Here is a 40,824-nt window from a genome sequence, read left to right as displayed (position 1 = left end):
GGTCAAGTCCGGTGTAGTGGTGTAGCCGTTTGTGCTTTCGGCTCGATATGAAGTTCGGGGCTTGGTTAGGCGGTTAGCTGGTGGTGGTCGTCACGATGTTCTCCTGGGTGGTGCATGAGGTGCTTGGTGTGTTCGAGTGCGGTCAGTGACATGTAGCGTTTTTGTTGGATCCAGTCGTCGTGTTGCTCGGCTAGGACCGCACCGACAAGCCGGATGATGGATTCACGGTTTGGGAAAATGCCGACGACGTCGGTGCGCCGGCGGATCTCACGGTTTAACCGTTCTGTGGGGTTGTTTGACCACACCTTCGTCCAGACTGGTTTCGGCGCTGCGGTAAACGCCAGTACTTCATCGAGTGATTCCTCCAAATACGCCGCGACGTGAGGGAATTTCGGCTCCAGTAGGTCGACAACTTCGCGGGCTTGAGCCCAAGTGGATGTGGCGTCAGGTTGCTGGAAGATTGTCTGGAACATCGCAGAGACCATCGGCCATTGTGTTTTCGGGACCTTTTCGTAGAGGTTCTTCGCGAAATGGGTGCGGCACCGCTGCCACGACGCATTGGGCAGCACTTCGGAAATGGCGTGCTGGATGCCTTCGTGGGCATCACTTGTGATAAGGAATACCCCAGTAAGTCCGCGGGCTTTTAAGTCCTGGAAGAAGCCTTTCCACGACGCGTTGGATTCCGCGGTGGCGACGTGCATGCCGAGCATTTCGCGATACCCGTCGGCGTTGACTCCGGTGGCAAGCAGCACTGAGCATTTGACCACCCGGCCGCCTTCACGGACTTTGATCGTGAGCGCATCGCACGATAAAAAGGCGTACCCGCCGGGGTCTAGTGGGCGGTTTTTGAAGTCTGCGACCATGTCGTCGAGTTCTTCTGACATGCGTGAGACTTGCGATTTCGACATGCTGGAAATCCCAAGCGTAGCCACCAGATCATTCATCCTGCGGGTGGAAACCCCTTTAAGGTAGCACGTGGCGATCACAGTCGATAAGGCTCGTTCTGCTCGTGAGCGGCGCTCTAACAGCCAGTCTGGGAAGAACGCGCCGTGGCGCAGTTTCGGCACCGCCACGTCGATCGTGCCGACACGGGTGTCAAGGTCGCGGTGGCGATACCCGTTGCGGTGGTTGACCCGCTCGGTGGATACAACTCCGTATTCGGCGCCGCAGACGGTGTCAGCCTGGGCGGAGAGGATCTGGTTGATAAACCCTTGCAGCATCTGGCGCATCAAATCCGGAGACGCTTGGGCCAGCAAATCATCCAGATAGGTTGTCGGGTCGATAGAATACGGTGCAGCGGTCATCGTCATAGGCCTTTCGGTGAGATGTGGTAGTTGAGTCGAAAGGCTAACTGGCGGTGGCCGCCCACTACTTTCCGGGACCCACCATCAGCAAGCGTTACACCACACTAAGGGACGCAACCGTTGGCCACCCGCCACGCAACCAACAGCTCCAAAATCGGCCTATTTGCCAGCCGACTCAAATGCGCAGATTGCGGATCCTGGTACGGACGCAAAACCTGGGCATCCAACACTAAATACAAGCACACGATCTGGCGGTGCAACCAAAAATACGACCATCCCCGTCCCTGCCAGACCGCTACCTTGCGTGATGAGCAAATCCAGACCGCGTTCCTCGCCGCGCTAAACCAGCTGGCTGAACAATATCGCGGACAAAGCCACCTACCACAGGTCATCGACGCCATGTTTAATACAGACCAGCTCGAAGCGGAGTCCAAGCGCCTAGACGAGAAAATCCGCGCTCTTGCCAGCGAGATTGAATCATTGGTTGCAGAAAATCAGCGGGTAGCGCAAGACCAGGACCAATACCTCGCCCGCTACACCCAGCTAGAAGCGCGATACCAGAAAACCCTGGGCCGCAAACAAGCCATCGAGGCCGAGATTGCTGCCAAGAGTGCCAAGGCCACTGCGATCAAAACCGCCTACACCCAGTTGGCCGACAAGCCCATCCAGCATTTTCAACCATCCCAGTGGACAGCGCTTATCGACCATGCCGTTATCGGAGCCAACGAGATCCAGTTCGTCTTCAGAATCGGCACTGAAATCACCGTGCCTATTGCTAGCAGGCTGCCAGTTTCTTCCACTTCCTGATTTTGGTGCGAAACGTCGTAAATGGCGCGACGGTGTTGATATGCACCCATTTCCACACCGGCCACGCCGACGGGGTGGAAGAAGCCCACGCACGCTGACCCGAACTAAACAATTCTGATTCGGTTAGACCGCCCACCATTTTGACTATCTCACCAAGCAGGATCTTGAACCTGTCGATCAAATCCTCAGTAGATACCTGCTCCCAGCGTTGGTAGAACGATTCATACAATCCGCCCAGTTGATTCCACTTAAAACCAGGTGCCGGAGTCACCACGTCAAGACCGGCTTGTTCGTCACGTTCCCAGCCGAGCAGTAATTCCATCCAGCCAAGCTGGTAGGCGATCATCTGCCGGGGCGTGCGGTCAACACCGTCAACCAGCCGGTCCCAACCATCGCCAGGAACGCCTACGAACTCGCCGATAAAAAGTTCGCCACGCTTAGTAATCTCTGCGGCTAGTTCATCGCCGGACGCATACGATCTCACCACACACCTCCTCGTGAAACGGCCTTAGGTTTAACGCTTCGTTAGCGCGTTAAACCCTGAATACGCATTTTACTAGGGCAAACAAGATACCCGCTAACGCAAAACCCAAACCCGCTAACGCAAGCGATTTTTCACACCCCCCTAAGCGATACTCGCTAACGCAAAAGGGTACTTATCAAATCCGACGTCTAAGTGGAGCCGGCGACGAGAATCGAACTCGCACTCTCAGCTTGGGAAGCTGATGTTCTACCACTAAACTACGCCGGCAGTTCCAGCACCAGCAGCGCGATGATTAATCGCACCGGGGCTAGATGAGCTGGAGACGAGACTTGAACTCGCAACCTACGGTTTACAAGACCGTTGCGCTACCGATTGCGCCACTCCAGCACTTGCCCACTTTTCTACCCGCGTACCCCTAGAGCTTTCTAGAGTTTTCTAGCGCCTTCTAGCACCTTCTAGGGTCTCATAGGGCGCACCCACGGGCAATGGACTTTCCCAGCCTAGCAAGCCGCACCTCCGAACAGTAAAACTCGCCCCTGCTGCCCCATCCCACCTGGGGGAACGGGTACTTGTGAAAACCCCTTTACCCCGATGTACGGTGTGGGAGTGCCTAGTTTCATGTCGAGAGCACTGAGAAAGAGCTCTGACCTGCTGTTTTCCGGCAACAGAGCGACGATCGATGCTATCCGCCTAGCACCGCCGCCATCCCCTTTGGCGCCGGTGGATCTTTCCGACCCTGTAAAGATCCACGCAGTGATGGACCTCGCCAGCCGTATCGGCGACCAGCTCCTCACCGCGGGCACTAGCAACTCGGATACGAAGGCCCAGATCCGAAGCGTTATGAGCGCCTACGGCCTGAACAACACGCACGTCGACATCACGTTGAACACGATCCACATCTACTCGCGCTTCAACGAAAACACGCCGCCGACAAATATGTTCCGCGTCGTGCGGCAGCTATCAACCGACTTCTCCCGAATCACGGAGGTCGACCGGCTGATCCGTTCGATCGTCGCGGGAGCCACCCCGCTGGAGATGGCGCAGAAGATCCTCTTCGACATTGAGACTTCCCTGCTGCCCTATCGCAACCGCTACGCTCTGGCCAGCTGGGGCGGGTTCGCCGCCGCCGTTGCGCTGCTTCTCGGCGGTGGTTGGGCTGTGGCGGTGGTTGCGGGCATCACCACGATCTTCACGATGTTCGCCAACGCCTGGTTGGCCTCGAAGTCTCTGCCGTTGTTCTTCCAGAACGTCCTTGGCGGCTTCGCGGCGGTGATCCCAGCGGCAGTGACCTATTCGATTGCCGATCGAATAGATTTCTACCTTCCCCCCTCTCTAATTATCGGTTCCTCAATCGTCGCGTTGCTGGCGGGGTTGACGCTGGTGCAGGCGCTGCAAGACGGCATCACTGGCGCCCCGGTGACCTCTGCGGCGCGCTTCTACGAGACCTTGCTACAGACCGGCGGCATCATCACCGGCATCGCGGCGGGTATTCAAACCATGGCCGTTATGGGCATCACGCTGCCACCGTTGGATACCTCGCACACCTCCGGTGTGTTGGGGTCCGTCACGGTCCAGATCATCTCCGGCGCTGTCGCTACCGGTTTCTTCTGTAGCGCCTGTTTCTGCGAGCGGCGCGCCACGGTGGTCGCCAGCCTGACCGCCCTGATCGCCTCTGTCGCCCTGTTCGGCGTAACGAATCTGCTGAACTGGCCTGGCACCTTCGGTGTTTCTCTGGCTGCCCTCGTCGTCGGCCTCGCCGGTGGTCTGCTCTCCCGTCGTTACATGATCCCACCGCAGATCACGGCTGCTGCGGGCATTACCCCCTTCCTGCCGGGTCTGGCGCTATACCGTGGCATGAGCTCGGTGCTGAACGATCAGTTCGTCATCGGCATGTCCAACCTTGGTCTTGCCCTGACCACCGCCACTGCTCTGGCCGCCGGCGTGGTACTCGGCGAGTGGGTTGCACGCCGTATTCGTCGCCCGCGGATCCTGCACCGTTACAAGCAACTACGACGCCCCCACGTGGGTTCGCGCCGTTCGTCCCAGCCGAAGCCTCGGATGGGTACCGACGGCCGAGTTCGCCAGCCCCTGCACTGGCGTAGGCGCAGAAGGAACGTGTCGAAGAGTATGTGGCAGTTGGATAGCAAGATGCGGGCGTCCGAAAGCGAGCTACAGCAACAAGAAGACCACCCGGCAGGAACGGGCGAACAGTAAATCGCGTAAAATATCTAAAGTTGAGACTTAAGTTCCGTACGTCGACTGTGTAGAAATGGGGTCAGGCTCGTGCCTCCGAAGGTCACCGACAACCGTTCCGCCAACAATGAATCCCTGCATGCGGTGGAAGCAGAAACCGCGCAGGCAGCGCAGCGCATCGTCGCGACTTACTCCGAGGACTTCCTCGATGCCGCGACGCTGATGTGCATGCTGGGCGTGGAGCCGGAAGGACTGATCCACCGCCGAGTGGTAGCTGAGCTGGAGGAAGCTGAGCAGGAAGCAAAGAAGTCCACCCGCAAGACCACCAAGAAGGCTGCCAAGAAGTCGGCGAAGAAGAGCACCAAGAAGTCGACGGCAAAGAAGACGACGAAGAAGGCCGCTAAGAAGGCAGCCAAGAAAACGACGAAGAAGGCGGCCAAGAAGACCACTAAAAAGGCGGCAAAGAAGGCTACCAAGGCTAGCGAGTAAACCGCCTACCTGCACCGACACGGGTGATACACATGCAGTCCGATTTTCTGGTTGTTGCCAATCGCCTTCCCGTCGACCGCAACGTCGATGGCTCCACCGGGGAGGTCACTTGGGTACCTTCCCCGGGCGGGCTAGTCACAGCGCTGAAGCCGGTGTTGGAATCGAATCGTGGCGCGTGGATCGGCTGGCCAGGGGCGACGGATGAGGTCGCAGCCGAGGACATGCCCGCACCGGAGGACGCCGGCATCCACATGGTTCCGGTGAACCTGGATGCGCAGGATTTCGCGCAGTTTTACGAGGGCTTTTCCAACGCCACCCTGTGGCCCCTGTACCACGACCTGATCGTGCATCCCACCTACGATAAGCGCTGGTGGGAGCGTTACCAGCAAGTCAACCAGCGCTTCGCCCAGGCAGCGGCGGACGTCGCGGCCAAGTATGCGACCGTGTGGGTGCAGGACTACCAATTGCACCTGGTTCCCGGCCAGCTGCGCGATCTGCGCGACGATGTCTGCATCGGTTTCTTCCTGCACATCCCCTTCCCCGCTCCGGAGCTTTTCCGTCAACTGCCGTGGCGCCGCCAGGTGCTGGAGGGCACGTTGGGCGCGGACGTGGTGGGCTTTCACACGCAGGATTCCGCGCGGAACTTTATGGAAGCGCTGCGGGCGATGGATTACTCGGTGCAGATCATGGACGATTCCGAATCTGCGAACTACCTGCGCGGCGCCCGGCTGCCCGAGGGCGCGCACGTGGTCGGCACCGTCGCCCTGGAATCGGGACGGCAGGTCAAGGTCGGCGTGTTCCCCATTTCTATTGACTCTGCCAAGGTCAACGCCCAAGCGAACCAGCCAACAGTGCTGGCCCAGGCTAGTGACCTGCGCTCCCGTCTAGGTAACCCGAAGGTGCTGATCGCAGGCGTGGATCGGCTGGACTACACCAAGGGCATCCAGCACCGACTAGAGGCCATTGAGTTCCTGTTGGACTCCGGCCGGCTGACCCCGGAAGACGTAGCTATGGTGCAGGTCGCCACCCCGTCGCGCGAACGTCTGGATGATTACCAGCGCACCCGCCAGCAGGTGGAGGCCATTGTCTCCCGCATCAACGGCAACCACGGCAGCCTGGGGCGCTCGCTGATCCACTACCTGCACTCCGGCCTGCCCTTCGAGCAAATCGTGGCACTATACGCCGCGGCGGACGTCATGCTGATTACCCCTTTGAAGGACGGTATGAACCTGGTGGCCAAGGAGTATGTGGCTTGCCACTCGGACGGTTCGGGCGCGCTGGTGCTCTCGGAATTCGCAGGCGCGGCCACCCAGCTGGTGCAGGCGTACCTATGCAACCCGCACGACGTGGAATCGATCGCCGATGCTCTGCAGCTGGCCATCGAGGACGCCCCGGTCAACAAGGTTCGTCGCATGCGCCAGATGTGGGATCACCTGCAGGAACACGACGTGAACCGCTGGGCCAATGCCTTCCTGCAGCAACTTCGGGAGGTCGAATAATGCGCCGTACCACCAGCACTCCCCGCCGCGCTACCGTCCTCGCGCTGGCTCTCAGCGCCACCACCCTGGCCGGCCTGACTTCCTGTTCGGACACGGAAGCACCCCTCGGCAGTTCCCAGTGGCAGATCTCCGCCATCTACGACACGCAGGCCCGCGGTGGCATGCTTCCGGATTCCCAGCAGGGCCGTAGCTTCCTGATCTTCGGAGAGGATTCGCTGAACGGCACCAGCGGCTGCATGCACATGACCGGCAACGTGGAGTGGAAGGACGAGGGCATGCGCATCAGCGGCTTTTCCAGCTCCCGCATCGACGGCGCCCAGTGCCTGCCCGGCGACGAGGATACGGCCGACCGTTTGAAGGCCGTCCTCAACGACCAGAACCTCACCTACACCCGCCCCGCCGAAAACTCGCTGAAACTGCAGCAGTCCGCGCCGAAGGACAAGCAGGATTGGCAGTCCGTCCCTGCGGTCGAGTTCATTAGCGGTCCGAAGGAGGGCTAAGCCATGGATGGTTCGTTGCTGCCTTTTCTTTCGGACGCCGACCTCTCCGGCCTCGCCGCCACCCCAGACCTACTGGTAGCGATGGATTTCGACGGAACCCTAGCACACTTTTCCGACGAGCCAGAGGGAGTGCACGCCGTCCCCGGCGCGATAGAGGCCCTGGAGGGGCTGGCGCAACTGCCAAACACTGTGGCGATGGTGATTTCGGGGCGCAATCTGGAACAGCTATCGAAGGCTACGATGCTGCCCACGCACGGGCCGGTGCGCCTGGTCGGCAGCCACGGCGCGGAACCTGCCGACGGTGGCGCGACGGAATTGAGCCCAATTCAGCGGGCCTGGCTTAATGAACTGCGAGCCCATGCGGAGGAGATCGCCACCGAACACGATGGCGCGTGGGTGGAAATCAAGCCCCTGGCGGTGGGCTTGCATACTCGCCTGGTGCAGGACAAGGAACTGGCCGGGCGGCTGAACCAGCGCTTGGCGGACGTCGCCACCACCAGCGATCTGTCCCAGGTGACGTGGGGTAAGGACATCCTGGAGGTCGCGGTGGATAAGACCACCAAGGGCTCCTATATTGAGGACTTCCGTCGCGCCTACGCGCGCGAACACGGCCGGGAGCTGCGGGTGCTCTTCGCCGGGGACGATACGACGGACGAGACGGCGCTCTCTACGCTGCACTACTCCTCCGACATGGCGCCAGCCGTTGGAGCCACCGACCCCCACCTCGTAGCCCCCGCTGCGAACACCCCAGACATCGGCATCCGCGTCGGCGGCGGGGAGACCTCCGCTACCCACCGTTTTGATACCCCGGAGGATGTCCGGGACTTCCTGCAGGATCTACTGCGGCGGCGCGACGGACGTTCCGCGTATTAGCTCAGTTTCCAGCAGCACGGTGGGCGTCTCCGCCCGGTGCGCGGGCTTGGCCGGGTTGTCATTCAACCGCTGCTCGATGAGTTCAGCGAGCATGTTGCCGCTCTCCAGTCCCTTGTCTTTGCTGGGTTGGCGGACGGTGGTGATGTGGGCGTCAATAGCTTCGGGAATACCGTCGAACCCCGTCACAGAGAGCTGACCTGGCACGTCGATTCCCTGCTCCGCTGCGTAACGCACCACACCGAGCGCCTGCGAGTCGGTGGTGCAGGCAACGGCGGTGAGCTCCGGGTGGGTGGAAAGTAACTCCTGGGCGGCGTCGAAGGCGGTCTGGGGGTTGTTGATGTGCCGTTCGACGATGGGGGCTTGCTCGATCCCGGCTTCCTCCAGCACGTCCAGGATTCCCAGCAGGCGCGAGCGCTGCACGTGCATGTGCGCGCCCTCGATGCGTTCGGCGGACACAGGCCCGTTGTTCGGCGTGCGATCCAGGCGGATGCACAGCACGCCGATGCGCGTGTGACCTGCGTCGACGAGGGTACGGATGGCGGGCTTGATGGCCTCGCGGTCGTCAATACCCACGAAAGGATCGCCGGCGCCGGCGGGTTGGTCACACACCACGGTCGGCAATCCGCGGTTACGCACGGCGGCGAGGTACGGGTCGTCGCCCGCCACCGAGTAGACGATAAAGCCGTCGACGCTGGCCTGGTTCACCAGCTGTGCGGGGCGATCGGCGCTGGGGTTATCGTCCACGCCCGCGGGGATCAACAGCATGGAGGCATCCATCGCCCCACAGCTCACTGACACGCCAGAGACGAACTCCAGCGACGCCTGATCTTCGAACGCGTAAGGCAGCTCCTCGGTCAGCAGCACGCCGATCGCCCCCGCTCGGCGCGTGCGCAGCGAACGCGCCATCGGGTCTGGCCCGGGGTAGCCAAGTTTCGCCGCGACGTGCAGGATCTTGTCCCGCAACTCGGGCGAAAGCTGATCCGGGCGGTTGTATGCGTTCGAAACTGTGGTGCGCGAAACGCCCAGTTCGGCCGCGATGGAGGCCAATGTGCCGCGCCGTGCTGGTCTATTCATTCTTCTAAGGGTAGCCCTCAGCCCTTCTTTCTTGGGGGTTGACGCCCCCTCCCCCGGCACTGCCCAGATCCCCGTATCTGGCTCAAGATTAATGTTGACGAGCTTTTTCGTGCCCATTAGCCTCGGAAGAATGAAGAAAATGGTTGCCAATTTCGGAGCAGTTTTGAGTATCGCGACGCTGGCGCTGGGCGTGACCTCCTGCGCGGGCGGGTCCGGGGATTCCCCCGCGGATGGCGACAAGATCAAGCTGGTCGCCTCTACATCCATCTGGGGCAGCATTGCCGAGGACATCACCGAGGGGCGCGATGATGTTGAGGTGACCACCATCCTCAGCAGCAAGGACGACGACCCGCACGAGTACGAGGCCACAGCCCGCGACATCGCGGCGGTCAAAGACGCGGACATCGTGGTTGCCAATGGTGCGGGCTATGACAACTGGCTGACCGACAACGTGGAAGAGGGCACCCCGTTGGTGACGGCGCAGCCGCTGGCCGAGGCACACCACCACGGCCACGAGGGGCACGACCACGGCGGAGCCAACCCCCACGTCTGGTTCGACCTGGACGTCGTCTCCGAGTTCGAGCAGAAGCTCTCCGCCGAGCTGCACAAGCTCAACTCCGACATCCCAGAATCCAACGAGGACATCACTAAGAAGACCGACGAGCTGAAGCAGCGCATCGAGAAGCTGAGCGGCAAGAACGTCATCCTCACCGAGTCCGTCGCCGCCGAGCTGGTGGAAGATTCCGAGCTGAAGGACGTCACCCCGGAGGGCTTTGCCCACTCGGTGAATAACGAGTCCGAGCCCTCCGCCGCCGACCTGGCTGCCACCCGCCAGCTGATCACGGACAAGAAGGCCGACATCCTCATCACCAACGAGCAGTCGGAAACCCCGGCAGCCGAACAGCTGACCGACGCCGCCAAGGAAGCTGGCATTAAGGTAGTAAACGTCAACGAAACCCCCGATGAGGGCCAGGACTACTTCGAGTACGCCGACGCCCTGGTCAAGCAATTGGAGGATGCAACCAAGTAATGGTCCTCGCTCTCCGCGATGCGGCAGTCGAACCCCTCTGGCGCGACCTCAACCTCGAGGTCGCGCCAGGGGAGTTTTTGGCTATCTTGGGCCCCAACGGAGTGGGAAAATCCACCCTCCTGAACGTCGTCCTCGGCACCCGCAAACTCAGCCGCGGCAGCCTCAAAGTGACGGAAAAGCTGGGCTACATCCCCCAACAAAGGATGTTCGACCCGACCATTCCGCTACGCGCGAGAGATCTGGTCGGCCTCGCGCTCGCAGCGGGCGTCATAAAGAATAGGCGACCGAAGAAAGCCCAGATCGACGCAGCGCTGGAAGAAGTAGGCGCGACCGGCCTGGCCAATCGACGGGTCGGCGAGCTGTCGGGCGGGCAGCAGCAACTGATCCGGCAGGCGCAGGCGATGGCGCAGGACCCAGAGCTACTGCTGTGCGACGAGCCGCTGCTTTCCCTGGACCTGCGCGCGCAGAAGAAGACCGTGGAGCTGCTGGATCGCAGGCGGCGGGAGCACAACACGGCAATCGTGTTCGTCACCCACGGCATCAACCCAATCCTTAACGTGACCGACCGGGTGCTGTACCTCGCACCACACGGCCACACGATCGGCACGGTGGATGAGGTCATGAACAGCGAGACGCTCTCCCGCCTGTACCAGACGGACGTGAAGGTAGTGAACGTAGACGGAAAGCTGGTGGTCGTATGAGTAGCCAATTCCACACCGGCGATTGGTGGGAGGACACCCTCGCGCTGCTTTCGGTGGACTTCGTGCAGAATGCGCTGCTGGCGGCGCTGCTACTGGGCATTGTCTCCGGCGCGATCGCCCCGTTGATCGTGATGCGGAAGATGAGCTTCGCCGCGCACTCCACCGGCGAGCTGGCGCTGATGGGTGCCGCCGCCGCGCTGCTGTTCGGCTTTAGCGTGAGCTGGGGTGCGCTGATCGGCGCGGTGCTGGCCGCCGTGGCGCTGACGGCGTTGGGGCAAAGGGAGCAGGACGCCATCGTGGCGGTGATCTTGAGCTTCGGCATGGGCCTATCCGTGCTGTTTATCTACCTCTACCCGGGCAGATCCTCCGCGGCTTTTAGCCTGCTGACGGGCCAGATTGTCGGCGTGAGCTCCGCCTCGCTGGGCATCCTAGCGGTACTGGCCGTGCTGGTGGTGGTGACCATGGCGCTGCTGTGGCGGCCGCTGCTGTTCGCCACGGTGGATCCGGTGCTGGCCGCAGCCTCGGGCGTGAAGGTGCGCGTGTTAGCTCTGGTGTTCGCCGCGCTGATCGGTGTGGTGGCCAGCCAGGGCGTGCAGATCGTCGGCGCCTTGCTGTTGATTGCGCTGCTGATTACTCCGGGCGCGGCGGCGGTGAAGGTGACCAGCAACCCAGTATTGGCAGTGGTGCTGTCGGGCGTTTTCTCCGTGGTGTCGGCGGTCGGCGGACTGGTGGCATCGCTGGCGCCGGGGCTGCCAGTTTCGGTGTTCGTGACCACCTTGAGCTTTGTGATCTACCTAGTCTGTCGCGGAATCGCCTGGATGCGTTCCCGACACGTGCAGGCGGATGCGGTGCGGGCGCGGGAGTATTCGGCTGCGGGCGAGTCGATCTCGAAGCAGACCAGCAACGAGGCCGCAGGCCACGCTCACCACGCCTAAACAAGCCGGGCGCATAAAGCACATAAAAACATAAGCACCTCCCCCGGAAGAGGGACAGAGGCAGCGCGGCTCGTTAAGGTAGCACTTGTGATTACCGAGACGTCTGCGAACCCACAACCTTCCAACCCCTGGATCGTCCGTACCACCACCGGCCTGGTTAAGGGGCACGCGGAGAACGGCGTAACTGCCTTCCGCGGAATCCCCTACGCTGAGAAACCCATCGGCGACCGTCGCTTCCGCCGGGCCGAGCCCATCGCACCGTGGGAGGGCGTTTTTAACGCCGCGACCTCCGGCGACGCATGTTCCCAGTACCGCCCGGCGCGCAAATCCGCAGGCAACTGGGAGGGCACGGAGGACTGCCTCTGGCTCAATGTGGTGGTTCCCCGTCCCGCGCACTCCCCCACGCCCGCCATCGACCCGGAGGCTTGCCGCCCGGTGGTGGTCTATTTCCACGGCGGATCGAACATCCACGGCTCGGCGAACAAGCCCCTGCTGTCCGGCGAGTACTTCACCCAGGCCATCGACTGCGTGTATGTGGCTGTGAACTACCGCGTGGGTATCTTCGGCCAGTTAGCCCTGGGCGAAGGCACGCACACTCCCGACGACATGGATACCAACGCGGGCCACTCCGACCTGCTGACGGCTCTGCGCTGGATCCACGATAATGCCCGCGTTTTCGGCGGCGATCCTGACCGCGTGACCATCATGGGCGAATCCAGCGGCGGCTCCATGGTCACCTCCCTGCTGGCCACCCCCTCAGCGAAGGGGTTGTTCAGCGCCGCCATTGCGCAGTCCCCCGCCCCGATGATCGCCCACACCCGCGCCAACGCGAAGTATTGGACGGACTTCGCCGCCCGCTGGCTGCACCGCATGCGGGCGGAGGAATCCCTGCCTCTGGACCAGCGCGCCCCGGTTCGCCAGGCACCACCGGAGCTCAGCGATGAGGAGCTGCAGGCCGCCACCGCAGACCTTCTAACCGCCGAGCACACAATCCTGGGCCGCCTCTCGGACGAGATGGTGCGCTTCCACGCAGACAACCCGATCTCCAAGGCCGGCCCTTTCGCTCCGGTCATCGACGGGGATCTGATGCCGGAGCACCCGCTATCCCCCGGCGCGATGATGGACGTGCCCCTGCTGATCGGCACGAACCGCAACGAGTACGACATGATGCACCTGGAGCCGAAGCGTAGCTCCATGCAGTACACGCGCACGCGCACGTTCGCCCACGCGATTTCCGGCGCCGATGCTCAGGCCGCCAACATCCTGGAGCAGCACTACGGTGGCCCGAAGTCCCGCAAGCTCAAGGGGCGTTTCTTCGGCGACGCGCTGTTCACCGGCCCCTCCTGGTACTTGGCGCAGAATCACCCGAGCGACCGGGCGTGGGTTTACCGCCTGGACACGACCACCCCGTTCCTGCGCGCTACGGGCATGGGCGCGGTACACGCCCTAGATCTGCCGATCCTCTTCCAGCGCTACGATCAGGACAAGGGGCGCATTGCAGTACTACTTGGCGGTCGCGGCGAGATGCGCGCCACCTCCGTCGCCATGCAGTCGCGGTGGAGGCAGTTCGTGCACTCTCACGACCCAGGTTTCGATCCCTATTCGTTGGGCTTCGCCACGCAGGTTTTTGACGCCCACTTCCCCACCGGCGAGGAAACCATCTACGACCCACAGCCCGAGTTGCGGGAGGCGTGGGCACAGGTCCAGTGGGATAAGCAGGAGGAAATGTTCGGCTAGCGCCAATTATCGGCTCGCGCTGGAGCCGGCTACGGCTGGGACGAACGGGCGTCACTTAGCAGCGCGACGCTGACGGGCGAACTCGCTGAGCACCACGCCCGCAGCGACCGACGCATTGAGGGATTCCACCCACTTGGCCATGGGGATCGACATGATCGTGTCGCAGGTCTCCGAAACCAGGCGGGACAGCCCCTTGCCCTCCGAGCCGACGACGATGACGGTCGGGGTAGTGCCGTCGTAGGTATCGAGGGTGTGGTCGCCGCCGGCGTCCAGGCCTACAACCTGGTAGCCGGCCTGCTGGAACTGCTTCAGGGAGCGCACCATGTTGGTGGCCTTCGCCACCGGCAGGCGCGCGGCCGTGCCCGCAGAGGTACGCCAAGCAACAGCGGTCACGGAGGCGCTACGGCGCTCCGGGATGATCACGCCGTGGCCGCCGAAGGCCGCTACGGAGCGGATGACCGCACCGAGGTTACGCGGGTCGGTGATGTTATCCAGCGCGACGACCAATCCGGGCTGAGGAGCGGAGGCGGCCTGCTGAATCAGGTCCTCTACCTGCGTGTACTGGTAGGGCGGGATCTGCAGGCCAATGCCCTGGTGCATGCCGTTGCCGGTCATGCGGTCCAGCTCTGCGCGGGAAACCTCCAGCACGGAGATGCCTCGGTCGGCGCAGGTATGGACGGCCTCTGCCAGGCGCTCGTCGTTCTTGGTGCCCTCCGCGACGTACAGCGCGGTGGCGGGGACCTTGGCGTGCAGGCATTCGATCACCGGGTTGCGGCCGACCACCAGCTCCACCTGGTTCTCGTCCTTTGCGAAGCGGTCGTGCGCACCAGATGCCCGGCGCTTGGCGGCCTGCTTGCGCTTGTAAGCGGCGTGGTAGACGCGATCCTCCGCCTTCGGCGTGGCTCCCTTGCCCCGCAGGCTGCGGCGCCCCTGGCCACCGGAGCCCTTGGTTGCGCCCTTCTTGTTCTTCTTGCGCACGCCTCCGCTGCGCTGGGTGTTGCCCGCCACTGTGATTGCCCCTCTTACCTGGTCGACTACGTGCGTTTGTGTATGTTACTTCCCGGCACGCAAAACTGGAACCAGGCTCACGAGAACGTGGACAGCAAAGCACCCCACCTGCTGTGAATTTGTTACTTCCACTGCCAATCCTGTCGGCAGCAGCTGGAACGACCAACAATTCTTCGCAGATGGGGTGGTGTGGTGCTTTACCTCTAGACGTTGATGCCGAAGTTCTTTAAAACTCCGCGCCAATCCACGTGCCCGGAGGCCAGTGCCCCTACCCCAATCACTGCCGCAATGGCGGCGATCACACCGGCCGCGATGCCAAGGGGCGAGCTTTTGGAACTGCCACTAGAAGAACCGGAGAATCCGCTTGCACTTCCCTGCAGTTCCTGCGGGGTTACATCTTCTATCTGCTTGCCATCGTCATAGTCCAGCAGCAGGTCAACGTCCGCGCCCTCCAGCTGCTCGCCCTCGTTGTAGCGGAGTAGAGATCTCTGCAATCCGATACCGGCCGTTGTGGGACGGTTCTGGGCAACGAGATCCTTACCCGGATCAATCGGGGCTTCCAGGGTGAAGGTCACGATTACTTCATCGTCGCCGCGCTTGTCTAGCTGTGTAGGATCGTTCGCCGTGTTACCGGAAAGGGAGTAGTCCCCAATAAGCGATACCGCCTGACCTGTGACATTCAACTTCAAGTCGAAGTAAGAGACATCCAAAGCTGGCCCGCCGTTCTTACCAAGACCTTTGTATGCGGTCACATGTGCGCTGCCGTCCAGGGCAATCGTGCCATTCCCCTGCGGGTCCAGCTTTGTTTCTTGGGTATTTACTGGGAACACAAACTGGTTTCCCTTAAACTCCGCGCCTCCATCGCCGATGACGGTTCCCCTGGCGATCGGCCCCTGCACATGCTTAAGGAAAGAGGTTTTGATCGGCCAGGCAAAAGCACCGGCTCCTAACACTGGGGCGGACACTTCCTCTGCCTGTGCTACAGGAACCGCCATGCCGCTTAACGCGACGGAACTGACCAGGGCGCTGGCAACGAAGTGGCGGGAATTGGACTTGGACAAGAATGGTGTATTCACGCGCAGACTCCGTAAAGATCTGTGAACAGGGAAAAATTCATACCAAAAGCATCGATGGCTTCCTCAATCAATGCGGAACGCTGCTGTGCTGTGAGTGGCAGGCTATCGAGGCGCTGACGGTAGCTGGTTCGGTACGGAGGGATCTTGCCAATAGCGGAGAAGTCATAGAACTTCAATGCCTCAGGAGCGACATTGTAGAGGTCTGCTACACGTACAGCGATGACCTGACCGCCGGAAATATCCCCGAGGTAGCGGACATAGTGATGAGCGATCACTCGTACAACGTCTTGTTCTCCGAAAGAGTCGAGGCGATCTACATACCGCCGGGTGGCGGGCAGTAGTTCAAGTTGTTCGCGCCAATCGGAGCCGAGGCAATACGTCAGATCGTGTTCCAACGCAGCGCAACGTTGCAGGCGCGGATCGGCAATAACCGACCCGATGGGAGTGCCGGAGACTCTTTCTACAGCGTTCTCTAGAGCGCTGTAGACAAACCAGAGTTGTCCCGAAAGCGCATACACCGCTTGAGCGTCAAGCTCGCCTTTGAAAAGGGTGCTCATGAACTCGGATCCTTCTGCGCGCCCGTGCGCCTCCGCAGTGGCATTGCGCAGTGCCTGAGAGATCGGCTCGGCTGTGTTAAAGCTTGTGTTTGAAAGTGTGGAGGTCGAAGCCATCACGTTATTCCTTTCGAAAGAGTTTCAAGATCCGCGTGGAATCTGGAATTTGTCGCTGAACGAGAAAAGGGAACTCGTTATTAGCGCAAGTTGTGGTGGCGTAGGAATTCATCAATCTTCTTGTGAATGCCATCGAGAGCGCCAGACACGTTGATCGCGTGGCCAATGATCGCCAGCATGCCTAGGATTCCGACCGTGCCAAGAATGTAGTTCCACACCTTTCCGAACTTGCCCAGCGAACCTTGGCCTTGCCCCTGGTCATCCGGGTTGTCTGGGTTGCTCGGGTTGTCCGGGCCAGGACCACCTTCATCATCCGGATTCGGCTCCCCTGGCGTTGCACATTTCTTCTCGGTGGTCAGAGAAACATTGATGTCATCCAGCTCTGGCTTGTAGTCCGCCGAGTAAATGCCCATGAATAGGACGTCTACACCCTCCACAATGTTCTTGTCCCCATCCGTTCCTGGCTTAGGAACGTAGGTCATGCTGCTTGCATCAAGCGTGACAGTGTCCCCGTCAACCTTCCAGTTTCCGTGCCCCTTCGAGAACACGTCCCTGCCGGAAACCTTGTTCTCTTCGATACGGTCCTCAGGCGTATACTCAGTCATGTGCTTGCCAGGCACGTAGTATCCCTCATAGCTAGCGCCGCCCTGAATACTAGCCCCCTCGGCCGTGATGTAAGGGGACTTGAAGTTCGAGTACAAAGCACCATGATGGCCTTCAAAAACGACATCGGACGGCTTGGTGCCGATCTCTGCCTTGGTTACGTTGCCCTCGGAATCGACCTCAATGCTAGATACACTTGGGTCTACCTGGAATTGGAATTGGAAGTCCTTGGATTTCTTGTTGGCAGGATCAGATTCCTTAACCTCACCCTTCGTTTCCCAGCTTCCCTGAGCGATTCTCCCCAGGATGTAGCTGCGGAAGCTCTCCTTCAATCCCCAGTTGAAGGTACCGCCAGTGATAACAGTTTTGCATTCAGGTTTAGCCTGAGATGCGCCATCCTGTGCCGATGCAACGGGTACGGAAAGTGCAGCAGTGCCCAGGGCGAAAGTCATCACAGTGCCGAGCATGACATTTCGAGTTGACTTAATAGACATGAGAATTACTCCTGATGAATGGATCCTAGGGACTTAGCCCTAGTGAATGGAATGGATTGATATGCAGAAAGCAGTCGAGCTACTGCAGCTGGCGGATCCCTCCGCCGCGGACGAACAGAGACGTCATTATCCGCACTGCGGACAACTTCGATGGGCCAGTCATAAACGCTGGAGAGAATCTCGTCGGTATAGACCGAATCAACCGATCCAGCGGCGGCAATTCGCCCATTCGATAGACAGACGATGTGATCGCAATACGCCGCAGCTGCGTCGAGGTCATGCAACACAATCACCACCGCAGTTCCAACTCTGTGAGCGATCTGCTGCATCAAGCTCAAGACTTGTTCCTGATGACGGATATCCATCGCCGCGGTCGGCTCGTCTAACAACACCACCGGTGTTTGCTGGGCCAAAACTCGGGACAACGCAACCCGAGCACGTTCGCCACCGGAAAGAGTGACGATGTCACGAACTGCCAACGCAGTGGAACCGGTGGCGTCCAGAGCAGCGTCAACAATGAGCTCATCCACACTGCTATCGACTGTCCCTCGCCACGGTCGCCGTCCCATCGCCACAACATCTCGAACAAGAAACTCAAACGCGACTTGGACATCCTGAAGCAACACCGCACGGCGCTGCGCCATTGCCCTTGCATCGGCCCGAGAGGGGTCTAATCCGGCGACGGAAACCACACCCTCAGTAGGTTTAATATCCCCAGACAGCGCGGCGAGCAGCGTCGACTTACCAGCACCATTCGGCCCAATGAGCCCTGTGACCTCGCCGGCACGAGCGACAAAACTAATGTCACTGAGCAACCGCTTGGCACCAACGTCGACGGCGAGGCCAGATACCTCAATGGCCTTATCGCCGATAGCCATACTGTTAGTAGTCGCATCGCTACCGTGAGCACTCATGCGTGCATCCCCTTTCGCATCATTCGGCGCAGCAGAACGAAGAAAGTCGGGCCGCCGACAAGGGCAGTGAAGATGCCAATCGGCAAATCTGCGAATTCAATCAACGTGCGGGCAGCCACATCGGCCAGACCAATCAAGACCGCCCCGCCAAGCGCAGAAGCAGGGATGAGGAGATAATTCTCCGGCCCCATGACCGTTCGCAACAGGTGCGGGATAATCAGCCCTACGAAGCCGATGAGCCCAGCAAAGGCAACTGCACCTGCAGTGAGTACGGTCGCAGCGATGATCACAATCGCTCTCAATTGACTTACATTGATCCCTGTGTGACCAGCGGCTTTCTCACCCAAAGCAAGCACGTCTAGTGCCCCACCCATCCGTAGGGCTACGGCAATTCCAACCATCGTGATCGGCAAAACCGCCCAAACGTGCTTCCACTGGGCACCATTTAGGGATCCCATCTGCCAAAAGATGATCTCTTCCCGACTGGCGGTCGGAGCCAAATAGACCATGAAGGAGATAATTGCTCCACACACGGCATTGACCGCGATACCTGTGAGAACCAGATTGATAACCACAACTCGGCCTTGACTTCGTGCTAGCTGGTAAATCAGGCCAGCGGCAACCAATGCGGAAAGAAAGGCGAAGAACGGAACGGTGAACGTGCCGAAGAAAGCAAGGTTAAAGACGATTGCCAACGCCGCACCAACCCCGGCGCCCGAGGTCACGCCAATAATCGATGGCTCGGCCAGAGGGTTGGCAAACACCGCCTGCATCAATGTTCCAGCCACACCCAAACATGCGCCGACTAGGAACCCCAGCAGGATGCGCGGCAAGCGAATATCCCACACTACGCTGGAGGCCAGACCTGAATGATGGTCTTTCCCCAGCAAGATTGAACCTAAATCCTGCAGTGGCACGTAGTACTGTCCAAGCACGATCGATAGCACCGCAGCAACAAGCATTAGCACCACCAGTGCACCGAAAATCCCTACCCATCGGCGCGTTCGCGCCCGGAGAAACTCGTTCGTATTAACCGTGTGGGTCATATAACGCCTTCGCTGTCCGCAAAAGTGTTTGCCCAGTCATAGGGCCGAACGCCAACGATTGACCATCTGGAATCGTGATTACGCGCCGCTTCTGTCCTGCCGTGGTTTGAGCTATGCCGGGGCGTTTGAGCAGGCCTTCGATCCCTCCGGTGGATTCCAACCCGCCGGTCATCATGATGAACGCATCTGGGTTTAACCTAGCTAGCGACTCCGCATTGGCTGGTTCGATGTAGGAAAGGTTGTTCTCCGTCCCCACGTCAACCGCACCAACGCCCTCGATCAGGTCTTTTGCTCCGGTCCCTTCGCCCATGATGAAGAACACTCCACCATTTCCACGGGCATAAAGGAATGCCACCCGCATCGGTGTAGAGGGCACCATCTTCTTGATGGTCTCTTTATCCAGATTTATTTCCTCGACTGTGCGATCCGCAAGCTTTTCCGCATCCTCCGGGAGGCCCACGACAGCACCGAGCGTGGTGATGTCCTCGGCTACCGAATCGATCGTGCGGGTCGGTTCCATGACCACAGTGGTCACGCCCGCCTGACGAATCTGATCGATAGCGTCCCGTGGCCCGATGGAGTGGTCCACGATGACGATATCCGGCTCCAACGACAACACGGCTTCCACGTTGATGTTGTGCCCACCTTGAGTGACCACTGGCCTGTCGGCCAAGATGTTTTCAGTAGAAGAGACCGTGCGGCCTACAATCCGATCGGCAAGACCCAGGCCAGTAAGGGTTTTAGTGTAAGTACCGTACAGGTCAAGAGCCAGAATCCGATCGAGCTTATTAACCTTGACATCGTGGCCGTCTGCGTCGGTCAGCTCCACCGGCAGCTTCGGGGATGGATTCTTGGTCACAGGCTCCACATCCGTGAAGTCCTTGACCTCCGAAACGCCCTCAAAGCTACGAGGATCCTGCAGATCAGCAGCATTCTTGATGTCGTTTCGCAGAGCAGCATCAGCTTCGGATTCATAGGCGCCCTTAACGCCACACGCAGCGATGCTAGCCGTGCAGATAAACAACACACAGGTGCGGAACGCTAACCGCACAGTTCGATTAAGAACAATGGACATTAAAACGTGCTTTCTAACTGAGCAGTGTCTTGCCACCTAGTAGGCGGATTAAGACGGATTACTTACAACCAGTCGACCGATGCTTCCACCTGCGACGATGACTCCTACGATCAATCCGAGAAGGTAAGTAGCCGGGTTCTCATCCTGACCCTCAGCCGCAGCAGGCTTAACCTTGAATTTGCTCGATCCGTTTTCGTACCCCGCCGATGAAGAATCGCCGTCGACGCCATTGCCGGAACCGTCCTTATTGCCGGCGAGCTTCGCGGCGGCAGCATTGTGCGCAGCAGAAGAACCACCGCCCGATCCACCCGCACTCGATCCAGATGCTGTCGTACCGCCCACTGCGTCGCAGTCACCCTGGCCACCTAGCTGGGCGCTGAAAGATATGGGCGCTAGTTGAGTTCCCGGATCGTAAAATTCGGCGAAAGCCACAGAGCCATCCTGGGTCAGCGATACACTCGCCTCTCCGCTTACTGAGTTATCCGAGATATCAAGGGAACTAAAGCTCAGGTCTCCCAGCACTGTGCGCCCGAAGTCTCGCTTCTCCCCTTCCATGTTTGAAGAACGAACATCGGCAACAAGCCTTCCTGTTCCACCGTTGAACTGGATCTCCGGATTCGCAATGTTCAGGTCGAGAATTCCGTTGTGACCGGTGAATTGCATCGCGCCACCATAGGAAATCGTTCCCTGTTGAGAAGACGTATCGACGTTGCCGCCGTTGCCGGTGAACTGATACTTGCCGCCGCTGTATCCGACCCCGCTCAAATCCCACTTGCCCTTAGCGATAGAGCCGGTGATGTACGACTGGAAGGATTCCTTCAGAGCCCACGATGCCTTGGCGCTTTCGACTGCCTTGACCGACTCGCAGTGCAGGTCTCCACCGCCACCAGCTGCTCTACCTGCTGTGGCACCGCCCCGGGTTGTTCCGCCTCCGCTGGCGGCCGACCCGCCGCCTGTTCCGCCGTTTCGCGCACCACTGTTCCCTGCTCCAAGCGATGTTCCGCCAGAGGCCGATCCACCACCAGAACCGGAGTTGGAGTTAGAGTTCGTTCCGGAGGTAGAGCTAGTTCCGGAGTCGCTTCCGCTAGAAGATCCGTTCTTTACGCTCCCGCGATTGACGAAAGATTCATACTCGTCCAAGAAGGCTTGGGAGTTACCCATGAAAGTGGTCAGGGCGTTCATCGTGTCGTTCGTCTCAGACAGAATTCCCATAGCTTCCTTGTTAAAGCCGGTGAAGTTGCCATCGATCGTGGTCAGCGTGCGCTTTTCGCCCGATCCCGAGCCACTGCCCGAATCTGATCCACAGCTGCCGTCCAAAGCCACTGAGCCACTGGTTGGATCCATCGAGGTTCCCGCATTGTAAGCGAGAAACAGCCGGCTGCCACCTTGAGTAAGTGTCGTAGAACCAGAAAGGTTCACGCTCCCTGAGCCAGGGGTCACCGGGGTGGACAGGTTCACCTTGGCGATGACTTCATCGTCGCCAGTGATTTTGGCTCCTCGCTTGCTCTTATTGACCATGTCCGACTCATAGGAGACATAGTCCACCAGAATCTCGGCGGTTTTTCCCTTTGCGCGCACCTTCCAATCGGAGAGCGTCATATCTAACAGGTCATCACCGCCATAGTTGTGGCCGTTGAAACGGAGAACTCCGTTGAGCGGAACCGTCACCGTATCACCGTTTACCTGGGGCTTTTGGGGGCGGAACTGGAAGGCTCCATTCGGGCCGGTCTTATCGCCATTAAAGCCGATACCGTCGCCACCCCATCCGCCTTTAGCGACAGGGCCTTGGATATAGGCACGGTAGCTCTGCTTGATACCCCAATTGAATTCACAGGTTCCCGCCGCTGAGGCAACGGGGGTAGCGACCGTGGTAAATGCTACGGGAGCGAAGGCAAGTACGGAGGTGGCAGCCACAGCCGTGGATGCGCGGACGAACAACCGTCGCGAGGAGCCTCGACGTGATCCAAACGGTGAAAGATGCATGCTGATCCTACTCAAAACTGAAACATCAAAAGATTTGCGCCGCCTTACCTCTACCTAGGTTTTACCCATTAGATTAGGATAGTGTTACCTTAATTAGGTAAGGCTCGACTTAGCTGAAAGTATCATGAGTCAGCCTAAGAGACGAAAGCATCTTATGTTTAGTTTCGTCCCCCACCCCCACCTCTCACCCCCGAGAAAGGACGCGAAGAATGACCGCATACACCCCGGCCCCTCTGGCCAACCTCTACCCTGAAGTAGACCCCCACCAGGCAATTCCGCTTTCCGCGACCGAACGCTTTGCCCTAACCGTATCGATCGGCGTGATGGCATACGGCGCAGTAGTCGGCGACTTCATTATCGCCGGAGTCGGGCTGGCACTAGTCGCCATCGCATGCGTCGTATGTTCTCAGAAAACGCAGCGCCGGATCCGCTCCCAAGCCCGCAGCCGCTTCCCCAGCGAGGACTGGGTCGAATACAGAACCGCAAACAGGTTGAATCTGAACCTCTTCCTCCCCCTGTGTATCGGCTCCATCGGCGCCCTGATTGTGGCCGGTTTTTGGTACATCCCGCCGGAGCACGCAACACTGGGCGGCATCATCATCGCCATCGTTTCTGCCGCCACCATTTGGTTCTTGCCAGGCCTGAACCCCATGTGGTCGAACGACGAAGAATATTTCGTACCCGAAGAAATGTATGACGACGAGGTCGAGCTTCCGGGATCAGAGTTACAACCCGACGAGTACGTCTATGGAACTACCCCTTCAGCGACCACTTCGCGCCATCGGCTGTATCCGTAACCTCGATGCCAGCCTCAGCCAGGCGGTCGCGCACCTCGTCGGCGGTGGCCCAGTCCTTGGCCGCACGGGCCTCAGCACGGCGCTCCAACTCAGCCTTAACCAGCACGTCCAGGGCGCCCATCGCCACATCAGAACCGCCAGCAGCGGCCTTGGTGGATTCCAGCCACGTCTCGCTCAGTGGATCCACGCCCAACACAGCGGCCATCGCACGAACCTGTCCGGCGATCTCCTTAACCTGCTGCTTTGCCTCGTCCGTGGGCTTTGCGTCCAGTAGCTTGTTGCCCTCACGAACCACGTCGTGGATCACGGCTAGCGACTGCGGTACGGCCAGGTCGTCGTCCATCTTCTCCGCGAACTGTTCCGGCACTTCGCCCACCGGCAGCGCCTGCGGGTCCACAGCGGTCTCTCCGGTGACGAACTCGATGGCGCGCACCAGGAACTTCTCGATGCGGCGGTAGCCCGCAGCGGCCTCGCCCAGCGCAGCCTCGGAGTACTCCAGCATCGAACGGTAGTGCGCGCTGCCCAGGTAGTAGCGCAGCTCAACCGGACGCACCAGCTTCAGCACATTCGGGATAGAAAGCACGTTGCCAAGGGACTTCGACATCTTCTCACCGGACATCGTCACCCAGCCGTTGTGCATCCAGTAGCGCGCGAACCCATCCCCCGCTGCCGTCGCCTGCGCGGCCTCGTTCTCGTGGTGCGGGAACTGCAGGTCCAACCCACCGCAGTGAATGTCGAACTCACTGCCCAGGTAGGTCGTGGCCATCGCGGAGCACTCGATGTGCCAACCCGGGCGGCCACGGCCCCACGGAGTGTCCCAGGCCGGCTCGCCCGGCTTGGCTGCCTTCCACATGGTGAAGTCGCGCGGGTCGCGCTTGCCGGTGCCCGCGGATTCACCCTGATCCATCTCATCCAGCTTCTGGCCGGACAGGAAACCGTAGTTATCGATCGTCGCGGGTTGCGCGTACACGTTGCCGTCTGCGGCGTAGCCGTGGCCGTTGTCGATGATGCGCTGCATGTACTCGATCATCTGCGGCACGTGCCCTGTGGCGCGGGGCTCGATGGAAGGTGGGGTGACGCCCAACTGGTCATAAGCCCAGTTAAACGCACGCTCGTGCGTGGCAGCCCACTCCCACCACGGGCGGTTATTCTCCGCGGCCTTGGTCAGGATCTTGTCGTCAATGTCGGTGACGTTCCTTACGAAAGCGACGTCCAGCCCCTTGGCCTCCAGCCAGTTGCGCAGGATGTCGAAAGCGACTCCGCTGCGTACATGTCCGATGTGCGGGATCGACTGCACGGTCGCTCCACACAGATAGATCGAGGCATGGCCTTCACGGATAGGCTCAAAGTCGCGGAGCTGGCGGGCGGCAGTGTCGTAGATTCGCAAAGTCACACCACACAGTATAGGCATGCGCATCCAGCCTCTTTCCCCTGCGTGTCAGTATCGTGGAAGGCATGCACACTCAAAGCATCACGAGATTCGCCACCATCCGCCTCAACAACCGGGATGCGTGGCAGCCCATCGCCGTCACCTCCTATTCCGCCGAAGGCGGCGAGGGCAAACTCCTTGCCGAGTTCCCGTACAAGGCGCCGATCAGCAGCACGGAGCTGGATTCCCTCCCTACCGTTACCTTCACCGCCGACCAGCTGGGGCCGGTCGTACCGAACCCCGGGAAAATTTTCTGTGTCGGCCTGAACTACAGGGAACACATCGCAGAGATGGGGCACCCGATCCCAGACCACCCCACTCTGTTCGTGAAGTACGCCTCCGCCTTGGCAGGCCCGTTCGACGAGGTAGTGGTGCCTCCGGAGCTCTCTGCGCAGGCAGACTACGAGGGCGAGCTCGCCGTCATTATGGGAGAGGCCGGCCAGATCGCGGGCTACGCCGTGATGAATGATTTCTCTCAGCGCGACTGGCAGTACCGCACCCAGCAGTGGCTGCAGGGCAAGAACCTGGACCGCTCCAGCGGATTCGGCCCATGGATGGTTCCCGCCGAACACTTCGATCCGATTGCGGAAGGGGCTGTCTTGCGCACCTGGGTCAACGGCGAACTCCGCCAGGAGCACAGCGTTGCCGACCTGGTGTTTAAGCCACAGGATCTGGTGGATTACATCAGCAATTTCGCCTCGTTGGCACCTGGTGACGTCATCGTGACGGGCACACCAGAGGGCGTCGGCCATGGCATGACCCCACCGCAGTACCTGGCCGATGGCGACGAGGTGCGCATCGCTATCGACGGCATCGGGGAAATCTGCAACCGCATTAACTGCTGAGCTGAGCCAACCGGGGCTCGGCCTTCTTGATAGCGCTCCGCACTGCCGCGAAAAGTAGCAGGCAGATGGGAAGCGCAATCACAATCACATCGATCCTGGGCGACCAGAACAATGGCAGGTATTTGCTTGGCAACACCGATATGAGCAGGCACTGGGCGGCAGTTAGCAGAAGCAGTCCATAGAAGCTCTTTCGCAGGTCTGCCACCAAGCATGCGCCGAAAATCACCGACAATGCAATAAGCGTGTACTGCAACATGCCTGGGTTGCCCAAGACCGCGACAACGCCGCATTCGCCCAAGCAAATCCCAAGGAAAAGCCAGTCGCAGGCCGCCCACGTGCGGCCAGTTAGTTCTTCCAGCTGGGAAAGCCGGTTATCCCAGAACATCACCGCAGAGCTAACGATAGCGATGGAGAACACAAAGTTAAACGGAACGACTCCGGACGAACTCCACGAAGCCCAGGGAATGGGAATCGTGGTCGTGCCGAACAGGACGGCGCCCACGACGCCGAATACCTGAAGCATCACCGCATAGGTCGCGGAATGTCCGCGCCAATAGATCTGTCCTCGATGCTGGGTAGACACTATCCCTCCCAACACTCGGAGTTCGCCCGATCAAGGATGAACTTCACGTCCACTCCCTCATTCGTGCCATGCACCCCGCGCCATTGTCCGGAAGGTGTCAGGGTCGCTCGTTCCAGTTCTTCTTCCGTCAGATCGGGAAGAGACTCCGCGACTGATACTGGTTCCTGCGGAGTTCCCCAACACGATGGTGCCCCCTTAAGCGCAGGTTCGTTGCTGAGGAGTTCGACCAGGAGCGCGTGCTTTACTTCCTGTTGCTGATTCGAGTGGGCGAGCCAGATGTCGCCGTCCCGTTGCGGTTCGGCGTCGATCAGCCTATAGGTAGTGACGCCCAAAGATTCCCACACCTTGCGGTTTGCGTCTATCTGCTCAGGTGGGGTTTCGCGCCAGTAACACAATGCTCCCTCGCAGATCATGCGCTTTTGGGGGCGGGGCACCGCGGAACTATAGTTTCCGTCTTGGGCGATTCCGTAGCCTAATCCACAGCTCACGCCGAACAGAGCAATGACTGCCACGCGAAGTGGCCACGCGGACAGCCCCGGAAGCCAATTTCCATGAAAAGCAGCGGTCAACAGCAACGAGCAAACGCATATAGCCCCCAGCACCAGCGCCGAAGCCTTCCACAGAATCGGGTCCACGCTCTGCGATACCTGGCAACAGGAGCTGAACGGCTGCCCGAACATTTGTCGCCACGCCACGTTTGAGAGCGACACCGGGTAAGCGACCAGGATATAAGGAAGAAGCAGGCCGACAGCGATCGCCACAATTGCTGGTAGGTACAGCCCTAAAGTTGCCCCCAAGCTCAGCCATGCCCCGCCGTGAAGAACAATAAAGACCAGCCCCGTTGCAAGGGACTGTGCGGACTCTACGTATCCGATATCCGCCAGCTGCACTGCGAGGTAGGCCAGCACCACTACCACCGCGAGCAATAGCGGAAGCGCCAAGGATCTGAGCCAGACTTTAAAAACATCCTGCACAGAGCCGCGGGACTTAAAAAAGGAACGGAAGCGTGCCATCTCTTTAGCACCGATAAAGCCCAGGATTGGCCCCAGCGAATAGTAGATGGCCAAGCTGTTGGAGACTGCGTTGTCCTGCGTAGGCACCGGGTTGGCGTTGAGTGCAATGCTCAGCAAACCAAGCGCTGCAGCTGCGAGCACCAAAGCAACGTTGATCGCATTAATCCTCGACATGGCCACCGGTCCTGGAAAATGCCTCCGCAAGGTTTCTCACAGTGTCGGAATAGCGATGTGACTCCCCCGGCTCTAGCGAACCGCGCCCAACTCGCAGAAAATCGCTCATTGGCCCCTGGAACTCAACCTTTCCTTCATGCAACACGAGTACATGCTCGAACGGCTTCTCCACTTCCAAAGGCTGATGACTAGAAACCCAAAGGCCAACGCCCGATTCCGCAATGGATCGATAGAGCCCTTGCAGATCCCGCTTCGCCAGGGGGTCGAGTGCGGCGCTGGGTTCATCCAGCAGTATGTGCTCCGCGTTAGAGTTCAGGGCTGTAGCTATTTGCACGCGAGCCTGCTGCCCACCGGACAGCTTGCTGCATTGCTTATGTGCGTGTTCCTTCAAGCCTACGAATTCAATCCAATAGGCCGCGGTCCTCTTGCTCTCCGCCCAACCGGCACCATTAAGCCAGGCGACGTAGGAAACATAGTCGACAACGCGCGCACTATTGATGTTTTCGAAATGCTGCGGGACGTACACCGCTCGGCCCAACTTCGGCACAACGCCTTCAGACGGTTTTAACTGGCCGGCGAGCAACTTCATAAGCGTAGTCTTACCGGCACCGTTGACACCCAGAATCACCGTCGGGCTAGTGGGAACCTCAAGCGAGTGGACCTCGACACCTTCATCAGAGCGCGGGTAGCTAAAAGAAAACGAGTAGCTATTCGACAAGAAAGTTCCAAACCTTTAATGCGCAGGGGTTCTGTTTGATGGAACAAACCTACGAGGGTGCGAAAGGATTGTCAATAACTAGTTCTGCGCCTGCCACACAACCGCCGTCGCCACGGCCGCCACGCCCTCGCCACGGCCGGTGAAGCCCATGTGATCGGTCGTGGTCGCAGAGACTGAGACCGGCGCGCCGATCAGCTCTCCCATCACCTTCTCGGCCTCCTCGCGCCGGGTGCCCATCTTCGGGCGGTTACCCACCATCTGCACCGCCGCGTTGCCGATCACGAACCCCTTAGATTCCAACAGCTCGCGGCACTCGCGCAGTAGGCGTTCGCCGGAGACGTTGTCGTATTCCTTACGCCCTACCCCGACGAAACTGCCCAGGTCACCGAGCCCGGCGGCGGAGAGAAGCGCATCCACTACCGCGTGCGCCACCACGTCGCCGTCGGAGTGCCCTTCGCAGCCGTCCTGCCCCTCCCACAGCAGGCAAGCCATCCAGCAGTCTTTACCTGGTTGTACCTGGTGGGCGTCCGTCGCAATACCTACGCGGGGAATGATGTGTGGGGTGTTCAATTGCGTTCTGCCTCTCGCCTCTGCTTGCGTTCTACTTGTCTGCTGCGGACTTTCTAACTTTCGCTGCCATTCAGAATCATCTGTGCCACGCGGTAGTCCTGGGGCGTGGTGATCTTCATAGCCAGCGGATCCGCATCCACCGCCACCACCGGGAATCCTGCCATCTCCATCAGCGAAGCATCGTCCGTTACCAGTGGCAGCGGCGAGGCACCCACCCGATCCACCGCGTGCGCGGAGCTGATTTCCGTCGTGCGCAGGTACTGCTCGTTAGCCTCGATCAGCTTCTCCAGGTCGAATACCTGTGGTGTAGCTGCCGCCCGCAAGCTAGCGCGGTCTGGTGTCTGCTCCACGACCGTCTGCCCTGCGCGCGGGCCGGAGGTGGGGGCGTCAATAACTTTAATAGTGTCCACTACCGGCAACACCGGGATCGCCCCGTACCAGGAACCATCCGCGACACCACGGCGCGCGCGGTCGACAACCTCAGCAATCATGGCGGGTGGGGTGAGGCAGCGGGCGGCATCGTGGACGGCGACGAAGCGCCCCTCGGTGGCCTCGCCCGCAGCGCTTAGCCGTCGCTGGATCGCAACCAGGCCTGCGTACACGGAGTCGAATCGCTCGCCGCCGCCGAGCTCCACGCTGACGGTCATGGGCGCCCATTCTGCGGCGTTGAGGGGATCGCCGACGATGCGCTCGGCGCGGTCGCGCATGTTCTCGCTAACCAGCACGATGGCATGGTCGATGCTTTGGGACGCCGCGAGGCCGTCCAACGATCGTTCCAGCAACGACCGACCGTGGAGCTCTACGAAAGCTTTCGGGGTGTCAAACCCCAGGCGGGTGCCGCTACCGGCAGCGGCGACAAGTGCATAGACGTTCGCTGTCACGGCGTTAGCTCGGCTTAGTCTTCGCCGTCCAGCTCGTCGTCCAGATCGATGGAGCCACCGGACTTGGAATCCTCGTCCACGCCTGCCGCACGGGCAGCAGCGGCGGCCTCACGGTGGCGCTTAATAGCGGCCTGCATGTCAGCCAGCAGCGCATCAGTCTTCTTGTCGTCCACACCCTCGGCTAGAGCGAGCTCGCCTACGAGGATCTGGCGGGCCTTGGCCAGCATGCGCTTCTCACCTGCAGACAGGCCGCGGTCCTGATCGCGGCGCCACAGGTCGCGCACAACCTCGGCCACCTTGTTCACATCGCCACTGGTCAGGCGCTCCTGGTTGGCCTTGTATCGGCGGGACCAGTTTCCAGCCTCTTCGACATCGGTCTCGCGCAGCACGGAGAAAACCTTGCGCAGGCCTTCTTCACCCACCACGTCACGCACGCCGACCTTCTCGGCGTTTGCGGCCGGCACACGGACAGAAAGGTCGCCCTGGTTGATGCGCAGCACCAGGTAATCGACGGTTTCCCCCTTGAATTCCCGTTGCTCGATGCCCTCGATGACAGCGGCGCCGTGGTGCGGATAAACGACGGTATCTCCGACTGCGAACTCCATAAGTGTTCCTCTAACGTCCTTCCGAAAGGCTGTGACAGGCACTGCGTAAATACCCGTTAGATTCTACCGTAATCGACCGCGCTACCCGCATTTGGGGCATAAAACCCCCAGCAAGCGCGCACTAGGGGGCACTAATTAACCTTAAAGGCCTCCTTGGCTAGGTGTACCGGCCCCCTACAAGCTAGGCTGGGTGCAGACGTTTTTATTCAACTGCTTTTAAGACATGCCTCAGATGGAGGAACGCATCGTGAAGACCCTCAAGGCCCAGCCGCTGAAGACGACCTTTGCCCGTGGTGCGCTGGCGCTGGTCGCAGCAGGTTCCGCACTCGCGCTGTCCGCGTGTGGTGCAGGTCAGATTTCCCAGACTTCCAGCCAGGTTGCCGCAGTCAACGGTGCTAGCGGCACCGCTGAGCACGCTGACGTGCAGGACGTCACCGTGGTTGTCGGCCCGGATAACGCTCTGGCTCTGAAGTTCACTATCACCAACGAGGACACCCACGGTAAGCCGGTCAAGGTTGAGTCCGTGAAGGTGGAGGGCAAGGAGATCTCCGGACTGGAGAAGACCGAGATTCCGGCTGGCGGCTCCCTGATTGCCGATGGCAAGTTCGCTATGGAAGACATCGAGGCCAAGGAGCAGAAGCAGCTGCAGTACGCCACCACCTCCATCAAGGGTCTGGATGACGTTTACGTCGGTGGCCACAAGAAGGTCACCTTCAAGCTGGATGTCGGCGAGGTTGAGCTGAGCGCACCGGTTTCCGCTTACGTTCCGGAGGCAGGCCAGCTGCACCGTGACGAGGACGGCAGCCTGACCGACAAGTAAGCCCCAAGAAGTAAGCTTCAGCGTAGACTTCCTCAAAATCGAACAAAAGCCGCCGCCGGACATTGGTTGTCCGGGGCGGCGTTTATTGTTGTGGGCATGGCAAGTAAGTCGAGCAAAGCAAGCCGGGTTTTCGTCTGCACCTCCTGCGACCACCAGCTGTCGAAGTGGATGGGGCGCTGCCCGCAGTGTGGGGAATGGGGATCTCTGGAGGAGCGGGACACGCGCTCCTTAGGCTTGGGCGCAATGGGGCTCGCCGGAGTTGCGGGTGCTGGCGGTAGTGCGGGGCGCCGCGGTGGGGGACGCGGATCCGGCGGCCTAGTTCCAGGGGCCAGCGCCCAACCCGTCACCCAGGTGGATCCGACCATCGCCAAACACCGCCCCACGGGCATCGGGGAGCTAGACCGCGTGCTGGGCGGCGGCATTGTCCCAGGCAGCGCGGTGCTGCTGGCGGGCGAACCCGGCGTGGGTAAGTCCACCTTGCTGCTAGAGGTTGCTGCGGCGTGGGCCAAGAAGGGGCATACGGTGCTGATCCTCACCGCAGAGGAGTCCGTGGGGCAGGTGCGCCACCGCGCGGAACGCACCGGCGCACTGCACGACAAGCTCTATCTGGCCAGCGAGAACGACCTGGAGAATGGCCTGGCACAGGTCGATGCACTAAACCCGGAGCTGATCATCGTAGATTCCCTGCAGACCATGCAGGCCACTGGGGTGGAAGGCGTTGCCGGTGGCGTGGCCCAAACCCGGGCGGTCACCAGTACACTGACAACCCTGGCGAAGATGTCGGGCACGCCCGTCATCGCGGTGGGACACGTGACGAAGGAAGGCACCGTCGCAGGTCCCCGCACGATCGAACACCTCGTGGACGTTGTGCTGAACTTCGAGGGCGACAAACACTCCTCCATGCGCTTTCTGCGCGGCATCAAGAATCGCTTCGGTGCCACGGACGAAGTCGGCTGCTTCGAGCAGACCGCCCACGGCATTCAGGAGGTCGCGGACCCCAGCGGCTTGTTCCTGCACCATCGCACCGAATCCGTGACCGGCACGGCAGTAACCGTCGTGATGGACGGGCGCCGTGCCATGGTCGGCGAGCTGCAAACTTTGGCCCTTAACAGCGAGTTTAAGAATCCGAAGCGCTACATGACGGGCATGGATGCCTCGCGTGTATCGATGGTGCTGGCTGTGCTCTCCGAACGCTGCGGGTTGCCACTGGCAGATAAGGAAGTCTACGCCGCCACGGTCGGCGGGATGAAGATCTTAGAACCCTCCGCGGACCTCGCGACCGGGCTTGCGCTGGCCTCCACCGCAAAACGTAGCCCGCTCCCCCTTGGCCTGATTGCTCTCGGCGAGGTGGGCTTAGGCGGGGAGGTGCGCCGCATTCCGCAGCTCACCCAAAGGCTGGCGGAGGCCCACCGGCTGGGATTCCACACCGCACTGGTGCCAAAGAACTGCCACTATGAGGCTCCCAAGGGCATGAAGGTAAAGGAGGTCTCCACACTCTGCCAGGCCGTCAACTACTGCCTGGCTACTGACTAGGCCATTTACTGGCTACTGCAAGTTAAACGAGGCCGGCTGGGAAGTATTGTCGCCCACGTGGGCGTACAGCAGGTAGCTGCCCGGATCGACCGGTTTGCGGTCTTCGCACTTGCCCGGCGCGGAGGTGGTACGGGACCAGGCGGCCATCTCGTAGTTCACGGACTCGCCGGCCTTGATCTTCGTATCGCCGACAACCTCCGGCTCGTTGCAGTCGATGTCGCCCCACACGCGCTCATAGTTGCCCATGGTGAAGACCTCGAACTTCAGCGGGGAATCATCGAAGTTGATGTCGCAATCCGCGTTCGTCGGGTTCTCGATCTTCACGAAGAAGTTAGGCTGCTGCTCCGCGTTGAACGTCGGAGCACCCGGTCGAGCAATTACCCGCAGGTCGGCGAGCGAGCAAGAGTCTTTCTTCTCGCCCTTGTTCTCGTCGCCCTCGTCGTCCTTGTCTTTATCTTTGTCCTTTTCTTCGGACGCCTTCTCGTCCTCCGAGTCGCTCGGTTCCGTACCCTTCGGCGGTTCCGGCGAGCTAGTCATATCCTGCTGCTCGGAAGTAGTGATGGCAGTCTCGGTGGACGCCGTGTTCTCGGAGTCCCCTCCCCCACTGACCAGGCTGATCAAAGCCCAGATCACACCGATAACAACGACCAAGATCACCACCGCAGCAATGCGGCGGCGGATATACACTTCGCGTGGCAACGGGCGCCTGTTGTCTTCATCAGTCACGCAACTAATGCTAAAGGCTGCCCGCTAAAAGACAGCGCATAGACACGGGGTGAACACCGCAAAACTCCTAATGAACGCGCTGCGCACCCTCAATATCCAGGCCGTAGCTGACCAGCGGCTCGGCCAGACCATCGGACAGGCGGTAGCGCAGCCCCACAACGGCACAACGGTTGTCTGCCAGACGCGCCTGAATCTCCGGCGAACGATCCACAATATGGTCGGCGATCTCCGCCACGTGGTTGCGTTCGAAGGCGTCACTACTTTCCATGCCGCGCTTCTTCGCGGACAGCAACGAGGGTGTGACCTTCTCCACGAGCACGCGCTGGAATCCCGCGGGCATGTCGCCACCGTTCAACGCCTGGGAGGCAGCGGCAACCGCGCCGCACTTCTCGTGCCCCAGCACCACAACCAGCGGTACTTCCAGGGAGTCCACCGCGAATTCCAAGGAGGCCAGAACGGACAGGTCGGTGATCTCGCCGGCGGTGCGGATAACGAAGACATCGCCGAGGCCCTGGTCGAAGAGGATCTCCACCGGCGCGCGGGAATCGGAACACGCCAACACCACGGCCTGGGGCTTCTGCCCCTCCTGCAGGGAAATGCGGCGGCTCAGGTCCTGGTGCGGGTGGTCGGAATCGCCGCGCATGAAACGTTCATTGCCTTCGCGCAGGCTATCCCAAGCCTGCTGCGGGGTCTGATGTTGGCTGGAAGTCATGGTTCCATTGTGCACCGCGCTACAGTGATTCGTGCAATGAACTCCCCTTCCGCCGTCTCCCCCAACCCGCCCACCGGCTCGCACAGCAGCCTGCCCACCAAGCTGAATTCCTGGTACGCCCGCAACGCCCGCGATCTGCCGTGGCGCCACCCGGACACCACCCCGTGGGCGATTCTGCTGAGCGAGGTCATGAGCCAGCAAACGCCCGTCGCCCGCGTGATTCCCCTCTGGCAAGCCTGGCTGAAGCGCTGGCCCACCCCGGCGGATCTGGCCGAGGCGCCGCGTTCCGAAATCTTAAAAATGTGGGCCAACCTGGGCTATCCCCGGCGCGCGCTGAGGCTAAAGGAGTGCGCGATCGCCTGCATGGAACGCCACGGCGGCGAGGTGCCGAGCGATATTGCCGAGCTCGAGGCCCTGCCGGGGATCGGTCACTACACCGCCCGCGCCGTCGCGGCCTTCGCCTTTGGTCAGGCCGTGCCGGTTGTGGATACGAATGTGCGCCGCGTCTACCGCCGCCTCGTCGACGGCCGCTACTTGCAGGGGCCCGCTCGTGCGCGTGATCTGGCGGATGTGGCCTCGTTGCTGCCCCACGTCGATCCGGATCCTCGTTTGGTTGGACGCCAACTGCCTCCACCGCCCCAGCCTCAGCCCACTGACGCGGGCACCGGCTCAGGCGCGGGCAGTAGCGCTGGTGCAAGCACAGATACCACCAGCGGCGCAGACCGAGACGCCGCGAATCTGATGTGCGCCGCACTCATGGAACTCGGCGCTTTGATCTGCACCGCAAAAAGCCCAGCATGCGACCAGTGCCCCGTAATCGACGACTGCGCGTGGGTGCAGGCGGGCAAGCCGCAGCCGACAGAGGCGGAGGCGCAGGCCGCGGCCCAGCGCGTGCAGAAATTCGCGGGAACCGATCGCCAAGTCCGTGGAAAGATTATGGGGCTACTGCGGGAAGCGGGAGAAGGTGGCGTCACAAAGAAAGAGATAGACCTGCTGTGGCCCGCAACCGAGCAGCTCGAGCGGGCCCTGCAATCACTGTTAGACGACGGGCTGTTAACCAGCGACGGCGCGACGTACCAGCTACCGCACTAAAAATCTTCGCGAAATCAGCACGGAATCAGCACGAAAACCCCGCAAAATCTCCGCCCGAAATAGGGGCACAACGCAAATAGTTTTGACCGGCTTAGGCTCTACGGGGATACGTGCATTAGAGTGATAAACGTTACCCAGATCACATTAGGAATGATTTATGTCGACCTCACCCTCCTCGACCGCTAAGCAGCCAAACACAACCACCACCGTGGCGGCTGTTGGCCTCATGCTGTTCTCTATGTTCTTCGGCGCCGGCAACCTCATTTTCCCTCCCATGCTCGGCGTGGAATCCGGTGAAAATTTCTCCCCCGCCATGATCGGCTTCCTCCTAACCGGAGTGCTCATGCCGGTACTGACGGTCATCGCCATCGCAATCTCCGGCAACGGTGTGCGCGACCTGGCATCCCGCGCGGGCGCGCTGTTTGGCCTAATCTTTGCCATCGTTGCCTACCTTTCCATCGGCGCACTCTACGCCGTACCGCGCGCCGCAGCGATTGGCTACGAGCTGGGCATCGAATCCACCTTTGACCTCTCCGGCGGCTGGTGGCGCCTGGCGGGAACGTTCGCCTTCTTCCTTGTATGCTTCCTGCTGACACTCTGGCCCGGCAAGGTCGTCGACACCCTGGGCAAGGCCCTCACCCCAGTGCTGCTGATCCTGCTGGGCGTGCTGGCTATCGTCGGCCTTCAGAAACTGAACTCCCCCAGCATTCCCGCCACCGAGGAGTACACCTCCAACCCGCTGGTCAGCGGCATCTCCCAGGGCTACTTCACAATGGACTCCATCGGCGCGCTAGCCTTCGCGCTGATCGTCGTGAGCGCTTTTAGCCAAAAGGGCGAGACCGACCACAAGCGCATCGTCAAACTCTCCGGTGTGGCAGCCTTCACCGCGGGATTCTTCCTGATGCTGGTCTACCTGGGTCTCGGCCTAGTCGGCGCCCGCATGCCGGACAAGGAAAGCTACAGCGATGGCGCGGCAATCCTGAGCTCCGCAGCACACCTCACGATGGGCAACACGGGTGAAATCGTGTTCTCGCTGATCGTGCTGTTGGCCTGCATCACCACTGTCGTTGGCCTAACCGCGGCGACATCCACGTTCTTCCACGAGCTGGTTCCGGCCATCAGCTACCGCTGGTGGGCCACCATCCTGACGCTCGTAGGCCTTGCTATCGCCAACCTGGGCTTGGAGAAGATTCTGAGTGTCTCTGGCCCGGTGATCGGCCTGATCTATCCGCCGGCGATCGTGCTCATCACGCTTTCCTACGTGCACCTGCTGTTCCGCCAATACAAGCTGGTGTTTTCTTACCGCATCGGTGTAGCCGTAGCCTTCCTGTTTTCCTTCATCGACTTCCTGGCCGCCCTGAACGTGCCGGTCGACTCACTGCAGAACGCCCTGAGCTGGATCCCGCTGATGGATGCAGGCATGGGTTGGCTGCTGCCCACTGTTTTCTTCATCGCCATTGGACTGGCCATCGACCTCAACCGCAAGGTGCCGAATGACGAGGACAAGGAAGTTGACCTGGAGGCGCTGGACCCGTTCACGGCAAACGTGGACGCCGAAGGCTCAGAAGACAGCGCCGAAGATACCGACAGCGCAACGGATGCCCCCGTTTCGCAGAGCTAATTAGCGATACCTAATACTTCTAGCGGAGAAAACGCTTAGGATTCCCCTATGACGTTTTCTCGTAGAAGTTCCAACCACTCCCCCTCTGACCGCTCCCGATCCCTCCGCTCCCGGACCCTAACCGCCACCTTCGCAGTACTGCTGCCCGCAGCCATCGCCGCCTCCGGAATGGCCCCAGCCGCCGCTGCACCCGGCGGCTTCTATGGTTCCGTCGAGGGATCTGCCTCCAAGGCCGCCGCCACCGGCAGCGGCAAATCCGTAGTGGGCTCCCTGCCCAACTACGACCCGGATGGCTTCTATTCTTCCCTGCCCTTGCAGGTAAAGGGCAAGCCAGGGGAAATCATCAAAACGGCTCCCAGCAACTTTGCCCTGGGGATCCCCTTCGTCGACTGGACGAACAGCGAGGCCCAGCGCGTGGCCTACGTTTCCACCAACTCCCGCGGCGAGACCGTGCCCGTCACTGGCACGGTGCTGGTTCCCCGCGCTCCCTACACCGGTGGCGGGGAGCGCCCACTGCTGGTGGTAGCTCCGGGCACCCAGGGCAGCGGCGATGCCTGCGCTCCGGGCAAGCTACTGCCGATGGGCTTGGAGTATGAGGCTGCGCCCGTCGCCGCCGCCCTCTCCCGCGGCTGGGCCGTGGCGCTAACCGACCTGAACGGCCTGGGCACCCCGGCGCAGCACACGTACATGAACCGCGTGGACCAGGGCAACGCCACGTTGGACATGGCCCGCGCGGCGAAGAACATGCCTCGAGTGCCGAAGGCCGCACCGGTCGCGGTGTGGGGTTACTCCCAGGGCGGCGGTTCCTCCGCTGCAGCCCTGGAGCTGGCTCACACCTACGCCCCGGAGATCAATCTGAAGGCGGGCTACGCAGGCGGAGTGCCGGCGGATTTGGCTATGACTGCCACCGCCATCGACAACGGCCCGCTGGCCGCCGCCCTGGGCTACACATTGAATGGTTTCCTCGTTTCGAACCCGGAGATCCGCGATGCCGTGGAGGAGAAGATGAACGACAAGGGCAAGGAGTTCGTCCGCCAAACCGCCAGCGAGTGCATCCCCGAATCCCTCGCGCGGCACGCTTATACGGATACGCGCACACTGACGAAGAACGGCGAGTCACTCACGGAGCTGTTGGAGCAGGAGCCGTTCAAGAAGCTTGTTGACGCCCAACGCATCGGCAGCCGCCCACCCCAGGTTCCTGTGTACGTCGGCCATGGCACTAACGATGACACGATCCCAGTGGAGCAGAGCCGCCGCATGGCCCGTCAGTGGGCGGAGGGCGGCACCAAGGTGAACTACGCGGAGCACAATATCCCGCACACGTTCCCACTGGGCGATCACATGGTGCCGATGATCACGCACCTGCTGCCTGCGCTGGACTGGGTGGATAACGTGATCCACGATCGCCCAGTGCAGTTCAACAAGGCCTAATCAACAAGGTCCAGCCCAAAAGGCTTAGTTAGCCTTTCTGATTCCAGTCGTCGCTGGAATCTGCGGCGTCAAAACCCTTATCCTCCGGCACGTTGCCCTCGGCGGCGACAGACACAGCTTCCTGAGCCTCGTCGGCGGAGAAGTCATCCTCGCCGACCTCCGGCAGCGGCTTGGGCTTGGTGTCGAAGACGAACTTCGCATCGTCGCCCTTGGACTCGCCGTCCCAGTTTTCGACGTCGACGGTGACGATCTCGCCGGCGCCGATCTCGCCGAACAGGATCTTCTCGGACAGGTGATCCTCGATCTCGCGCTGGATCGTGCGGCGCAGCGGGCGGGCGCCCAGCACCGGATCGAAACCACGCTTGGCCAGCAGGGACTTCGCCTGCTCGGTGAGCTCCAGGTCCATGTCCTTCGCCTGCAGGGCGGTGCGCACGCGGCCCAGCAGCAGATCCACCATCTGCACGATCTGCTCGCGGGTCAGCTGGTGGAAGACCACGATGTCGTCGATACGGTTCAGGAACTCCGGGCGGAAGTGCTTCTTCAGCTCATCGTCGACCTTCTGCTTCATCCGCTCGTACTGCGTGTCCTCGTCGGCTTCGCCGGAGGCGCTGAAGCCCATGCCCACAGCCTTGGAGATGTCCCTGGTGCCCAGGTTGGAGGTGAAGATCAGGACGGTGTTCTTGAAGTCCACCATGCGGCCCTGGCCGTCGGTCAGGCGACCGTCTTCCAACACCTGCAGCAGGGTGTTGTAGATCTCCGTGTGGGCCTTCTCGATCTCGTCGAACAGCACCACAGAGAATGGCTTGCGGCGAACCTTCTCGGTCAGCTGCCCACCCTCGTCGTAGCCGACGTATCCCGGAGGCGCACCGAACAGGCGGGATGCCGTGAACTTGTCGTGGAACTCGCCCATGTCGATCTGGATCAGCGCGTCATCGTCGCCGAACAGGAACTCGGCCAGTGCCTTCGACAGCTCAGTCTTACCCACACCGGACGGGCCGGCGAAGATGAACGAACCGGACGGGCGCTTCGGGTCCTTCAGGCCGGCGCGGGTGCGGCGGATGGCGCGGGAGACGGCCTTGACGGCATCGTCCTGGCCGATGATGCGCTTGTGCAGCTCGTCTTCCATGTGCAGCAGGCGGGTGGACTCTTCCTCGGTGAGCTTGAACACGGGGATGCCGGTCCAGGTGCCCATAACCTCGGCGATCTGCTCCTCGCCCACCTCGGCGACTTCGTCCAGCTCGCCGGCACGCCAGGCCTTTTCCTTCTCCGCGCGCTCTTCGCCCAGCTTGCGCTCGTCGTCACGCAGGGCTGCTGCCTTCTCGAAGTCCTGGTCGTCGATGGCAGCTTCCTTCTTACGGCGCACCTCGGCGATCTTGTCGTCGATGTCCTGGATGGCCTTCGGGGCGGTCATGCGCTTGATGCGCATGCGGGCGCCGGCCTCGTCGATCAGGTCCACGGCCTTATCCGGCAGGAAGCGGTCGTTGATGTAGCGATCTGCCAGCTGGGCTGCGGCCTTCAGCGCTCCGTCGGTGATGGATACGCGGTGGTGCGCCTCGTAGCGGTCGCGCAGGCCCTTCAGGATCTCCACGGTCAGCTCCACGGAAGGCTCCGGAACCTGCACAGGCTGGAAGCGGCGCTCCAGCGCGGCGTCCTTCTCGATGTGCTTGCGGTACTCGTCCAGGGTGGTTGCACCAATGGTCTGCAGCTCGCCGCGGGCTAGCTTCGGCTTCAGGATGCTGGCAGCGTCGATCGCGCCCTCGGCGGCACCTGCGCCGACGAGGGTGTGGATCTCGTCGATAAACAGAATGATGTCACCGCGCTGGTTGATCTCCTTCAGCACCTTCTTCAGACGCTCCTCAAAGTCACCGCGGTAGCGGGAACCCGCCACCAGGGAGCCCAAGTCCAGGGAGTACAGCTGCTTATCCTTCAGAGTCTCCGGCACCTTGCCGTTGACGATGTCCAGCGCCAGCCCCTCGACCACGGCGGTCTTACCCACACCGGGCTCGCCGATCAGTACCGGGTTGTTCTTGGTGCGGCGGGACAGCACCTGCATTACGCGCTCGATCTCGTTCTCGCGACCCACGACAGGATCCAGCTTGCCATCCTTCGCTGCCTGGGTGAGGTTACGGCCAAACTGGTCCAGTACCAGGGAGTTGGACTTCTGGCCCGGGCGGCTCGGTGCACCCTCCGGGCTGCTGCCCACACCGGCGGTAGCGGGCTCGCCGCCACCGCTTTCTTCATCGTTCCCCTCGTAGCCGCTGAGCAGCTGAATTACCTGCTGGCGCACGCGGGACAGGTCCGCACCCAGCTTGACCAGCACCTGCGCCGCCACGCCTTCACCCTCGCGGATGAGGCCCAGCAGGATGTGCTCGGTGCCGATGTACTTGTGGCCCAGCTGCAGTGCCTCGCGCAGCGCGAGTTCCAGCACCTTCTTGGCGCGCGGGGTGAACGGGATGTAGCCGCTCGGCGGGTGGCCACCGGTGCCGATGATGTCCTTGACCTCGGTGCGCACGGCATCCAGGGAGATGCCCATGGACTCCAGGGCCTTCGCCGCGACACCTTCGCCCTCTTGGATCAGGCCGAGCAGGATGTGCTCGGTGCCGATGTAGTTGTGATTCAGCGCGCGTGCTTCCTCCTGCGCCAACACAACGACGCGGCGCGCGCGATCCGTGAACCTCTCGAACATGGTGTGCTCCCTTTATCAAAAGATGTAGCTTGCGTATTCGCCAATGTTGCCCACCTTAGCCGTGAGTGTGGACAACTCATATCGCCTTTCAC

General features: G+C 60.9%; 38 protein-coding genes and 2 tRNA genes. 17 read left to right on the top strand and 23 right to left on the bottom strand.

The genetic code is table 11. The features are described 5' to 3' along the window. Positions 1-65: 65 nt before the first annotated feature. On the bottom strand, positions 66-1,304 hold the full coding sequence (locus JQ46_RS08915; protein ID WP_192817224.1) for an IS256-like element IS3506 family transposase: 1,239 nt from the start codon (positions 1,302-1,304) through the stop codon (positions 66-68). A 120-nt stretch (positions 1,305-1,424) separates the two neighbouring features. Between JQ46_RS08915 and JQ46_RS08910 the strand changes: the two genes are divergently transcribed. Continuing rightward, positions 1,425-2,111: a zinc ribbon domain-containing protein gene (locus tag JQ46_RS08910; RefSeq protein ID WP_011273048.1), complete on the top strand. Its 687-nt coding sequence runs from the start codon at positions 1,425-1,427 to the stop codon at positions 2,109-2,111. Here the strand turns inward: JQ46_RS08910 and JQ46_RS08905 are convergent. The 3 genes from JQ46_RS08905 to JQ46_RS08895 all read right to left on the bottom strand — a co-directional run bounded on the left by JQ46_RS08905 (position 2,080) and on the right by JQ46_RS08895 (position 2,982). Beyond that, positions 2,080-2,598 (bottom strand): ClbS/DfsB family four-helix bundle protein, encoded by a 519-nt coding sequence (locus tag JQ46_RS08905; RefSeq protein WP_011273047.1) that lies wholly within the window; start codon positions 2,596-2,598, stop codon positions 2,080-2,082. The two genes, JQ46_RS08910 and JQ46_RS08905, sit on opposite strands and share 32 nt — an antisense overlap. 190 nt (positions 2,599-2,788) lie before the next feature. Further along, a tRNA-Gly gene (locus tag JQ46_RS08900) sits at positions 2,789-2,862 on the bottom strand. 47 nt (positions 2,863-2,909) lie between these two features. Further along, positions 2,910-2,982, bottom strand: a tRNA-Thr gene (locus JQ46_RS08895). 231 nt (positions 2,983-3,213) lie between these two features. Here JQ46_RS08895 and thrE point away from each other — a divergent pair. The 5 genes from thrE (at position 3,214) to otsB (ending at position 8,149) form a co-directional block, all read left to right on the top strand. Beyond that, positions 3,214-4,809 (top strand): threonine/serine exporter ThrE, encoded by a 1,596-nt coding sequence (thrE, locus tag JQ46_RS08890; RefSeq protein ID WP_011273046.1) that lies wholly within the window; start codon positions 3,214-3,216, stop codon positions 4,807-4,809. Positions 4,810-4,878: 69 nt separating this feature from the next. Then, complete coding sequence (locus JQ46_RS08885) at positions 4,879-5,277, top strand: hypothetical protein (RefSeq protein ID WP_011273045.1); 399 nt, start codon at positions 4,879-4,881, stop codon at positions 5,275-5,277. A 32-nt stretch (positions 5,278-5,309) separates the two neighbouring features. Next, a complete protein-coding gene (locus JQ46_RS08880; protein WP_011273044.1) occupies positions 5,310-6,776 on the top strand; it encodes an alpha,alpha-trehalose-phosphate synthase (UDP-forming) in 1,467 nt (488 codons plus the stop codon). Next, on the top strand, positions 6,776-7,276 hold the full coding sequence (locus tag JQ46_RS08875) for an META domain-containing protein (RefSeq protein ID WP_011273043.1): 501 nt from the start codon (positions 6,776-6,778) through the stop codon (positions 7,274-7,276). The genes JQ46_RS08880 and JQ46_RS08875 overlap by 1 nt, the downstream gene beginning before the upstream one ends. A gap of 3 nt (positions 7,277-7,279) precedes the next feature. Continuing rightward, complete coding sequence (gene otsB / locus JQ46_RS08870; protein WP_011273042.1) at positions 7,280-8,149, top strand: trehalose-phosphatase; 870 nt, start codon at positions 7,280-7,282, stop codon at positions 8,147-8,149. On the opposite strand, the gene JQ46_RS08865 is transcribed toward otsB, so the two are convergent. Next, positions 8,114-9,223: a LacI family DNA-binding transcriptional regulator gene (locus tag JQ46_RS08865; protein ID WP_011273041.1), complete on the bottom strand. Its 1,110-nt coding sequence runs from the start codon at positions 9,221-9,223 to the stop codon at positions 8,114-8,116. The genes otsB and JQ46_RS08865 overlap by 36 nt on opposite strands. 139 nt (positions 9,224-9,362) lie before the next feature. Between JQ46_RS08865 and JQ46_RS08860 the strand changes: the two genes are divergently transcribed. The 4 genes from JQ46_RS08860 (at position 9,363) to JQ46_RS08845 (ending at position 13,626) form a co-directional block, all read left to right on the top strand. After that, positions 9,363-10,253, top strand: a complete 891-nt coding sequence (locus tag JQ46_RS08860) for a metal ABC transporter solute-binding protein, Zn/Mn family (protein WP_034987378.1) — start codon at positions 9,363-9,365, stop codon at positions 10,251-10,253. After that, positions 10,253-10,954, top strand: a complete 702-nt coding sequence (locus JQ46_RS08855) for a metal ABC transporter ATP-binding protein (protein ID WP_034987376.1) — start codon at positions 10,253-10,255, stop codon at positions 10,952-10,954. Before JQ46_RS08860 ends, JQ46_RS08855 begins: the two co-directional genes overlap by 1 nt. Beyond that, the gene (locus JQ46_RS08850; protein WP_034987373.1) at positions 10,951-11,889 is read left to right on the top strand and encodes a metal ABC transporter permease; all 939 of its coding nucleotides are present in this window, start codon (positions 10,951-10,953) and stop codon (positions 11,887-11,889) included. Before JQ46_RS08855 ends, JQ46_RS08850 begins: the two co-directional genes overlap by 4 nt. Before the next feature lie 87 nt (positions 11,890-11,976). After that, positions 11,977-13,626, top strand: a complete 1,650-nt coding sequence (locus JQ46_RS08845) for a carboxylesterase/lipase family protein (RefSeq protein WP_034987370.1) — start codon at positions 11,977-11,979, stop codon at positions 13,624-13,626. Positions 13,627-13,677: 51 nt separating this feature from the next. Here the strand turns inward: JQ46_RS08845 and rlmB are convergent, their stop codons facing one another. From rlmB to JQ46_RS08805, 8 genes are all read right to left on the bottom strand, one after another. Continuing rightward, on the bottom strand, positions 13,678-14,634 hold the full coding sequence (gene rlmB / locus JQ46_RS08840; RefSeq protein ID WP_034987367.1) for a 23S rRNA (guanosine(2251)-2'-O)-methyltransferase RlmB: 957 nt from the start codon (positions 14,632-14,634) through the stop codon (positions 13,678-13,680). Positions 14,635-14,837: 203 nt separating this feature from the next. After that, positions 14,838-15,710, bottom strand: coding sequence for an HtaA domain-containing protein (locus JQ46_RS08835; RefSeq protein ID WP_034965368.1), 873 nt, complete (start codon positions 15,708-15,710; stop codon positions 14,838-14,840). Further along, entirely contained in the window at positions 15,707-16,381 is a 675-nt protein-coding gene (locus JQ46_RS08830; protein ID WP_005296733.1) for a heme oxygenase (biliverdin-producing), read from the bottom strand. The genes JQ46_RS08835 and JQ46_RS08830 overlap by 4 nt, the downstream gene beginning before the upstream one ends. An 80-nt stretch (positions 16,382-16,461) precedes the next feature. Continuing rightward, positions 16,462-17,478, bottom strand: a complete 1,017-nt coding sequence (locus JQ46_RS08825) for an HtaA domain-containing protein (protein WP_051876311.1) — start codon at positions 17,476-17,478, stop codon at positions 16,462-16,464. Positions 17,479-17,483: 5 nt separating this feature from the next. After that, positions 17,484-18,356, bottom strand: coding sequence for a heme ABC transporter ATP-binding protein (locus JQ46_RS08820; protein WP_005296738.1), 873 nt, complete (start codon positions 18,354-18,356; stop codon positions 17,484-17,486). Between the two features lie 32 nt (positions 18,357-18,388). Beyond that, positions 18,389-19,438 (bottom strand): FecCD family ABC transporter permease, encoded by a 1,050-nt coding sequence (locus tag JQ46_RS08815; protein ID WP_005296741.1) that lies wholly within the window; start codon positions 19,436-19,438, stop codon positions 18,389-18,391. Further along, positions 19,422-20,513: a heme/hemin ABC transporter substrate-binding protein gene (locus tag JQ46_RS08810; RefSeq protein WP_005296744.1), complete on the bottom strand. Its 1,092-nt coding sequence runs from the start codon at positions 20,511-20,513 to the stop codon at positions 19,422-19,424. Before JQ46_RS08810 ends, JQ46_RS08815 begins: the two co-directional genes overlap by 17 nt. Before the next feature lie 48 nt (positions 20,514-20,561). Beyond that, positions 20,562-22,496, bottom strand: coding sequence for an HtaA domain-containing protein (locus tag JQ46_RS08805; RefSeq protein ID WP_011273027.1), 1,935 nt, complete (start codon positions 22,494-22,496; stop codon positions 20,562-20,564). Positions 22,497-22,705: 209 nt separating this feature from the next. Here JQ46_RS08805 and JQ46_RS08800 point away from each other — a divergent pair, with 209 nt between their 5' ends. Continuing rightward, positions 22,706-23,293, top strand: coding sequence for a hypothetical protein (locus tag JQ46_RS08800; protein ID WP_011273026.1), 588 nt, complete (start codon positions 22,706-22,708; stop codon positions 23,291-23,293). On the opposite strand, the gene cysS is transcribed toward JQ46_RS08800, so the two are convergent. Further along, on the bottom strand, positions 23,250-24,686 hold the full coding sequence (gene cysS, locus JQ46_RS08795; RefSeq protein WP_192817260.1) for a cysteine--tRNA ligase: 1,437 nt from the start codon (positions 24,684-24,686) through the stop codon (positions 23,250-23,252). The two genes, JQ46_RS08800 and cysS, sit on opposite strands and share 44 nt — an antisense overlap. Before the next feature lie 62 nt (positions 24,687-24,748). On the opposite strand from cysS, the gene JQ46_RS08790 reads away from it, so the two are divergent. Continuing rightward, complete coding sequence (locus JQ46_RS08790) at positions 24,749-25,567, top strand: fumarylacetoacetate hydrolase family protein (RefSeq protein WP_051876310.1); 819 nt, start codon at positions 24,749-24,751, stop codon at positions 25,565-25,567. On the opposite strand, the gene JQ46_RS08785 is transcribed toward JQ46_RS08790, so the two are convergent. The 6 genes from JQ46_RS08785 to JQ46_RS08760 form a co-directional block, all read right to left on the bottom strand. Continuing rightward, complete coding sequence (locus JQ46_RS08785) at positions 25,557-26,150, bottom strand: hypothetical protein (RefSeq protein WP_035011013.1); 594 nt, start codon at positions 26,148-26,150, stop codon at positions 25,557-25,559. The genes JQ46_RS08790 and JQ46_RS08785 overlap by 11 nt on opposite strands. Continuing rightward, complete coding sequence (locus JQ46_RS08780; protein WP_034987407.1) at positions 26,150-27,337, bottom strand: hypothetical protein; 1,188 nt, start codon at positions 27,335-27,337, stop codon at positions 26,150-26,152. The genes JQ46_RS08785 and JQ46_RS08780 overlap by 1 nt, the downstream gene beginning before the upstream one ends. Next, positions 27,324-28,055: an ATP-binding cassette domain-containing protein gene (locus JQ46_RS08775; RefSeq protein WP_034987359.1), complete on the bottom strand. Its 732-nt coding sequence runs from the start codon at positions 28,053-28,055 to the stop codon at positions 27,324-27,326. Before JQ46_RS08775 ends, JQ46_RS08780 begins: the two co-directional genes overlap by 14 nt. Positions 28,056-28,133: 78 nt before the next feature. Continuing rightward, positions 28,134-28,625 carry a 2-C-methyl-D-erythritol 2,4-cyclodiphosphate synthase gene (gene ispF, locus JQ46_RS08770; RefSeq protein WP_034965389.1) on the bottom strand — a complete coding sequence of 164 codons (492 nt, stop codon included), beginning with the start codon at positions 28,623-28,625 and terminating at the stop codon, positions 28,134-28,136. 53 nt (positions 28,626-28,678) lie between these two features. Continuing rightward, positions 28,679-29,506 (bottom strand): IspD/TarI family cytidylyltransferase, encoded by an 828-nt coding sequence (locus JQ46_RS08765; protein WP_034987357.1) that lies wholly within the window; start codon positions 29,504-29,506, stop codon positions 28,679-28,681. 14 nt (positions 29,507-29,520) lie between these two features. After that, positions 29,521-30,111 carry a CarD family transcriptional regulator gene (locus tag JQ46_RS08760; protein ID WP_005296776.1) on the bottom strand — a complete coding sequence of 197 codons (591 nt, stop codon included), beginning with the start codon at positions 30,109-30,111 and terminating at the stop codon, positions 29,521-29,523. A gap of 223 nt (positions 30,112-30,334) precedes the next feature. Between JQ46_RS08760 and JQ46_RS08755 the strand changes: the two genes are divergently transcribed. After that, positions 30,335-30,931: a hypothetical protein gene (locus JQ46_RS08755; RefSeq protein WP_034987356.1), complete on the top strand. Its 597-nt coding sequence runs from the start codon at positions 30,335-30,337 to the stop codon at positions 30,929-30,931. Between the two features lie 96 nt (positions 30,932-31,027). Further along, positions 31,028-32,464 (top strand): DNA repair protein RadA, encoded by a 1,437-nt coding sequence (gene radA / locus JQ46_RS08750; RefSeq protein ID WP_034987354.1) that lies wholly within the window; start codon positions 31,028-31,030, stop codon positions 32,462-32,464. Between the two features lie 12 nt (positions 32,465-32,476). Here radA and JQ46_RS08745 read toward each other — a convergent pair whose 3' ends face one another. Then, positions 32,477-33,190 (bottom strand): hypothetical protein, encoded by a 714-nt coding sequence (locus tag JQ46_RS08745; protein WP_011273016.1) that lies wholly within the window; start codon positions 33,188-33,190, stop codon positions 32,477-32,479. Positions 33,191-33,257: 67 nt separating this feature from the next. Next, positions 33,258-33,902: a carbonic anhydrase gene (locus JQ46_RS08740; RefSeq protein WP_034987350.1), complete on the bottom strand. Its 645-nt coding sequence runs from the start codon at positions 33,900-33,902 to the stop codon at positions 33,258-33,260. 36 nt (positions 33,903-33,938) lie between these two features. Here JQ46_RS08740 and JQ46_RS08735 point away from each other — a divergent pair, with 36 nt between their 5' ends. The 3 genes from JQ46_RS08735 to JQ46_RS08725 all read left to right on the top strand — a co-directional run bounded on the left by JQ46_RS08735 (position 33,939) and on the right by JQ46_RS08725 (position 38,046). Continuing rightward, complete coding sequence (locus JQ46_RS08735) at positions 33,939-34,994, top strand: A/G-specific adenine glycosylase (RefSeq protein WP_034987349.1); 1,056 nt, start codon at positions 33,939-33,941, stop codon at positions 34,992-34,994. Positions 34,995-35,151: 157 nt separating this feature from the next. Next, complete coding sequence (gene brnQ / locus JQ46_RS08730; protein ID WP_034987347.1) at positions 35,152-36,615, top strand: branched-chain amino acid transport system II carrier protein; 1,464 nt, start codon at positions 35,152-35,154, stop codon at positions 36,613-36,615. A 48-nt stretch (positions 36,616-36,663) separates the two neighbouring features. Continuing rightward, complete coding sequence (locus tag JQ46_RS08725) at positions 36,664-38,046, top strand: lipase family protein (RefSeq protein WP_034987345.1); 1,383 nt, start codon at positions 36,664-36,666, stop codon at positions 38,044-38,046. 28 nt (positions 38,047-38,074) lie between these two features. On the opposite strand, the gene JQ46_RS08720 is transcribed toward JQ46_RS08725, so the two are convergent. Further along, positions 38,075-40,732 (bottom strand): ATP-dependent Clp protease ATP-binding subunit, encoded by a 2,658-nt coding sequence (locus tag JQ46_RS08720; RefSeq protein ID WP_034987340.1) that lies wholly within the window; start codon positions 40,730-40,732, stop codon positions 38,075-38,077. Between the last annotated feature and the right edge of the window lie 92 nt (positions 40,733-40,824).

The organism is Corynebacterium jeikeium, from assembly GCF_000738175.1.
Classification (GTDB): Bacteria; Actinomycetota; Actinomycetes; order Mycobacteriales; family Mycobacteriaceae; genus Corynebacterium; species Corynebacterium jeikeium_C.
This window is presented reverse-complemented; position numbering and strand designations above follow the sequence as displayed.

What these genes read in the sequence shown, in the direction of transcription:
- JQ46_RS08915 (WP_192817224.1), bottom strand. Translation starts at nt 1,304, where the DNA reads ATGACCGCTGCACCGTATTCTATCGACCCGACAACCTATCTGGATGAT.
- thrE (WP_011273046.1), top strand. Translation starts at nt 3,214, where the DNA reads ATGTCGAGAGCACTGAGAAAGAGCTCTGACCTGCTGTTTTCCGGCAAC.
- JQ46_RS08880 (WP_011273044.1), top strand. Translation starts at nt 5,310, where the DNA reads ATGCAGTCCGATTTTCTGGTTGTTGCCAATCGCCTTCCCGTCGACCGC.
- JQ46_RS08875 (WP_011273043.1), top strand. Translation starts at nt 6,776, where the DNA reads ATGCGCCGTACCACCAGCACTCCCCGCCGCGCTACCGTCCTCGCGCTG.
- otsB (WP_011273042.1), top strand. Translation starts at nt 7,280, where the DNA reads ATGGATGGTTCGTTGCTGCCTTTTCTTTCGGACGCCGACCTCTCCGGC.
- JQ46_RS08865 (WP_011273041.1), bottom strand. Translation starts at nt 9,223, where the DNA reads ATGAATAGACCAGCACGGCGCGGCACATTGGCCTCCATCGCGGCCGAA.
- JQ46_RS08860 (WP_034987378.1), top strand. Translation starts at nt 9,363, where the DNA reads ATGGTTGCCAATTTCGGAGCAGTTTTGAGTATCGCGACGCTGGCGCTG.
- JQ46_RS08855 (WP_034987376.1), top strand. Translation starts at nt 10,253, where the DNA reads ATGGTCCTCGCTCTCCGCGATGCGGCAGTCGAACCCCTCTGGCGCGAC.
- JQ46_RS08850 (WP_034987373.1), top strand. Translation starts at nt 10,951, where the DNA reads ATGAGTAGCCAATTCCACACCGGCGATTGGTGGGAGGACACCCTCGCG.
- JQ46_RS08830 (WP_005296733.1), bottom strand. Translation starts at nt 16,381, where the DNA reads ATGGCTTCGACCTCCACACTTTCAAACACAAGCTTTAACACAGCCGAG.
- JQ46_RS08825 (WP_051876311.1), bottom strand. Translation starts at nt 17,478, where the DNA reads ATGTCTATTAAGTCAACTCGAAATGTCATGCTCGGCACTGTGATGACT.
- JQ46_RS08820 (WP_005296738.1), bottom strand. Translation starts at nt 18,356, where the DNA reads ATGGCTATCGGCGATAAGGCCATTGAGGTATCTGGCCTCGCCGTCGAC.
- JQ46_RS08815 (WP_005296741.1), bottom strand. Translation starts at nt 19,438, where the DNA reads ATGACCCACACGGTTAATACGAACGAGTTTCTCCGGGCGCGAACGCGC.
- JQ46_RS08810 (WP_005296744.1), bottom strand. Translation starts at nt 20,513, where the DNA reads ATGTCCATTGTTCTTAATCGAACTGTGCGGTTAGCGTTCCGCACCTGT.
- JQ46_RS08805 (WP_011273027.1), bottom strand. Translation starts at nt 22,496, where the DNA reads ATGCATCTTTCACCGTTTGGATCACGTCGAGGCTCCTCGCGACGGTTG.
- JQ46_RS08800 (WP_011273026.1), top strand. Translation starts at nt 22,706, where the DNA reads ATGACCGCATACACCCCGGCCCCTCTGGCCAACCTCTACCCTGAAGTA.
- JQ46_RS08790 (WP_051876310.1), top strand. Translation starts at nt 24,749, where the DNA reads ATGCACACTCAAAGCATCACGAGATTCGCCACCATCCGCCTCAACAAC.
- JQ46_RS08780 (WP_034987407.1), bottom strand. Translation starts at nt 27,337, where the DNA reads ATGTCGAGGATTAATGCGATCAACGTTGCTTTGGTGCTCGCAGCTGCA.
- JQ46_RS08760 (WP_005296776.1), bottom strand. Translation starts at nt 30,111, where the DNA reads ATGGAGTTCGCAGTCGGAGATACCGTCGTTTATCCGCACCACGGCGCC.
- JQ46_RS08755 (WP_034987356.1), top strand. Translation starts at nt 30,335, where the DNA reads ATGCCTCAGATGGAGGAACGCATCGTGAAGACCCTCAAGGCCCAGCCG.
- radA (WP_034987354.1), top strand. Translation starts at nt 31,028, where the DNA reads ATGGCAAGTAAGTCGAGCAAAGCAAGCCGGGTTTTCGTCTGCACCTCC.
- JQ46_RS08740 (WP_034987350.1), bottom strand. Translation starts at nt 33,902, where the DNA reads ATGACTTCCAGCCAACATCAGACCCCGCAGCAGGCTTGGGATAGCCTG.
- JQ46_RS08735 (WP_034987349.1), top strand. Translation starts at nt 33,939, where the DNA reads ATGAACTCCCCTTCCGCCGTCTCCCCCAACCCGCCCACCGGCTCGCAC.
- brnQ (WP_034987347.1), top strand. Translation starts at nt 35,152, where the DNA reads ATGTCGACCTCACCCTCCTCGACCGCTAAGCAGCCAAACACAACCACC.
- JQ46_RS08725 (WP_034987345.1), top strand. Translation starts at nt 36,664, where the DNA reads ATGACGTTTTCTCGTAGAAGTTCCAACCACTCCCCCTCTGACCGCTCC.
- JQ46_RS08720 (WP_034987340.1), bottom strand. Translation starts at nt 40,732, where the DNA reads ATGTTCGAGAGGTTCACGGATCGCGCGCGCCGCGTCGTTGTGTTGGCG.